Raw genomic sequence first — 57671 nt, forward strand, 5'->3', positions numbered from 1 at the left:
GCATCACCTGCCGCGACTGGTTCCAGCTTTGCCTCAAAGAAGGGCTGACCGTCTATCGCGACAGTCAGTTCACGTCCGATATGCGCTCTGCCTCGGTCAAACGTATCTCGGATGTGATCGATCTGCGTGGACGTCAGTTTGCCGAAGACAACGGCCCCCTCGCCCATCCCGTGCGCCCTGACAGCTTTGTTGAGATCAACAATTTCTACACGGCTACCGTTTATGAAAAAGGCGCAGAAGTCATTGGCATGCTGAAAACTCTCGTCGGAGAGACCGATTACGCCAAGGCCCTTGATCTCTACTTCACCCGCCATGACGGCGATGCGGCGACAATCGAAGATTGGCTTGCCGTCTTCGAAGAGGTCACAGGCCGCAATCTCAAACGTTTCAAGCGCTGGTATACTTCGGCAGGCACTCCGCGCCTGAGTGTGAAAGAGAAATACAAAAACGGGCGTTATAAACTGACATTCCGCCAAGAAACGCCCCCAACGCCGGGTCAGCCGCAAAAGAAACCGCGCGTTATTCCGATTGCGGTTGGATTGCTTGACGAGAGCGGGAATGAAGTCCTGCCGACGCAGATTTTGGAGATGGACAAGCGCCAGCAAAGCTTCAAATGGGAAGGGCTACAAAGCAAGCCAACCCCGTCCATCCTGCGCGGCTTTTCTGCGCCTGTGATCCTGGAACGTGACACAACAGATGCCGAACGCGCGTTCTTGCTCGCGCATGACACCGATCCGTTCAATCGCTGGGAAGCGGGCCGCGATCTAGCGAAATCCACCCTGCTCGATATGATCGAAAACGACGCCTCGCCTAATGCAGATTATCTGGACGGTATGCTCGCAGTGCTGCGCGATGACACGCTTGACCCAGACACGCGTTCGCTCATGCTGGATTTACCGAGCCAATCTGATCTGACCCAAACCCTTGCGGACAAAGGCGTCACGCCAGACCCGCAAAAAATCTATGACGCGGTGCAAACTTTGCTGCTCGCAATGGCGCAGCATATGCAAGACACCCTGCCGCGCATTTACGCCGATAACCAAGTCGCAGGCCCCTACTCGCCAGATGCTGGCCCTGTTGGCAAACGCGCACTCGCCAGCAGTGCGCTCTCGCTTGGCTCGCGCCTCGATGGGGGCAAGGCGGCGCAAGAGCAATACGACAACAGCGATAACATGACTCTTCAGCTATCGGCCCTGGCAATCTTGCTGCGTCAGAATGTTGGCGAAGATGCGCTCGCCAAGTTCTATCAGCAATGGAAAGGTGACCGTTTGGTCATGGACAAATGGTTCGGCCTTCAAGTCAGTTGCGCCGCGCCGCAGGATGCTGCGAGCGTCGCGGAAAAACTCACCCAGCATCCTGACTTTGATCACAAAAACCCCAACCGCTTCCGCGCCACACTTGGCGCATTGGCCATGCATCACGCGGGGTTCCATCACATTTCGGGCAAAGGTTACACGTTGCTTGCAGATTGGTTGATCAAACTTGATCCGCTCAACCCGCAAACCACCGCGCGCATGTGCTCAGCGTTCCAGACGTGGAAACGCTATGATGAAACGCGCCAAGGCATGATAAAGGGCGAAGTCGAGCGCATCTTGGCGCAGCCGAACCTCAGCCGCGACACAACAGAAATGCTCACGCGGATTCTCGCCGCATGAGCCGCCCAAAGAAGCGTCCTGTCTGTTTGATCACTGGTGCAAGCGCGGGCATCGGCGCCGCATGCGCTACGCTCGCTGCACCAGACTATGATCTTGCGCTCAATTACCGCTCTGATGATGCGGGCGCGGAAGCGGTGAAAATCGCCTGCGAAGCACAAGGCGCGCGGGTGATCTTGTGCAAGGGCGACGTTGCAGACCCTGCGCAAATCGAGGCGATTTTTGCAAAGGTTGACGCGCATTTCACGACACTAGATGCGCTGATCAATAACGCAGGCATCGTCGGTCAAACAGCGCGCGTCACTGATCTTACCTATGAGCGGATGCGCCATATGTTTGATGTGAACGTAATCGGTGCGATCCTTGTTGCGAAAGAGGCTGTCCTGCGCATGGAAAAGCAAGGCAGCGGCGGGATCGTCAACATATCCAGCGCCGCTGCGCGGCTTGGCTCGGCCAATACATATGTCGATTACGCCGCCACCAAGGCCGCAATTGATACATTTACCAAAGGGCTCTCTGACGAGGTTAGCGCCAGCGGTATTCGCGTGAATGCTGTGCGCCCGGGGCTGATTGAAACCGAAATACATGCCAAAGGCGGCGAACCGGATCGCGCGGCGCGCCTTGCAACAGGCGTGCCGATGCAGCGCACGGGCAGCGCTGAAGAAGTCGCGCGCGGCATTCTTTGGCTCTTGTCCGATGCGGCCTCTTACGTAACAGGCACCACGCTGGATGTCACAGGTGGACGATAGCGCTTATAGGTTCTCTCGATCCTCCCGCACCCCGCGCGCGCTTATCATTGTTGCGCTTTGGTGGGTTGTGATTGCTCTGCTTGGATTGGTCTTGAACGCCGCTCCGATTATTATCGCGGTTCTGGCGCTTGCCAGTCTACCCGCGCTTTATGACATCGGCGCAGGCGCAACATCCGAGCTTAACATCACCGACAAAGACATCTCTTGGCGCTCGGGGCGGCGCAGCGGAACGCTCGCGCGTGGCCAGCTTAAATCAGTGCGCCTTGATACCCGCCTTGATCTATCGCTTCGTATGACGCTGATCACCCATCAAGGCGGCAAGATCCGCCTGCCTTATGAATGTGTTCCAAAGGCAAACGAAATCGAAGCTGCGCTGAAGACTGCAGGCATAACGTTTGAGCGCCATCACTTTACACTCTTGTCCTAATTGATTGGTCGCGCCTTGGGCCGAACAGAGCTGAGTTCTCGACAATAGCTTTGCTTGCGAGTCCAGCCCGCTATGTCCTTGCGTTTCGATCCAATTCGCATTGGACCCCAATCTGCCGCGACACCGCGCCAACGCTTGTCCTTGCTGGCCATGACTTTGTCGCGCGGCATGACGACGGTTAGAATACGAATGGCGCAGCTCAAATTGGATGGTCCATGCTTCAAGCCCTCGCGCGAAGGAGATGCGCATTTATAGCCGCGCGCCGTCGCTGGCAAAATCTGTAAAAGTCCATACCAACGCCCACCGCCGCCAACGGCATCCTGACGATAGGTGCTTTCATGTTTTGCTAAAGCCGACATAAACCCCACCCAAAAGGCGGCGCGGGTTTTTTCATCCGCATTCGGATAGGCGGGGCACCAGTCGGCGATATCACGCGGCACGGTCTGCAAGATCGGCTTTCCATGGTCCAGTAGCGCCGACATTGCGGCTCTCGTCCATATGCGTCCAGCAGGGCGGTGATCCCAGCGCGCAACTGGAACGATATCACCATCCCTGCGCTTTGGCCGCGTTACGCTTTCGGGCGCGAGCGCGCTGGCCGCTTCAAAATCTGTGGAAATATCGCCATCAACAGCAATAGCCACAGGTTTGCCTAAATCTTCGCTGGCAGCCAGAACAGGCGAAACCAGTAAAGAAAAAGCCGCTAAAACTGTTAAAAACATAGGGTTCATCCGTGCATGATGCCTGCATCGGTTCTCTGGACACAAGCGAAATACTGTCCTTTTTTGCACTGAAGTTCCGCGGAAACAGTCTGTTCTTGCCTGTTGCGCGCCACGTTTGCGCCCGAATGCGCCGCCATAAGCATCCTCAACGCATCTTCGAGTTGAGTGAAAGCAAATACATATGTCCTTTTTGAAGTCCCTAAAAGCCCGCATTCCCGGCACGCGGATTACGCGTCGCACTTTGGCAAAGGGTCTTGAAACCAGTCACTCCTTAGAAAAGGCTCCGCGCCGTGCCGCTTCAGATCATCCTGACTTGGACAAGTTGCTCGTCATTCCCGTCTCGGATGAGCCACGCGAAGAGCAATTGCGCAGCTACTATTTTAATCAAGGCCAGTTCCTAGCCCGCCAAGAGCGCTGGGAAGATCTTGCGCAACTCGTCACGTCAGAAGACACCCAGCGCAACGCCTCTGGTGGTGGCATGCCAGTCGCCGAACTTTTGTGCCAAGGCGCGCGCTCTGATGTCGTGGCTTTGGCCGAGCATTTGCTCATTGATGGCAACCCGGAAGAAAGCCGACCGCTTACCGAAGCAATCTCTGCTTTGGAGAGCATTTTAGGCGAACACCGCGACAACCACATTATTGCGACAATCGTCGCGATGGCACATTTGGACATTGCTTGGGCTTGGCGCGGAACAGCAGCGCCACGCGATACACCAGCGCGCAATCTGGAAGCCTTCGATCTGCACTGCACCAGAGCGTGTCAGGTGCTTGATCCTTTTTGCGGCATCGAACTAAATAGCCCCCTTATCACTTCGGCCCGCTGCGCGTTGCTTGTTGGATCGCCAGACGCGACCGATCGCGTCGCGGATGACTACGAAGATCTGATTGACCTTGCGCCGTCCCAGCAACGCCACATTCGCGCGCTTGGTCATCATATGCTACCGCAATGGTTCGGCAGCTATGGCGCTTTAGAGCTGGAAGCGCGGCGCACCGCAGCGCGCACACAAGACATTTGGGGTGCAGGCGCTTATACATGGGCCTTTTTCGATGCGCTGCTTGTTGACCCTGCCTGCGCCTCGGTTCTGGATGTTCCTTTTTTCTTGGAAGGTCTTCGCGACATTCTTGAGCGTTCTGAAGATCAGCACAATGCAAACCTCTTCGCCTCTTTTGCCGCCGTTTCGATCCCAACCGCATCAAAGCAATGCAGCGATGATCTGGCAGCCTGCGCCGCGCTTGAACAAATTCAACAGGCCGCGCATTGGATCATGTCCGATCATTTGCATGAACTGCACCCACTAATTTGGGGCCATGCAATGGAAGGCTTTGACAATCAGGCCCGCATCGCATCAGTTGACGCGTTGTTTAAACAGGGTCGCGAAAAGGCCAACCAAGTCTTCATGCGCCTCTTCGGAGATCAAATGCGCAAAGGCAATTCGCTCATCTTCACTCCGCAAGGGCTTTATGTTCAGCAAGCGTAAGCAGGTTCAACAAACCATAAAAACAACTGGGAACTCGGCTTTATGAACACATTTATTCCAATTGCAGTCGTACTCTGCATCGTCGCCTTATTTGCGCTAAAGTCCTACGCCGAGAGCTGTTTGCCTTGGAAGCATCCCTTGAACCTGCTGTTAAACGGCAATCCCAAAGAGATGCGAAACCACAATGATCCGGGGGCGCGTTACAGGAATGGCACGTCAGATGGCTCGTTCGACAGTGGCGATGGCTCTTGTTAACGGCTGCGCTGTCAAAATCCCCTAGCTTTCAATAGCGCAATTCGCGCCCAGCAAAGCGCTCTGGCGCACTGCGCCCTCTTGCCCCCTCCTCGCCGCTGTCCTAGAACGCACAAAAGCCCTGATTTCTTGGACACCGACACATGCTTGATCTGACTTACGACTCCCCGAAAGTGAAAACCATCGCTGGTGCGAAACACGATTGGGAATTGGTGATCGGCATGGAGGTCCATGCGCAGGTGCAGTCCAAGGCCAAATTGTTCTCTGGGGCCTCTACGAAATTCGGTGCCGAACCAAACTCCAACGTGGCTTTTGTTGACGCGGCCATGCCCGGAATGCTCCCTGTGATCAACGAGTTCTGTGTTGAGCAAGCCGTGCGCACGGGCCTTGGCCTCAACGCTGAAATCAATCTGTTCTCGGCTTTTGACCGCAAGAACTATTTCTACCCTGACTTGCCGCAAGGCTATCAGATCAGCCAGCTCTATCACCCTATCGTGGGCGAGGGTGAAATCATCGTCGATATGGAACCGGGCATTGCGCGCCGCGTTCGCATTGAACGTATCCACCTAGAGCAAGACGCGGGCAAATCCATCCACGATATGGACCCGAACATGTCTTTCGTTGATCTCAACCGCACGGGCGTCGCCCTGATGGAGATCGTCTCGCGCCCCGACATTCGCGGCCCCGAAGAAGCGGCGGCCTTTGTCGTCAAATTGCGCCAAATCTTGCGTTATCTCGGTACATGCGACGGTAACATGCAAAGCGGCTCGATGCGCGCAGATGTAAACGTGTCGATCTGCTTGCCCGGAGCTTACGAAAAGTTCATCGAAACCGGCGATTTCGGCCACCTCGGCACGCGCTGCGAGATCAAGAACATGAACTCCATGCGCTTTATCCAGCAAGCAATCGAAGTCGAAGCCAAGCGTCAAATCGCCATCGTTGAAGCGGGCGGCAAAGTCGATCAAGAGACGCGTCTCTATGATCCAGACAAGGGCGAAACCCGCTCTATGCGCTCCAAAGAAGAGGCGCATGATTATCGCTATTTCCCCGATCCTGATCTGCTTCCTCTGGAGATAGAACAGGCATGGGTTGACGACATTGCCAAGACATTGCCCGAACTGCCAGATGAGAAAAAATCGCGCTTTGTCAACGACTTCAAACTGTCCGAATATGATGCCTCGGTTCTGACCGCAGATGTAGAATCTGCTGGTTATTTCGAAGCTGTTGCAAAAGGCCGTGATGGCAAACTCGCTGCGAACTGGGTGATTAACGAACTCTTTGGTCGCTTAAAAGCCGACGAGAAAGACATCACCACATCACCGATTTCACCTGATCAACTCGGCGGCATCATTGATCTGATCAAAGCCGACACGATCTCTGGCAAGATCGCCAAAGACCTGTTCGAGATTGTTTACACCGAGGGCGGCGATCCAGCAGAAATCGTCGAAGCGCGCGGGATGAAGCAGGTGACGGATACGGGCGCAATCGAAGCCGCTTTGGACCAGATCATCGCTGACAACCCTGCTCAGGTAGAAAAGGCCAAAGAAAACCCGAAACTCGCGGGTTGGTTCGTTGGTCAGGTGATGAAAGCGATGGGCGGCAAAGCCAACCCCAAAGCCGTGAACGAGCTGATTGCGAAGAAACTCAATTCGTAAGCCCGAATTTTCCTCAAAAAGCCCCTAACGTTATGTCGGGGGCTTTTTTGTTCTTACTTCGTTGCGAACACCTTCTAGAAAATGAAGTCGTTGTCAGAATAGGCAAGTCCAACGCCAACCTCTGCAAACGCTACTCCATCAAGAACGAGCAGGTTCGATCCTACGAATATTTCAGCGAACCCAGAAATCCCACTTTGCAAATGATTGGCAAGCAAGTCCGCAAAATCGGTGATCTCTGTGACCGCGCTTAGATCGATGTCCTCGGCGTCATCCCCATCAAAATCCGTGATGACATCAGAGCCCCAGCTATTAGCAAAAACAAACGTGTCAGCATGCAAGCCACCCGTTAACAGATCATTGCCTTTGCCACCTTCAAGAATGTCGTCGCCACCTTTACCGACAAGAGTATCAGAGCCCTTGCCACCAAAAATCTGATCCGATCCCTTGCCCCCATTGAGCAAATCATCAGATGCGCCGCCGTCTAAATGGTCGCTACCATCTTCCCCGAAAAGAGTGTCTTCGCCCTCTCGTCCGGAGAGAGTGTCCGCGCCGTTCCCACCATAAGCTTCATCATGGGTGATCGATCCCGTGAAACTGTCATCGCCGCCCTTCATCTCAAAGAGATTGCCCTGAGAATAGGTTGAGATGCTTGATAGATCGAATACATTTGCAGCGCTCGTTCCAACGACCGATGCGCCATCGGCATCAAAGCTTTCAATTTTTGTACCTGTGCCAAGAAGCAAGCCTTCTAGCGCAAACAGCCCGTCATAGTGAACAGTATCGATGCCCTTGCCACCATCAAAAACATCGACATTACCGTCGATGTTTCCCGTATAAAAATGGTCTGCGCCTTTACCACCAAAGAACAGGTCAAATCCACCGCCACCGTAAAGCGTGTCGTCGCCGCCATTCCCGGTGAGCGTATCGCTTCCTTTGCCGCCATAAACGACTTCGCCCTGCCCAGATCCTAGAAACAAATCGTCGCCGCCACGCAGATCAAATTGATTAGCCCCGCTGTAACTCAGCAACCCGGAGACGTCGAAAACATTTGCCAGCTTAGTGCCTTTGGCGCTCGCGTCATTTATGTGCAGCTGCTCGATACTTGTCGCATCACCAAGCATCAAACCTTCGAGGTTTTCACCTCCATATATGACCTGATCGTGGCCGCCTCCGCCATCAAATAGATCGGCGCTACCGTCTATAAGGCCTGTGTAGAAAACGTCGTCGCCGCCTCCGCCAAACAAATGGTCGACCCCTGCCCCGCCGAAGAGATTATCCACGCCGCCGTTGCCGTTAATCGTGTCAGACCCTTTGCCGCCGTAAATGACCTCTGCTTGCTCTGATCCGGTAAAGCTGTCATCGCCGCTTCGCAAATTGAAAGTATTGCCGTTTGTGTAGCTCGACAGGCCCGACACGTCGAACACATTTGCGGCATTCGTTCCCTCGACTGTCTGCCCATCCGCATCAAGCCTTTCAACCTCGGTCATTGAATCTAGGATAAGCCCGTCGAGCCTTTGCCCACCGTACAAAACGGTATCAATGCCTTGTCCGCCGTCAAAGAGATCCGTGCTACCGTCTGCAAAACCCGTACCAAGAACATCATCATCAATTCCGCCGGATAGTGAATCAACGCCCTTCCCCCCATAGAGGGTATCCATGCCGCCGTTGCCGCTAAGTGTATCACTTCCTTTGCCGCCATAAACGATCTCGCCTTGTCCGGAGCCAATAAACGTATCGTCTCCGACTTTCAGCTCGAAGATACTCGAGTCGACATAGTTGGAGAGCCCTGACACATCGAAGGTATTCGACGCGCTCGTCCCTTTTACCTCGTGATCCTGCGTGTCGAAATTGTGGATGCCTGTCGCAGCTGTAAGTATCAGACCATCAAGCGCCATTCCGCCATAGATCACGGTGTTCGTTCCGTGACCTCCGTAGAACAGATCAATGCTCCCGTCGACGAAACCGGTATGAAAAACATCCGACCCGTTGCCTCCGTTCAAAGAATCTACGCCTGCTCCACCGATCAGCGTGTCAGCACCACCCCCACCATGCAGCGTATCGGAACCGGTTCCGCCATAGACCACTTCGCTCAAATTAGAACCTAGAAAGAAGTCATCGCCTCCGGCCATATCGAAGGTATTCCCATCAACATAGCTCGTGACGCCCAAGACGTTGAAAGTGTTTTGAGTATCTGTGCCAAGAACGTCTTGATCTTGCGCATCAAATGTCCACGTGGACAGGTTTAATGCAAGCCCCGATACTGGAAGGCCATCATAAAGAAATGTCGGCATTTTTTATGTCCTTGAAGAATTTGTTTGGTTTTATAACTCCCTCAAGGTGCTGAAGAACCCCTGCCCTGTCAACTCAACTCTGGCGCGATTTTATTCAGCGCACCTACCACATGGATTGATAGAGCCCTACAATTTCTTCAGCGCTCGGAATTCTCGGGTTGTTTTGTGGCGATCCTGACGCGAGCGCTTGCTCTGCCATCAGGGTCAACTTTGCCTCATCCATCACATGCCCAAGCATGCTCGGAGTTGGCACGCTCAAGTCATCGTTTAAACGTCTCAATTCCTCGACCAATCGCCCGCAAGCCACGGCGTCAGCAGTGGCCTCATCAGCAAACCCCATCACCCGCGCACACGTTGCATATCGCTGTTGCGCATGATCCACCGAAAAGGCCGTCACAGTCGGTAAAAGCATTGCATTCGAAAGCCCATGCGCCACATGATAATGCGCGCCGATGGGCCGGCTCATCCCATGCACCAAAGCAACTGAAGCGTTAGAAAACGCCATGCCAGCTTGGCTCGCCGCGAGCATAAGGGCTTCTCTCGCCTGCGCGTTTTCGGGGTCTTCACACGCCGCGCGCACATTGTTCACAATCGCTGGCATCGCAGACAATGCAAAACTATCCGTATAGGCAAAGGCTTTGCGCGACACATAGGCTTCCATCGCATGTGTCAGGCTATCAACCGCAGTATCGGCAGTAATTCTGGCAGGTTTGGTTACAGTAAATGTCCAATCAATCAAGGCCGCGCTCGCCACACATGCAAGACCCGATAGATTGTACTTTTCTGGGCTTTTCGTATCGGTAATGACACACCACCGCGTCAGCTCTGAACCGGTTCCACCTGTCGTGGGAATAGCAATCACGGGCGGGCCACATCTATCAATCTGCTTTGGTGCTTTGTATTCGCGCACGTGACCTGCGTTCACGCTCATAAAGCTGATCGCCTTAGCCGTATCCATTGGCGAGCCGCCTCCAAGCCCGATAATGCAATCATAATCGCCCGCGCGATACGCTTCTAATCCGGCCTCCAGACAAGTATCTGTCGGATCTTCGACCACACCGTCAAATATCCCCCACTGAAGTGCGGCGCGATCCAGCACGTCCGTAACCGTCGCAACATGCCCAAGCCCGACAAGCACCTTGTCCGTTACCACCAAAGGTCGCGACACCCCGAGCTGCTCCAAGACCTCAGCGATCTCACGCGCGACGCCGCCGCCGATACGAATGATACGCGGGCTTTGCACCCGTCCGATTGTGCTCTCTTGCATGAAACGTCCCCTCACCTTCGCCAAGCGTTGCGTGAACCCTATGCGGGCAAAGGCGAGATTGTCCACGCATCGCCTTGTCCTTTTGACATCCGCGACTTAGCGTAATTTCACCCCTCGCCAAGAAAGAGCCCTATGCCCAACAACGCGCCGCACCGCTCATCCCTGCAAACCGTCCAACCCCAATGGATTGACCATAATGGCCACCTCAACATGGCTTATTATAACGTGCTGTTTGATCGAGGCGCAGATGAGTTGTTCGCCGAATTCGGCTTTGACCCCGACTATATTGCGCGCACAGGACATTCGACGTTCTCCGCCGAATTCCACGTCTGCTATCTGCGTGAACTTCATGAAGGCGATCAAGTCTACGTCACATCGCAACTCCTTGATTTCGACGAAAAACGCTTTCACTTCTTCCAGGAACTCTATCACGAGGACGGCTGGCTCTCTGCCACAGGCGAAGGTCTTGGCCTTCATATCGACATGAGTGGCCCGCGCGTCGCGCCAATGTCCGCTGAGACCTACGCAACCCTGAAAAAGCTGCACGCCCAGCACAGCAAACTCCCCTACCCAGAGCGCGCAGGCCGCAAGATCGGCATCACCCGCAAGTAACCCCGCTAATGGTTCTGCATAACAAATGCTACATAACACCCAATCAAAATCTGGTTCACACTCTCCTTATCAACAAACCCAAAGGCCAAGCCACCATAGGCCAGCGCGATGCCGCCATAGATCACGCGATGACACCACAAGGTTTGCACCGATTTCGTTACAATACTCATAAGACGCTTCAACATATTCACATTCCTTTTCGTGTTGAGCGTCGGGCCCGACAAAGTTAACGTTCAGAACAATTGGAATATGTCAGTGCGCGCGCGCATTTTCGTTGCGCTAAAGATGTGCCGCCCAAGGTGCGCGTTGTTGTTTGGAGTTGTGGAAAGTTGTTGGACCTCATCGCGCTTGGCGCATTGATCAAGGCCAAACGCGGCCAAGCCAAAATCACCCAAGAGACCCTCGCGCTCGACGTCTTTGGCGATTCCACCCGCAAGGGCGACATCAGCCGCATTGAAAACGCAAAAACCACCCCGCAAGAGGCCACGCTGCAAAAACTCTGCGTTGCGCTCAATATCTCTGACGCGGAAATGCTGCCCATCCGCACAGGCGGGGCGAGTGCGAAACAACTCGATCAAATCCCCACGCTCTCGCGCGATCAACTCGAACTCCTCGCCGCGCGCTTTGAAATCGAAAAGGCCCATGACAAAGGCGACGATGAACTCCGCCACCTTCTGAACGACAAGGCCGAAGAATACCGCAACCTGCGCCATCAAATCGCAGCGCTCGATGATGCCCACAGCGAAATCGCCGAGATCAAAGCTGCAGCGGAACAAGCCGCCAGCGATCTCGATTTCGAAAAAGTCGAAACGCTGCTAGAGGTTGCCGATGTCGCCGACACCGCCATTTCTGCGCAAACAAAAATGACCCGCGCCACCAACATGCTGATGCTGGGCCGCATAGAAAAAGCCTATGACATCCTCAGCGCCGTCGCCGACAGCTTTCGCAGTGTCGATCCAAAACTGCCCGCGCAGTTTCGTCTTGAGTTGGAAGATCAGCTTTATCAACACGGGCTGCGCTACGGCAGTGACGGCATGGCCTATTCAGAGCGCATGATCCGCGATGCCCTATCGCAACTGGACGAAACAACGCAGCCAGTGCTTTGGGCGAGCGCACAAAATTCTCTCGCAATCGCACTTAAAGACCAAGGCACTCGCACCAGCGGCGCAGAGGGCGCAGCGCTCTTGGCACAATCCGTCACCGCTTATCAAAGCGCCCTGCGCATCCACACAGAGGCAGAGCATCCCGTGCAATGGGCCGCGACCCAGAACAACCTCGCCAACGCCCTATTTGAGCAAGGCACTCGCACCAGCGGCGCAGAGGGCGCAGCGCTCTTGGCACAATCCGTCACCGCTTATCAAAGCGCCCTGCGCATCCACACAGAGGCAGAGCATCCCGTGGACTGGGCCATGACCCAGAACAACCTCGCCAATGCCTTGTCTGAGCAAGGCACTCGCACCAGCGGCGCTGAGGGCGCAGCGCTGCTGGCAGAATCCGTCACCGCTTACCAAAGCGCCCTGCGTATCTACACAGAGGCTGAGCATCCCGTGCAATGGGCCATGATCCAAGAGAATATGGCAATCGTTGAACTAGAAATCGCCCAGTACGATACCACCACAGACCCACGCGCGCACCTCGTCGCGGCGCGCGCCCATATCGAACGCGCCCTTACGGTATTTGATCCTACCCATATGCCCTATGACCACGACACCGCCACAGAACTTCGCGAGCACATCCGCGCCGCCCTCAAAGTGCCAGGCGACAGCTAACCGCCCTTCCCCCTCTCCCCGCGCCTTGTTATAGACGCCCCAACCAAGAAAGAGGCGCTCATGACCCCCTACGAATACAAAGTCATCCCCGCCCCGATGCGCGGGCAAAAGGGCAAAGGCGTCAAAGGCGCGGACGGCAGGTTTGCACATGCGCTGGAAACCGCAATGAACGAAATGGCCGCGATCGGTTGGGAATACCAGCGCGCCGAAACGCTGCCCTCAGAGGAACGTGCTGGCCTTACCTCCAAAACCACCGTCTTTCGCAACGTGCTGGTCTTCCGCCGCGCGATCGAAACGCAAAACGAGCGCGAGGACATCAAACGCCTCGAAGCGCCCGCCGATGAACCGACTTCAGCACCGCCTGAAGAGAACGCACCGGAAGATCACACTGAGCCGCAAAGCCAAGCACACGAGAACATCGAAGACGACACCGAAGAGCAGCCCCAAACCACTCACCCCGCTTAATCTCTTCATTTTCCCAGATAAACTCTGGGGGAGTCCGCCGCGCGGACGGGGGCAGCGCCCCCTAATCCAAAAATCAAGCGCCCGTCAGGGCACATCCAGATCAAGCGCAAGCGCGTGAATTTGCCCAATCAACTCAGGCCCCAGCGCGCTATGTACCATTCGGTGCCGTTTGATCCGGCTCTGCCCTTCAAACGCAGCGGCCCGAATGCGCACGTTAAAATGACTCTCTCCACCCTCTTGATACCCGCCATGTCCGCGATGGCTTTCACTATCATCCACCACCTCCAATTCGCTCGGCGACAAGCCAACCTCTAGCTTTGAGCGAATTTCTTCTGTCTTCGACATTTTTCCCAATCTCCCCTTCTAACCGCCGCTAAATCCACTATTGTTATGCGCCTGAGTCGACGAGGTGAGCAATGATAAAGAAAGACGATCCCTTTGGATTTGATATGTCCGTTTCTTCTGCAAAGAAGAAAAACCCGCGCGGTCGTCGCGGCATGTCAGGGGAATCAGAGACGTCTCAACGTGTCTGCGAAAAAGAGGGTTGCGAGCTACCGGGCAAGTTCCGCGCGCCGCGCGCTCCGGATGTTCTGGATGATTATGTCTGGTTCTGCAAAGATCACGTGCGCGAATATAACCTCAAGTGGAACTTCTTCAACGGCACCACAGAGGCCGAAATGAACGCCCAGCAGAGCAAAGACAAAGTTTGGGAACGCGAAACAAAGCCGGTAAAAGACCCCGAAGCCGCCGCTTGGGCGCGCCTTGGCATTGAAGACCCGCATCAGGTTCTTGGCGGCAACGCCACGCGCAATCCCGGAAAAGGCGGCGGCGCAGGCAAACGCCTGCCCCCAACAGAAAAGCGCGCGCTTGATCTGCTAGAGGCCAAAGATTTCTGGACCAAGGTTGAAATTCGCAAGTCCTACAAAGCGCTTATCAAAGTTCTGCACCCTGACATGAACGGCGGCGATCGCTCGCAAGAGGAGCAATTGCAAGAAGTCGTTTGGGCTTGGGATCAAATCAAAGACAGCCGCAACTTTAAGTAAGCCATGCGTGAAACCGATCTCTATCCCCCTGTGAAATCCTTTTTGGAAGCACAGGGGTATGAGGTCAAAGGCGAAGTCGGCAAACTCGATGTGATGGCTATGCGCGGCGATGAGCCGCCAGTTATTGTCGAGCTCAAAACGGGGTTTTCGCTTTCGCTCTTTCATCAAGGCGTCGAACGCCTATCAATTTGCGATACGGTCTATATCTGCGTTCCCCGCCCCAAAGGCAAAGCAGGGCTAAAGTCGCTCAAGAACAACATGACGCTTTGCCGTCGCCTCGGGCTTGGCCTGCTCACAGTGCGTGCGTCTGACAATTTCGTTGAAGCCCACGTTGATCCAACGCCCTACACACCGCGCAAATCCAAAAAGAAAACGGACCGTCACCTGCGCGAGTTTCAACGCCTTGTGGGCGATCCAAATACTGGCGGCTCGACGCGCCAAGGGCTGGTCACAGCCTATCGCCAAGACGCCCTAAAATGCCTTGGATTTCTTGAAGGCCACGGCCCAACAAAAGCCTCTGAAATTGCCAAGAGAACGGGCGTTCCAAGCGCGCGGAACCTGATGGCAAACAATCACTACGGCTGGTTCGAGCGCGTCGAAAAAGGCATTTACTGGCTCAGCCCAAAGGGCCAAGACGCACTTGGCGAATATGAAACAGAGTTAGACGCCATTCGCGATCTCTACCCAAGCCCTGACTAACGGGCCAAAATCTTCGCAGAAGATTTTTAACCTCGCTGATTTTCGCAGAAAATCAGCCCGCTTTGAACACCAGCGAAACGCCATTCAGACAATGACGTTTGCCCGTCGGCGCAGGCCCGTCATTGAAGATATGCCCAAGGTGCGATCCACAACGGCGGCAATGACATTCCGTGCGCAGCGCCAGCAGCTTGCGATCAGCCTTGGTGCCAATCGCATTGGGAAGCGATTGATAAAAACTCGGCCACCCCGTGCCGCTGTCATATTTCGCTTTTGAGGAATAAAGCGGCAAGTCGCAGCCACGGCAATGATAGGTGCCCGCAGCGTAGTTCTTATCTAGTGGCGAAGACCCCGCTCGTTCGGTCCCCTCTTTGCGCATCACTTTATACTGCACTGACGACAGCATCGCACGCCACTCGGCGTCGCTGCGCATCACCTCGAACGCGCCCGAAGCTGCTGTGCTGGAACGCGCGCCAAACGCGCCCAATACAGACATTGCACTCAGCCCCGTCACTGCGCCTGCTGATAAGAAAAAACGTCGGTTCATTGTTTGGCTCCTTTCACAGCAAAATGGGGCTAACGCGCGCAGTCTGCAAATGACGCTTGCGCACAAGCTCGTGACAGCTTTGTCACATTCAGCGCGATGCCTGCGGATAGGCGCGCAATACGCCCCGCGCAATCTTTTGCCCTGCGAGCGAGGCATCGGCATTCGCTTCTTCAAGCGTGACAAAAATTTCCCGTCCAGCGATCAGATGCTCAATGTTTGAACGCGCGACTTCAATTCGCTGAACTTCCAAAGGCTTTAGCGCGCCAAGATTGATGTTTTCAGCATCTCCCGTTACCCAAAGATCATAGCGCATGCCGAGCGGCGGCTCTTGCGGAGCCCACCTCACCAAAGCCACCTGCCCAACCGGATCAATCGCCACAGTGAATTCAAACTGACTCTCTGCGCTTTCCAACCGCGCTTGCAAAATCTCGCTCGGCGCAGGGTCCAAAAGCGCGGAATTATACACCACATAAGCCAGCAAGGACGCAGCGATGCCTCCCAGCGCAAACTCCCAAATCCGAATCCGGCGTCGCCACGGCATCCAATTCTCGCCCCAGATTTCTCGGCGAAAATTGCTAAGCGCATCCAACTCAGGCTCTGGCGCATGTACCCCAATCGCATCAAAATGCAGCCGGCATCTGTCAACCTCGCGCTGCAACTCGACGTCCTGAGCAAGCGCGCGCTCAAAAGCATGAGATTCTTCTTCGTTCAGAAAGCCCGCAACATAATCGCTGGCCTGCTCGAAAAAGTCCAAATCCTGATTTACATCCGTCAACAGCCAGCCCTTTCGCCCACTTTCAAAAGCTTGCACAACCAGCACAATCTTGCAAAGTCCCAACGTCGCATCGCGAATGCAGGTTTTTCGCAATCGCTCCCCTTGTCCTTGTGTGCGGAATGATGCACGACAGAAACTATGTACGCGGACGCGATTTAGGCGCAAGACAAGGACGACACCATGGCCGAAGAAATGCTCGACATTGATACGAAACCGACAGAAGACATTTCTGTACGCGAGGTTTTTGGCCTTGATACGGATATGGTTGTCAAAGGTTTCGCCGATCGTACGGCCCGTGTTCCTGACCTTGATAGCACGTATAAGTTCGATCCAGACACAACAATGGCGATTCTTGCCGGCTTTTCACACAACCGCCGCGTAATGATCCAAGGCTATCACGGCACAGGTAAATCGACTCACATCGAACAAGTCGCCTCACGCCTGAACTGGCCTGCAGTGCGCGTGAACCTCGATAGCCACATTTCTCGCATCGATCTGATCGGTAAAGACGCTATTAAGTTGAAAGACGGCAAACAAGTCACCGACTTCCAAGAAGGCATCCTGCCTTGGGCGCTCCGCAACCCGACGGCTATTGTCTTTGATGAATACGATGCGGGCCGCGCCGACGTTATGTTCGTGATCCAACGTGTTTTGGAAACCGACGGCAAGCTCACGCTGCTTGACCAGAACCAAGTCATTAACCCGCACCCCTATTTCCGCATTTTCGCGACAGCAAACACTGTTGGCCTCGGAGATACGACAGGTCTTTATCACGGCACGCAGCAGATTAACCAAGGTCAGATGGACCGTTGGTCCCTCGTCGCAACGCTGAACTACCTCAGCGTTGATGCGGAGAGCCAGATCGTTCTGTCCAAGAACCCGCACTACAATAATGAGAGCGGACGCAGGACTGTAAAACAGATGGTCAAGGTCGCGGATCTGACACGCACGGCTTTCATGAACGGCGATCTCTCCACCGTGATGTCGCCGCGCACGGTAATCGCATGGGCGCAAAATGCGGAAATCTTCCGCAACGTTGGCTATGCCTTCCGTCTATCCTTCCTCAACAAATGCGACGAACTCGAACGCCAGACTGTGGCCGAGTTCTATCAGCGTTGCTTTGACGAAGAACTGCCAGAAAGCGCAGCAAGCGTTTCGCTTGGCTAGAGCGATTTTTCGCAGAAAAATCATGTCGTTGGCAGGGAAAACTTTAGACCAAAGAAGATCGTAGGTATGGCGCAGAATAACGACAATCCGGCAGATCCGTTCAAAAAGGCTTTGGCAGAAGCCACCAAAGTCATGGCCAACGATCCCGACTTGTCCGTCACTTACACGGTCGATCCCTCTGGCGTATCAGGCGATACCATGCGCCTGCCGCAAGTCTCTCGCCGCATGACCCGCGAAGAGGTGTTGATCGCGCGCGGCACAGCGGATGCGCTCGCGATGCATCGCAAGTTTCACGACGACAGCACCCACTCGCGCTATGTCCCACAAGGCGAAACTGCACGCGAGCTTTATGAGGCAATGGAAACCGCCCGCTGCGAAGCAATGGGGGCACGCGATATGCCAGGCACGGCAGGCAATATCGATGCCAAAATTGGCAATGAAGCGTTGCGCAAAGGCTTCAACCAAATTCGCGAAGCAGCTGACGCCCCGCTCGCGACCGCTGCGGGGTATTTGATCCGTCACCTCGCAACTGGACGCGAATTGCCGGAGGGTGCGCAAAATGTGATGAACCTTTGGAGAGGATTCATCGAAGATCAGGCAGGCGGCACACTTGAAAGCGTCGACGACTTGCTCGACGATCAAGCCGCCTTTGCCAAGCTGTCGCGCCAGATCATTCAAGATCTCGGCTACGGCGATCAACTGGGCGACGATCCAGATGAAATCGACGACGAGGCGCAAGACGACGCAGAAGAGAGCGGCGAAGAAGAACAGGATCAAGAGAACTCCGGTCAGGATGACGAGTCCGAAGAAGCCGATGACGCCTCTGCCGAGCAATCTCAAGAAGAGCAGCAAGATGCCTCGCAGGCGCAAGTTTCAATGGATGAAGCTGCGGATCAAGAGATGGGCGAAGAAACCGAAATGCCCGAAGGCGAGGCACCGCTTGAACCGCCACAACCGCAGCCGATTTCCGATGCAGACCCGAATTATCAAGTGTATTCAACCGAGTTTGACGAGGAAGTGCGCGCGGAAGAATTGGCGGAACCCATCGAACTCGAACGCTTACGCGCCTATCTTGACCAACAGCTTGAGCCGCTCAAAGGTGCCGTATCGCGCCTCGCAAATAAACTACAACGCCGCCTTCAGGCACAGCAAAACCGATCGTGGGAATTTGATCTAGAGGAAGGCACCCTGGATGCAGGGCGGCTTGCGCGTGTCGTGGCAAACCCAACAACTCCGCTCAGCTTTAAGATCGAAAAAGATACCGAATTTCGCGACACCATCGTGACCTTGCTACTGGACAACTCCGGTTCTATGCGCGGGCGACCGATTTCTATCGCAGCAATCTGCGCCGACGTTCTTGCGCGCACCCTTGAGCGCTGCAACGTAAAGGTCGAAATCCTCGGATTTACCACACGCGCTTGGAAAGGCGGCCAATCTCGCGAAGCATGGCTCAATGCGGGGCGCGATCAGCAGCCCGGCCGCCTCAACGATCTTCGTCACATCATCTACAAAAGCGCGGATAGCCCATGGCGGCGCGCGCGGCCAAATCTTGGCTTGATGATGAAGGAAGGCCTGTTGAAAGAAAACATCGACGGCGAAGCGCTGGAATGGGCGCACCGTCGTATGGCAGGGCGCCCCGAAGCGCGTAAAATTCTCATGGTAATCTCCGACGGCGCGCCCGTGGATGATAGCACACTTTCGGTCAATCCCGCGAATTACCTAGAAAAACATCTGCGAGATGTTATTGAAATGGTTGAGAAAAAACGCGCCGTTGAGTTGCTTGCCATCGGTATTGGCCATGATGTGACACGCTATTACGAGCGTGCAGTAACAATCACGGATGTTGAGCAACTTGCCGGCGCAATGACCGAGCAACTGGCTGCTCTCTTTGATACCGACCCACGTGCACGCGCGCGGGTTATGGGAATGCGCAAAACCGGCTGACGGGGCAAAATCTTCTGCGAAGATTTTGCTTTCAAAAATCCTTCGCAGAAGGATTTTCCGCTCAATAAGGGAAGATAAGTTCAATGTTTCAGAGCTTCGATACAACAAGCGATCCGTCTCAAGGGCCAGCGCGTCTTGCCGCCTTGCGCGCTCAGCTTTCTAGCGCAAAACTTGATGGCTTTATCATTCCGCGCGCCGATGCGCATCAAGGCGAGTATGTTGCCGCTCATGACGAGCGCTTACAATGGCTTACCGGCTTCACAGGTTCCGCGGGATTTTGCTGTGCTCTTCAAAATGATGCTGGCGTCTTTATTGATGGGCGGTATCGCACACAGGTTAAATCGCAGGTCGATCTTGAACAGTTCACCCCTGTGCCTTGGCCTGAAACCTCGCTCGTAGACTGGCTGAAAACCCAATGCTCAAACGGTGCGGAAATTGGATTTGATCCGTGGCTGATGACAAAGGGTCAACTCGAAGCTCATGAAAATGCCCTAAACGGCACAGATATTACCCTGCGCGCCTGTGCTAATCTCGTAGACATAATTTGGGATGATCAACCAGCTCCCCCGCTCACCTCTGCGTTCGCTTATTCGATCGAATATTCGGGCAAGTCTTCCCCCGACAAGCGTCGCGATTGCGCCGCTGATCTTGTCGAAAAGAATGAGAATGCGGCTGTCATCACCCTCCCAGACAGCCTGTGCTGGCTGTTAAATATCAGAGGCAGCGACGTTTCAAAAACACCGCTGGTGCATGGATTTGCAATCCTGAATGATGATGCGCGCGTGCAACTCTTTATTGCGCCCTCCAAAGTAGAAGCGCTCGGCCCTGATCCATCTATTGATATCATGCCCCCTGAGGACTTTTTGCCCACGCTTTCTAAGCTCACCGGTAAAGTGCGCTGTGACAAGACCTCGGTCCCTGTTGCGGTTATTGACGCGCTAAACGCGAGCGATGCGGAGATTAGCTACGGCGTTGATCCATGCGCTCTGCCCAAGGCGCGTAAGAACCCTGTCGAGATTGCAGGCACCCGCGCTGCACATATCACTGACGCAACGGCTGTGTGCGAACTTCTTTGCTGGCTTGATCAGCAACCTGCAAACACCACAAGCGAGATTGACGTCGTCACCCAGCTCGAACAACGACGCCGCGCGACTAACGCGTTGCAGGACATCAGTTTTGACACCATTTCTGGTGCCGGTCCCAATGGGGCGATCATGCACTATCGCGTCACGCATGAAACCTCGCGAACCTTGCAAGACGGCGATCTGCTCGTGCTCGATAGCGGCGGTCAATACCTGAATGGCACCACCGACATCACGCGCACCATTGCCATTGGCGAAGTGGGACATGAAGAACGCACTGCGTTCACGCGCGTTCTGCAAGGGATGATAGCGATCTCTCGCATGCGTTGGCCCAAAGGGCTTGCTGGGCGTGATATTGAAGCGGTCGGGCGTGTTCCACTTTGGCTTGCGGGACAAGACTTCGATCATGGGATCGGTCATGGCGTTGGACATTTCCTAGGCGTGCATGAAGGGCCGCAACGGCTTAGCCGCGTGAGCAATGTGCCACTCGAAACGGGAATGATCCTCTCGAATGAACCTGGATATTATCGTGAAGGTGCCTTTGGCATTCGCATTGAAAACTTGCTCGTCGTTCAACCTGCAAAGGCGCTCGAGGGCAGCGACGCCCACCGCCAGATGCTTGACTTTGAGACCCTCACCTACGTTCCGATTGATCGCCGCTTGATCCTGAGCGACATGCTAAACCAGCAAGAGCTTGATTGGATGAATAGCTATCACGCGGCCTGCCTGAGCAAACTATCGGGCTTGCTTAGCGAAGACGCTCAGAACTGGCTCGAGAACGCCACGCAGCCGCTTTAGCTGTGTTCTTCCGCGGCAGTCGCAGCCAGCGCGCGATTGTAGGCTTTCAGTGCATCCACGTGATACAAAGCACCCCAAAGTTCAGGCGCTTGCCCCTCACCTGACAGCGTGACGACAGGAATGAACTGCACCGACGATTTATCAAAAATCGGCATCGCAGCTTCAAGCGTTGCGTTGCCGTCTACATAGACGCCATCGCTCACCATCTCCCAGCACTTTTCTTCTTCAATCCCGTCTTCGCGTTTACGCATGACCCCTGCGACGCGGAACATCGCAAGCAAATAGGCTTGAGGACCGGCTGCCAAATGAATGTTGCGCCTCTCCAATTGAGTCAGAAAAAACGAGCGATCCACAAGTCGCGATGCGAGCGCTGTGGAAAGCGAAACCGATACCATCACGGCAAGTCCGGTTTGCCAATCGCCTGTTAATTCAAACACAATCAACGTGGTCGAAATCGGTGCCCCAAGGACCGCAGCCGCCACGGCCCCCATCCCCGCCAAAGCATAAAGCGTATGAGATCCGCTTACCTCTGGGAAAATGCTGGTCGCGATGAGACCAAAAGCCAGTCCAGTTAACGCACCAATCATCAGAGATGGCGAAAAGATGCCGCCGCCCATGCGTCCCCCCATGGTGATCGCAACAGCCGCTGCCTTTAAAATCGCAAAGATGACAGCCTCGTGCAGCAAAAGCTTGCCTGTCAAAGCTGCTGATGTCGTTTCGTAACCGACCCCAATGATATGGGGAAACTGTATTGCAAGTAGCCCCAGCAATGCGCCCGCGAAAGCTGGTCTGATCCAATAGGGCAGCCCCATTTTGCTCTGGATACGCGATTCCATATCATCGGCCCAAAACACGCAGCGCATCAAAGTGACCGCGACCAAACCGCAGATCGCGCCGAGGATCAAATACGCAGGTAATTCTGCATAAAACTCTAGGGCCGATGTTCCAGGCAGCGCAAATTCTGCTGTGTCCCCAAACGTCAAACGGTTGATCACCGTCCCTGCCGCACTGGCGATGACGATAGGCGCAAAGGCATGCACCGCGAAATGGCGCAGAATAACCTCAAGCGCGAACAGCGCACCTGCGATTGGCGCATTAAAACTGGCAGAAACCGCTGCGGCAACTGCGCAGCCGAGCAGATCACGGCCTGTGATCCCATCCGCGCGAATGAGGTTGCTCACCCAGCTCGACATCATTGCCGCAATATGAACAACAGGCCCCTCGCGCCCTGTAGAACCGCCTGTTCCGAGTGTAATCATCGAAGAAAGCGCGGAGGCGATGCCTGCCTTTTTCTCCACCCGACCGTTGTTCAAGGCGGCTCCTTCGATCACATCGGAAACGGATCGAACGCGGCCGTCGGGGGTAAAATGATGCAGAATAATACCAACACAAAGGCCACCAGCCATTGGTATCAACAGGATCCAATACCATGCCAACGACTCTGCGAAACTGTGCAGCTTGTTGACGTCCTCAACGCCATAAAGCATTGTTTGTAAAGTAGAAATACCTGCCCGAAACGCAACAGCGGCGCAGCCAGCTGCAATGCCGATCATCAAGGCGATGAACCAAAACTGGATTTGCGATGGTCCCTTTCGACCAAGCGCTTTCCAACCTCGCGCGAAGCTTGCTTTGATGTCTTGCCTTTGCGCGTTGAGCGCGGCGAGAGCAGCGCGCAACATTCCTAGCCCACCAGCAAGGAGCGCGCCGCGCCACGTGCTTCATCGCTGATCGTATCGCCAGAAATCATCCGTGCGATCTCGTCGATGCGCTCATCCTCGTCAAGCGGCACAACCGTGGACAACGTCGCATCATTCTCGACACGTTTTTCTACGCGCCAATGATGTCCGCCTAGCGCTGCGACTTGGGGCGAGTGAGTAACAACCAAGACCTGCCCGCCATCTGCAAGGCTTGCCAAACGACGCCCGACTGCATCTGCCGTCGCCCCGCCGACGCCGCGATCAATTTCATCGAAAATCATCGTGATGCCTTGGCTCTCGTCCGACAAGCAAACCTTCAAAGCAAGCAAGAAACGGCTAAGCTCGCCCCCCGATGCGATTTTGTTAAGCGGACCGCTAGGAGCGCCCGGATTGGTGGCGACAGTAAAGGCAACCGCGTCGCGCCCTGCCCCGCTTGCGGCAGTTTCGCTCACTTCGGTCGTAAACACGGCGCGGTCCATTTTGAGCGGTGCCAGTTCACGCGTGACCGCAGCATCTAGCCGCATCGCCGCCGCGCCGCGCGCTTCGCTCAAGTCCTGTGCAGCACTCTCATATGACGCCTCAGCCGCGCGAACCGCTGCGCGCGCCTCGCCCAATTGCGCATCTCCCGCATCCAAAGCTTCAAGGCGTTGACGCAGCTCTATTGCAAAACTTCCAAGTTCGTCTGGCGTCACATTGTGTTTCCGCGCGAGCGCACGGATCGCGAACAGGCGTTCCTCACAGGCTTCGAGGTCAGCGGGGTTAAACTCAAGGTTATCAAGGCATTGCTCAACACCCGCGCTTGCGTCTCCCAGCTCTTCCATTGCGCGTGACAGCGCAGCAAGTGGCGCGTCGAGTTGCCCGTCAGCCTTATCAGCGACGCCATCTAGCCAACGCACAGCTTCGCTCATCACCCCTTCAGCGCCCTCAAAACCCAGCATCGAAAAGGCACGCGCAACGTCATCACGGATCTTCTCCGCCCCTTGCATCTTGCGGCGTTTGACATCGAGAACCGCCTCTTCGCCCGGCATCGGGTCCAGCGCGTCTAGCTCGGCAACTGCATGGCGCAGAAAATCTTCTTCTTCGCGCACAGCCGCAATCGCCGCTTCTAATTCGCCAAGGGTCTTGCGAGACGCGGATAGGCTTTTCCAAGCGTTTAGAACAGCATTGTGCAGTGTCGGCTTGTCCAGAAACGCATCTAGAACCGCCATGTGACCCTTGGGATCTAGCAATCCGCGATCATCATGTTGGCCGTGCAATTCAATCAAAGTTTCGGACAGAGCCCGCAGCACCTCGCCCGAGCAACGCCGATCATTAACCCATGCGGTTTTGCGTCCGTCACTGCGATTAACCCGCCGTAAAATCAACTCATCCCCTGTGGGCAAACCAGCCTCATCCAAGATCGCATGGGCGGCATGCCCTTCTGGAAGATCAAAGATCGCGGTGACTTCGCCTTGCTTGGCACCGCTGCGCACCAATTCTGCGCGCCCGCGCCAGCCTAGAACAAAGCCGAGTGAATCCAATAGGATAGATTTTCCCGCGCCGGTTTCACCTGTCAGCACATTTAGGCCCGGCTGAAAGCCAAGCTCTAAATGATCAATGATAAGAATATCGCGAATATCCAGCGTGCGCAGCATTTAGCTCACTCCAAACGGGCCTGCGCCGCATTCATATCCGATTACAGCCACTTGCCTTGCAACATCTGACGATACACTTGACGCAGCCAGTTATCACCAGAGGCTTTCAACTCCAAACCACGACCAGTCAACAGCTTGAAGCTGTCCTCATACCAGTCCGTGCCTTTGTAGTTATGACCAAGGATCGCGCCAGCAGTCTGCGCTTCTGCGTTCAGGCCAAGCGATAGATAGGCTTCCACCAAACGGTGCAGCGCCTCTGGCGTGTGCGTCGTTGTTTGGAAGTCTTCGACCACTGCTCTGAAACGGTTGATCGCCGCAGTGTAATGATCGCGCTTGAGATAATACCGCCCGATTTCCATCTCTTTCCCTGCGAGATGATCAAAGGCCAGATCGAACTTCAAAATGGCAGAGCGCGCGTATTCACTATCAGGATAGCGTTCGATCACAGTACGCAGCCCTTGCAATGCTTGGAAGGTCAGACCCTGATCGCGGCCAACATCCTCAATCTGGTCATAATAGCTAAGTGCCAAAAGATACTGCGCATATGCCGCGTCATCATCGGTTGGGTAGACATCTATGAAACGTTGGGCTGAGCCGCGTGAATTTTCGTAGTCCTTATCCTTGTGATAAGAAAACGCCTGCATGATCAACGCGCGTTTCGCCCAATCGGAATAAGGATAAAGGCGCTCGACCTCACCAAAATAGAAGGCTGCGTCGTCTTCGCGCTTGCGCTCTAGCTCAAACTCGCCGCGTTCAAAAATTTGTTCCGCCGTGTATGTTTCAAGCGGGACATCCGGTTGGCCGCCAAGAAACCGCGACACAGAGCCGCCGCCTCCGCTGCAAGCAGACAAAGTCATCGAGACCAGCATCGCAGCTGTCAAAGTGTGACGCGCAGTTTTGCGTTTCATTCCAGCACCTTTGATAGAACCTGTCAGAGTTTTATCCCTGTTTTCACTTCGGTCCTAGCACATAATATCGCCATGCAAAATGGGTTTGCCCCAAAATCTTGGGCCAATTGCTAGGTTCACGTCTGTTTGATCTTAATGGCCCGCAGGAATTTCGCTGCGGGTCACGCCTGCACCGGGCAAATAGGCGTTAATTGTTGGATCACAGTCTACCATTTCATAGGCAGATGGGTCCGCAAAGAGTTCACGCAGCAATGCATTCGTCATTGAGTGACCTGCACGCATTCCCGTGTAGCGCCCCAAAATCGGTGCGCCTGCAAGCGATAAATCGCCGAGTGCATCTAACATCTTGTGGCGCACAGCTTCATCCGCGTGACGCAAGCCGCCAGGGCTCAAGATACGAGCCCCATCAACAACAACCGCATTCTCCAGAGTTCCGCCTTTGGCCAGCCCCTGCGCATGCATCGCTTCAACATCGCTATTGCGGCAAAAAGTGCGGCTGTCGCAAAGTTCGCGCACGAAGGTTCCGTTCGCCATGTTCAACGATTTGCTTTGCGTCCCAATGGCCGCATCTTCAAACTCAATGGCGAAATCAATCGACAGGTTTTGCGCTGGTTCAAGCCGTGCCCACCCTGACTCTGTGTTCACTTCGACCGTTTTCAACACACGAAGCGCCCAACCGCTTTCGCTTTGCTCTTGAACGCCTTTCGCAAGCAATCCGCGCACAAATTCAGCCGAACTTCCGTCCATAATTGGCACTTCGGGGCCATCAATCTCGATCAAAGCGTTGGTGATACCGCATCCTGCGAGAGCTGCCATGATGTGCTCGATCGTGGAAACGGAAATTCCATCCGCGTTTTCAATCTTTGTGCAAAGTGGCGTAGGATTCACCGCGTCCCATCGTGCAGGAACAAGTGCATCTCCGCCAACACTGTCCGTACGCAGAAACCAGATGCCGTGATTTACTGTGGCCGCGTTCACAGTCATCACAACTGGGGTACCAGAGTGAAGCCCGACACCGGAAAAGGTCACAGCAGATTTTAGCGTTGTTTGCACAATAGTCCCCAGAGTCGCTTTAACACACACGTATCCCAATACGCCAGTTAACGATCTGGTAACGAGTTGGCAGATTCTCCTCAACTCAATCTTTGTAACGGTCTGAAACATGCAGTTTCAGCCTATCAGCAAGAATCTGCCTACCTCACCACGTGGAGGGCATAACACTTTGTCTCAAAACGAAAAAAGGGCGCTCTAAAGCGCCCTCTTCCTAACAGTATCAAGCAGAATTAGTTTGCTTGACGACGCAAGAATGCTGGAATTTCGATGCGTTCTTGCTCTGGATCACTCTCTGCAACAGGGCGCGGAGCAGGTGCCGCATGGCTTGTTTGCACCGAAGGTTGCGCACGCGGAGCTTGTGCAGGCGCGCCCTCTTGGCCGTGGCCTGTCATACGGTTGATCAGTGAATTGATCCCGAAACGGGGACGTTCAACATCATCCGCAGGTGCTTGTGCGGCAGGCTGTTCCTGAGCCGGCGTGCGCTGAACAGCGGCTTGCAAACGCGCCATTGCTTCTGGAGACGGCGTTCCAAGGCTCGGAGCTTTTGGCGCAACATAGGCGGCTTGCTCTGGCTCTTGCATCGCTTGTGGCTCGAATGCTGGCGGCTGATACGCTGGCGGTGGCAGATCATCTGCGGCCTCGGCACGTGCCGCGCGCTGCTGACCACGATCAGCGATAAAGCTTGGCAATTCAGGCTGGAAGCTCGCAGCTTCTTCCTCTTCAAAAAGGTCTTCGGCTTGTTCTGCCGCTGCCGCGCGTTGTGCATCCATGTCCTCAAACAAGGATGGCTCAGGAGCGGCCTGTGCTTCAACTGGTACAGGGCGTTGCTGCTGAGCAGGCGCAGGTGCGGCTGCGACAGGGGCCTCTTCAACTTGCTTCAAAGGCTGTGCCAAAGAACGACGTGGAACCGGAACTTCTTTTGCAACATCTACCGCGTCGATACCAGTCGCAACAACAGACACGCGCATTCCGCCGTCCAGAACGTTATCCAGCGTAGAACCGACAATGATATTCGCATCTGGATCGACTTCTTCGCGAATGCGGTTCGCAGCTTCGTCGAGTTCGAACAATGTAAGATCGTGGCCGCCTGTGATGTTGATAAGAACACCTTTTGCGCCGCGCAGTGAAATCTCGTCCAGAAGTGGGTTTGCGATGGCTTTTTCTGCCGCTTGAATCGCGCGATCCTCGCCAGCCGCTTCGCCAGTTCCCATCATCGCCTTGCCCATTTCGTCCATTACGGCGCGAACATCAGCAAAGTCGAGATTGATCAAGCCGGGGCGAACCATCAGGTCGGTAACACCCTTAACACCTTGATACAAAACATCATCTGCGAGCGAGAACGCTTCGGTGAACGTGGTTTTTTCATTCGCGAGACGGAACAGGTTCTGGTTTGGAATAATGATCAGCGTGTCCACAACCTTCTGAAGGGCTTCGACACCCTCTTCCGCTTGCTTCATGCGCTTGCCGCCCTCAAACTGGAACGGCTTAGTGACAACACCAACAGTCAGAACACCAAGCTCACGCGCGGCTTGCGCGATAATTGGAGCCGCGCCAGTGCCTGTACCGCCGCCCATACCAGCCGTGATAAAGCACATATGCGCACCAGCGAGATGATCAACGATCTGCTCAATGCTTTCTTCGGCAGCGGCAGCGCCAACAGTTGCACGCGCACCTGCGCCAAGACCTTCGGTGACTTTCACACCCAGCTGAACGCGGCTTTGTGACATGGATTGCTGCAGAGCCTGAGCATCTGTATTCGCAACGACAAAGTCGACACCATCAAGCTCTTTCTCGATCATGTTGTTGACAGCGTTACCGCCTGCGCCACCTACACCGAAAACGGTAATGCGTGGTCGCAAATCTTCTTGTCCGGGCACCGTGAGGTTCAATGTCATGCTCTGTCCGCCTGTGTCTGCCGACCCATTTTCGGGTCATTTTTGTTGCCTGATTGGTACCAGTCTAACCAACCGATTCGCGGACGTCACGCAAAAAAGCAAAAAAACCCACAAAATATGCAGGTTTTTCAGCGGATATTCGCCAAATGTCGGGGCAAATGGGCAGATGTAGCGGTTACCAGTTGTCGCGGAACCATTTTAGCGCACGTTTGAACGAACGGCCTTGAAAGTTTTCAAGTATTTCGAAATCCCACCATTCATCCTGTGGATGCGCAGCAAACAGGCATAGGCCAACGGCGCTTGAAAAGCCCGGACCTGTTGTCGCGCCGGGCAAGCCATTTACGCGCAAGGGGCGACCAAGGCGAACTTGTTGGCCCAGAATTTTACTCGCGAGCCCGTCAAGGCCAGGAATTTGACTGCCGCCACCTGTCAATACGATTTGCTGGCTTGGCAAGTGATCAAAACCCGCCGCATCAAGACGCGCCCGCACATCTTCGAGAATTTCTTCAACGCGAGGCCGCATGATGCCAATCAATTCTGCGCGGCTCACTTGACGTCGATCGTGATCCCAATCACCTGTGTCTCCGCCCATATCGATCATGTCGCGATCATCCATACCCGTCGCAACGACGCCGCCATTCACGGTCTTGATCCGCTCGGCTGTGGTCATGGGGACTTGCAAACCCATTGAAATATCAGAGGTCACGTGATCACCGCCCATACGCACCGCATCGGCGAAGATCATGTGCTTCTTCATGAAAATCGAAACGCTCGTCGCGCCGCCACCCAGATCAATGCAGGCCGCGCCAAGCTCTTGCTCGTCCTCAACTAAGGCCGAAATGCCAGAAACATAGGCGGATGAGGCCACCCCTGCGAGTTCTAGATCACAGCGGCGCACACAATGCGCGAGGTTCTGGATTGCTGCTGCATCGACCGTCAACAAGTGCATGTCAGTGGTCAGTTGATTGCCGATCTGACCGCGCGGATCATTCAAACCAGAGCGATGATCGAGCGCAAAATTCACAGGCTGCGCATGAAGCACTTCGCGCTGAGGACCAAAATCTGGCACATCGCAAGATGACAGCACACGCGCAACGTCCTGCTCAGACACTGTGCTGCCTTCAATTTCAATAGCGCCATCTAACCCGTAGGAGCGAGGCTCGGCACCTGAAAAACACGCGATCACATGATCCACACGGATCTGCGCCATCTTTTGAGCCGACTGAAGTGCCGTGCGAATTGCCCGCTCTGTTTCTGACATTGCGCTGATTTCGCCAAACCGCACACCGCGCGAACGCGTCGTTGCCGCGCCAATGACGCGAAAACCGGTCTGCCCCGCCATCGAGCCAACGCCATCCGTCTCTGCCAATTTGTCCGAGCCATCAAAGCGCAGAATGAGGGCTACAATCTTTGAACTGCCGACATCCAGAATGGCAACAACACCGCGCTGCATCGCAGCTTTCCGCATATTGCGCATTGCGCGTTGTGAGCTGTAGAGATCAGTCATGTTTTAGGGCTTCCACTGCTGTCGTCTTAATGCGCCATAGTTCTTTAACGGCGTTCTCGTTCATTCGAATTGTCGGGCGATGGGCAAGGCGCATATCAACACGCACCAAGTCGCGTTCCAGCACGTCTTGCACTTGATCAAGCGCGATAACGCGCTCTAGCGCCTGCGCTGCGCCCTCTTCGGGCAGCATTATGCGCTGATCACGATCAAGCACGACGTCCCAGCGGCGCGCACCCATGCGCACCAAACCTTTTAGGCGCGCTCCAAGCGGTGCTGCGACTTTCATCAACGCTTGCGCCTCTTTCACCGCAAGATCCGCCCCGTCGCCCGCCAGAATTGGGAGGTTCGGAAAATCAGAGCGCTGGCTGGCAAGTCCAAGGTAAACCCCATCCGCATCAATCCGGAAAAGCCCGTCATGCGAGCGCCAAAGCGCCGCTGTTATGCGCTCATCAACCGATATTTGCAGAACGCCGCCAGGCTGAAGATGCACATCAACCTGTCTCACGGGGTTCAAACCAGCGACAGTTTTTTGGATTTGTGAGAGCTCCAGATCAAAGGAACTTACTGGAAACTTGATCGGAACGATCTCGTGAATGGCGGCTGCGACCTCTTCACTTGCGCCTTGCACATCCATCAGCTTGACCATGAACTCGGGTCGCTCTTCAATGCTTGCGCGCATATCGCTAACGACATCATTTAGCTGCGTGCGCCGCCCTTCGTCGGACAAATAGACCAACCCCAACGAAAAGGTCAGCGCGAAAGGAACTCCGACACGCAGAGAAAATCGAAACATAGGTGTCAGCATCAAACGCTGAAAACGATAAGACCAACGCGACGGCGCTGGATCACGTTTCGCGCGATTAAGGACTCGTGGCCCCTGACCGTTTGATGCTGATGCACTCATCTGTTGCATGTGGCATCCTCAACCATCCAAGCGCAAAACTCGGAGAAACCAATGCCGATGCTTTGGGCTTGCTCAGGTGACAAAGACGTCGATGTCATGCCCGGCTGCGTATTGGTTTCCAGCAGAATAAGCCCGTCCAACCCTCTGGCTTCGTCCCAACGGAAATCTGTACGAGATACGCCGCGGCAGCCCAATGCGTTATGGGCGCGCAGAGCATATTCCATGCAGGCGTCCCAAATCTCTTTCGGCAAATCAGCAGGTACAACGTGACGCGATCCGCCTTCTTTATACTTGGCATCGTAATCGTACCAACCGTCGGTCAGAATATCCGTCACCGTCAACGAGCGATCACCCATAACCGTTGTTGTTAACTCGCGGCCCGGCGCGAAGGCTTCAACCATCACAAATTCTGGCATTGTATCTTCTAGCTGCGGCGGGCCGTTCGCAGCCTCATCCACCAGATAGACCCCAACGGAAGAGCCTTCCGAATTCGGCTTCACCACATAAGGCGCATCCATCACATGGCGCGCTCGCACCTCTGCGGCGGGGGCAATGATACTCTCGACAATTGGCAAGCCAGCTTGACGGAACACCTCCTTGGAGCGCTGCTTGTCCATCGCCAAGGCAGAGGCCAAAACACCGGAATGGGTGTAAGGGATTTGCAACCACTCAAGCAAACCCTGAACGCATCCATCTTCACCAAAACGGCCATGCAACGCGTTAAAGACAACGTCAGGCGCGATCTCGACCAGACGGGCCGCCAAATCAGCGCCCGCATCAATCTCTACAACTTCAAAACCATGTTCCCGAAGTGCTGCGACGCATTCACGCCCTGACGCAAGCGAGACTTCGCGCTCAGCCGAAGGTCCGCCCATCAATACAGCTACCAAACGGGGTTGCCTGCTCGACATTCCCAACTCGTGCCTCAAATACTATTAAGAGCTGCTCGCTCTTTGCCACCGTGTGGGGCCCGTTATCGGGCTCCCTTATTCTTGCGGGACCGGTTCGCCGATCCTCAACACTTCCCAGTGTAACTCTATTGATTGTGTTTGGAAAACCTTTTTTCGCACCATCTCGCCTAAACCCTCAAGATCTGCGGCAGTTGCGCCACCCGTGTTGATCAGAAAGTTCGGATGTTTGGTGCTCATTTGCGCCCCGCCAAGGGTTGCTCCGCGCATGCCGGCCTCGTCAATGACCTTCCACGCCTTCAACTCATGCGTGTCATCCGCCTGCCCTGTTGAAGAAAATCCCGCAGGATTTCGAAAGGTAGAGCCAGCCGTGCGCTCCTTGGTGGGTTGGGTTTCATCCCGCTTCCTAAGCTGCTCTTCCATCTTCGCATGAAGCGCCTCTGGATCGCCGCGCTCGGCGCGCAAGACAACCTCTGTCAACACCCAGCCCTCGGGCAAGTTGCTTTGACGATAGGCAAATTCCAGCTCATCCGCGCTTATTTGCACGGCTTCCCCCGCACGCGTGAGTGCCGTAGCGGAAACGAAATGATCCGCAACGTACGAACCATAACACCCTGCATTCATCCGCACCGCGCCGCCCATCGCGCCGGGGATCGTGCGCAAAAACGTGAGGTCCAGCCCGCCGTCCGCCGCTTTGCGCGCCACATGCGCATCCAAGGCCGCCACCCCGCAGCGCACCAGATCGCCGTCAATCTCAATATAGTTAAACCCGCGCCCCATGCGGATCACAGCGCCCTTGATGCCGCCGTCCCGTACGATCAAGTTCGACCCGACACCCATCGGGAACACAAGGGTGTCTAAAGGCAAGACCTTAAGAAAAGCTTGAAGATCATCGCGATCAGCAGGTTGAAAAAACACCTGCGCAGGCCCACCCACGCGCAACCAAGTGAGATCGGCCAGAGGGCGATCCATCGTAATCTTACCGCGAATATGGGAAAAGTCGGTCATAGGGCTGCTCTGTTTGTTGTTTTTCCCTACTCTAAAGAGGAGACGCCCCAATGAAAAGCACCCCCACGCCCCAACCGCAGCGCGCAAGCGAAGCGCCTACCGCGTGGGGTGGTTTGGACGCTGACCGACTAGTCGGCCATTGCTCTAGAAACCAAGCCAGCGCAACACGGCTTCCATAACTGTTTGGAACTGAGGCGAGGCAACGATCTTCTTGCCAACCCATACAATTTCTTTCGCACCAGAAATCGTCCCACCAACTGCGGCCACGCCGCCTGTAGCGAGCAACCCAAAACGCAAAATGCGACCCGACAAACGATAGCTGGCCACATGCTTTTCTTCTGGATCAGCAACGACGCTTGTCGCTAACTCGGCGTCACGATCCATCAGCCTTGGCAACGCGCCCTCTGAAGCTTCAGCAAGCTCACCAGCAACCGCCAAGACATCACTTCGAACAATCTCCAAAGCGTCGTTGCCAGTTACTGCATTTCGCCGCTTCAAGATTTCCTGTGTCTGGGCGTCATTTCCAAGAATATCTGCGCCAGTCTCACGAATAAGCGTCAGGTACTCTTTGATCTTTTCATCTTTCTCAGAATCCGGCACGACTTCATTTTGAATCAACGTGCCAATTTGTCGGGATGACGAAGCACAGGCATCAAAAAGTTCAACAGCAAGGCTTTCGCTATCCGCCAATGCATCGCGAACAGTTTCTAGCGCTTTTTCCAAAGGCTGGTGCTGATTATCAAGTTCGCCTGAGAATTGATTCAACGCCTTTTGCATTTTCCGGCGTGCGTAGCGCGCCACATCATCAGGAAGATCGGTTTCACCAATTAGGCGCGCTTTTCCAGTGTCTGGAGAAACAATAATTTGCTCCCCGTTTTGCGTCAGTGAACGTCCAGAACTACGCTGCTTCTTCGCAATCAACTCCGCAATATGCGCGGGGCCTTTTGCCCAATCCTCATCAGGAATAACCGCAATCTCAGTCAGCAATGCATCGGGGAGCAGATCGCCTTTGATTGAACGCTCCCACCAGCGCAGCCAGAAATCCCAGATACCCCCATCTTCACTTGGATTTGCACGAACACGCTTCATTTTTTCGTCGAACCACAAAGGGGCCTCTCCTGGCCAAAGCGCTGTGGTCATAACATCTTCACCAGCCTCAAATCTGCCAGCATCGCTTTGGATTTCTTTCCATAGGGCGGCCGCTGCAGCGTCGTCGACGGCGGCGTCGGCGACTCTACTGACTGCATAAGCAGCGGCGTCTGCGAAATCTGGGGCGTAGGTGGCGCCCTCTGCGGCTTCGGTAGCATGAACGGCGGATAAGCCGATATACGAGATGGCGGCTTCGTCGGTCGCATAAGTTGTTGGCGTTCTGTCCTTGGTATAGGCAGTGGTGGCTATGATGTCAGGGGCTGGACTTGTGCAAGCAACTCCTGAGATCAAATTACAGCGCAACAAAGGCAATACTGACGAACCAAGTCTACGTGCCTCAGGTCCAGAAAACCAGTCCCATGCCAATGGAAACACTCGCATAGCGGCGCGGTGGGCGATGCTCACCGAGACCTTGCGCGCGGCATCATCGTCCATACCTTGCGACTTTGGCCATTCGGTCAACCACTCTTTGAGCGTTTCTTCGTGTTTGATATCTTTTGCTGCGATCATCTTTTGCAACTTGGGGGATAGTGACCTGCGTCACAAGGAAATTAACGCATCATTAACTCACGCGGACCTTAACCAATTGTTAACAAACAACAAATGTTTCGCGCGCGAAACAATCAGCCGAAAAAACCCTTCACCCAGCGCGTCAGATAGATCACTGGCCAGCGCAGCACGGACATGGCCGCGATCAGCACTATAAGTGCGATCCAAAACCCGTTCTGCCACCAAACCCAACCGAGTAGCGGCACGCCAATGCCGATCAACACATATGCGTTGCGCCAATGCGCATCCTTTGACGGGAACATGGCGATCACATTGGCGATCACGAGCCAAAGCAGTGCAAGGACCAAAGACAGGCTCATTCGGGAAGCTCGGGACGCTCGCCCTTCACCACCCGCCACAAATAGCGCAGCGGATTGCGGAACATCGACAGGAAGGCAAACATGCCCAAGACAAACCAAATCCAGCCGTGTTGAAAGCCAATAAAGCCCAGCAATAGCGGGGCCAAAAGCAACATGATCCCCGCAGGCCAATACTGACGGCGGATCGGCAGCATGGCCACAACCGCTGCGCAAAGCACGTAGATCGCACCGAACGTAAGTGAAAGACTCATCGCGCGCCCTCTAATCCTTCGCAGAAGGATTTTCTAAGGCAGGATATTCGCAGAATATCCTGCACCGTTATGCCAACCGTGCAGGCAAGGCATTAGCCCAGGCTGAAATCGTACCCGCGCCGAGACAGACAACCATGTCGCCTGATTGTGCCTGCTCCTTAACCAGTTGCAGCAAATCATCCTCTGTCGAAATCGCGCGCGCATGGCGATGGCCATGACGGATCAAACCTGCCACCAGATCATCCCGCGATGCGCCCTCGATAGGGTCTTCACCCGCAGCATAAATATCCGTGATCGCCACGACATCCGCTTCGTTAAAGCAGGCACAAAAGTCCTCAAAATGATGATGCAACCGCGTATAGCGATGCGGCTGGTGCACAGCGATCACCCGCCCCTCGCACGCCTGACGCGCCGCTTTTAATACCGCAGCAATTTCTGTCGGGTGATGCCCGTAATCATCAATAATCGTTACACCATCAACTTCACCCACTTTGGTAAAGCGTCGGTTCACCCCGCCAAATGCGGCAAGAGCTGTACGAATTTCATCGCCCGACATGCCAAGGTGGCGCGACACCGCAATCGCGCTGAGCGCGTTCGAAACATTGTGATCCCCTGGCATCGGCAACGCGCAATCTTCAATGATCTGATCTTCGCTTTGCAGATGCACATCAAAATGCGCAATGCCCGCTTTGTAATGAAGGTTCACAGCACGCACATCGGCTTGGGCGTTAAATCCATATGTAATGACGCGGCGGTCCGTCAGCTTGCCCACAAGGGTTTGCACATCTGAATCGTCCGTGCAGCACACGGCGACACCGTAGAAGGGAATGTTGGAGACAAAATCGAGGAACCCCTTGTGCAGGTTCTCTTCTGTGCCCCAATGCTCCATGTGCTCAGGATCGATGTTCGTCACAATCGCAATGGTCGCAGGCAAACGGTTAAAGGTGCCGTCGCTCTCATCGGCTTCCACAACCATCCACTCGCCCTGCCCCATCCGCGCGTTAGAGCCATACGCATGGATGATGCCGCCATTCACAACCGTTGGATCGAACTTGCCTGCATCCAGCAAAGTCGCAACCATCGTTGTCGTTGTGGTTTTGCCATGCGTTCCCGCGACGGCAATATTAAGCTTGAGGCGCATAAGTTCAGCGAGCATCTCGGCGCGGCGCACCACGGGCAAGCCGCGACGGCGCGCCTCATCAAGCTCGGGATTTCCCGGTTTGATCGCAGAAGAAATCACGACAACTTCGGCGCTCTCAAGGTTCTCAGCCCTTTGGCCAACAAAAACATGCCCGCCCAGTTTTTCCAAACGATCCGTAATCGGCGAGGCTTTCAAGTCAGAGCCTTGCACAACATATCCGTGGTTCAACAAAACCTCCGCAATGCCAGACATGCCGATGCCACCGATCCCAACAAAATGGATTGGACCGACATCGCCAGGTAGCTTCGTTGGAGGGCTCATGGTTTGCGCTGCATTCATTGCCGTGTCTTTCAGTTCGTCTTGACCGCGAGGCTTTCAACCAACGCGACCAGTTGTTGTGTTGCATCTGGTTTGCCACAGCCTAGCGCGGCACTTGCCATCATGTTTGCGCCCTGCTCATTGCCAAGCACCAGCATCAATTGCTCGCTCAAAGCTTCGGGGTTAAAGCTCGCCTCTGGCATTAAAATTGCGCCGCCCGCTTCGACCAATCCACGCGCGTTGGCGCTTTGATGATCACCTGTTGCGGCAGCGTAAGGTACAAGGATCGACGGACGTCCGATGATAGAGATATCGGCGACCGAAGATGCGCCTGCGCGGCTAATTACCAATTGCGCTTCGCTCATTCGGTTCGGCACATCGTGAAAGAAGGGCTGAACATCCGCACTAATGCCGTGTTCGGCATAATATTGTGCAACGCGTTGGCCGTCTTCATCGCGCGCCTGATGGCTAACGCGCAAGTTACGCAGGATTTCCATCGGAAGCGCGGCAATTGCAGGGGGAACCACATCAGACAAAATACGCGCGCCTTGCGAGCCGCCCATCACCAAAAGCGACATCGGATAATCGCCGGGCGGAATGTACCCGGCTCCCGCACGTTCCAGAACAGCGCCGCGCACAGGATTGCCTGTGTGCATGTGATCGGTATTTTCTGGCAGTTCTGTTGGCCAAGTCCCGCACGCGATGCCGTCAACACGCTTGGCAAAAATCTGGTTAACGCGGCCAAGAACGCCGTTTTGTTCATGGATCATCCGCGGGCGGCGCAATATCGTCGCCGCCGCAAGCGCAGGGATAGACGGGTAACCGCCAAAACCGACAACGACATCGGGCTTGTCGCTTAGCATTTTGAAAACAGAACTGATCACACCGCCTGCAATGCGCGGTATGACAGCAAGTTTCGCCAAAAGCCCGCCGCGCGCAAACGTTGCGCTAGCGATTTGTTCAATCTCGACAGTGTGAGGAAAGCCGCTCGTATAGCGCGCACCCCGTGCGTCAGTGCTAAGCTTAACCCGCCACCCCTTGCGCAGCATTGCTTCGGCCAAAGCCTGAGCGGGAAACATATGCCCGCCAGTTCCACCTGCCGCAATTACCAACAGCGGCGCTTTATCACTCATCTTGAACGTCCTCGAAGCAGATCACCAATTTGGCCCTGTGGCCGCGTGCGCGTAAAGGCCAAAAGCATGCCGACTGCAATACCACCCGCGATCAAAGATGAGCCACCGTAACTTACAAACGGCAACGTCATACCCTTGGCAGGCAGCAAACGCACCGCAACGCCCATGTTGATCATCGCTTGCACTGCGAACATGCAGGCTAGACCCGTCCCAGCAAGACGAATGAAAGGATCGCGCTCGCGCATCAGGCGTAGCAAGGAACGCACAATAATACTTGCGTAAACAGCAATTATGCACAGCACGAGGAACAAGCCATATTCCTCTGCGGCAACAGCGATGATGAAATCTGTGTGCGCATCAGGGAGCGACCATTTCACTTCGCCCTCGCCAACCCCAACGCCAAAGAAACCACCCTCTCGAATTGCATTGCTGGCATACCCAAGCTGCGTGGTCGGATCGACGTCTGTAGAAAGGAACCCGTCAATACGGCGCGCGAAGTGCTCGGAGTTGTTATAAGCAACCATACCGCCGGCAACGACGAGCGCCGCCATTGCGACCAAAAGAACCATTGGCGCGCCCGCAACAAAATACATCACTCCCCAGCCAAACAGAACGAGAGAAGCTTGTCCAAAGTCAGGCTGCATCGCGAGAATAAGCACGATCGTCACCGTTAACATGAAAGACCAAAGCCGACCGGGTGGTCCGCCAATCTCTTGTGATGCGGCCATCATCCATGCGGCCACGACGATAAAGCCGGGCTTGAGAAACTCGGACGGCTGGATTGACGCAAAGCCCAAAGAATACCAACGCGTCGCGCCCTTGCCGAAATCCGTTCCGAAAAATGGCAGCAAAACGAGCGCTACAAAAGCGACAAGAAACCCAAGCACGGCAAGACGACGCACAACAATGGGGCTCATCATCGACGTGATAAACATAGCCGTGAGAGCAAGCCCACCAAAGAAGGCTTGCCGCTGAACGTAATGAAAGGGCTCGAAACCGTTCTTAGCGGCAAGCGGTGGGGACGCCGCAAGGCCAAGCAAAATACCGATCCCGAAAAGGATCAGAATGCAGGACATTGACCACTTATCAACTGTACGCCACCATTTCGGCAGCACCGGCTCGCCGTCCCGCACAGGGACGCTGCCATAAACCATTTCCGTCATAGATCACCGCTGATCGTTGCCTCGAACATGTCCTGTTATTCAGGATCTAGGCGAAACATAGCGAATCAGTGATTCGATTTCCAGCATTCTTTCTAAGCCAAGCGGAATGCCGCAGAGCGGCATGCTTATCTGGCATGGGCAAGCCCATGCGATTTGCCTCCGGCGGGGATATTTGTGAGAGAGAGGAAACAAGATTCGAATTAAGGCCTGTGCGATATGGAATTTGACACGGTTATCATTGGCGCTGGCGCTGCCGGTATGATGTGCGCGGCGCATTCAGGTGGACGCACGCTCGTGATTGATCACGCCAAAGCCGCAGGAGAGAAAATTCGCATCTCAGGCGGCGGACGTTGTAATTTCACAAATATGGGCGCAACTTCGGCAAATTTTCTGTCCCAAAATCCGCATTTTTGCAAGTCCGCTCTGAAGCGATACACCCAATGGGACTTTCTTGACTTGGTTTCCAAGTATGGCATTGGGTGGCATGAGAAGACATTAGGGCAACTTTTTTGCGATGATCGCGCCAAGCAGATTGTTGCGATGCTACTTCAAGAAATGAACGAGGCAGGCGCGCAGCTTTGGCTAAAGACCTCAGTGCAGCAAGTTTCGCATGATGGGCAACGCTTTTTGATCGGCGTTGAGCGCGACGGGATGCGCATTGCTCTTCGCGCGCGCAATCTTGTGTTGGCCAGCGGCGGCAAGTCGATCCCCAAAATGGGCGCGAGCGGCTTTGCCTATGATGTGGCTGAACAATTTGGGCTTGGCTTGGTAGAAACGCGGCCCGCCCTCGTTCCATTGACGTTTGCAGATCAACGCTATGCGCCGATCTCCGGGGTTGCGGTGCCTGCACGGGCATCGGCCAATGGCACCGCTTTTGACGAAGCCGTTCTTTTCACCCATCGCGGATTGTCCGGACCTGCAATCTTGCAAGCCTCCTCCTATTGGAAAGAGGGCGATGTGGTCACGCTCAACATTGATCCAGAAAACGGTCTATTCGACCAGATGCGCACGGCACGCGTGGAGCAAGGCAAGCGCGATGTGAGCACCATTTTGACCCAGCATCTGCCGACGCGCCTCGTGCAACATTTGGTTGATGAAATGGGCATCACTGGGCGCATCGGCGATCAATCTGACAAGGCGCTTGAGGCACTCTGCACGCAGCTCAAAAACTGGGAGCAGCGCCCAACTGGAAGCGAAGGGTATCGCACCGCAGAGGTTACGCTTGGCGGCATTGATACAGATGGGATTTCATCCAAAACAATGGAGGCTAAAACCCAAACTGGTCTTTATGTGATAGGTGAAGCAATGGACGTAACCGGTTGGTTAGGCGGATATAATTTTCAGTGGGCTTGGTCCAGCGGATGGGCCGCTGGAACCGCCATTTCCGCAGCGCTTAACGTCTGACGCCAACCGAAGCCCCCGCCGCAACTGGTCGCTCAAGCTTGGCATGCGCCTCTGCAATGCGCAGCAGATTTGCGTCGATCTCTGGGCTTGGATTTGACGGCTTTCGCGTCTCTAGGCTGACATGAATGAGCATATGCTCACTGGTGGCAATCAAGCGCGCGCCTTCATACATTTCATGCCAAAGATGCATCTTCTTGCCCTGCCCCAAAATCACCTGCGTCTTGATTTCAATGCGCGCGCCCGCATGCACCTCGTCGATGTGACGGATATGGGTTTCAGCCGTAAAATAGCTTCCGCCCGTAGCGATATACGCTGCATCACAACCGATCATCTCCATGAAACGGTCAGTGCCATCGCCAAATGCCTGAAGGTAGCGCGCTTCGTTCATATGGCCGTTGTAGTCGGTCCAATCCAGCGGCACGGTGCGGCTGCCTGTTACGATTGGCTGAGAGACATCCACATCTGCGGCGCGCGCATCCATGCCATTGAGCGCCGCGAGCACGCGATCATGGGCTTTGGCCGTCGCGCCTGCCCCCCAATCGCTACCGCGTAATGCGCGAATGGTCCCAACTAGGTTTTTGTCGCGAATGCGCTCAAGATCGCGCGGCGTAAGATCGCCCGATTGTGTGTCACACTGATCTCCGACCATTTCGACAAAATCATCTGTCAGATCAGGCACATCCATCAATTTGGTCCAAGGCCATTTCAGGCAAGGCCCAAACATTGCGAGCATCGCGCGCATACCGCCTTCGCCGCCAGCAAGGTGGAAGGTTTGCATCGTGCCCATCTGCGCCCAACGAAGCCCTGGGCCATAGGCAATGGCAGCGTCTAGTTCTTCGGCGGTTGCCACTTCATCCTTCAACAGCCAAAGCGCCTCGCGCCAGAGCGCTTCCTGCAAGCGGTCGGACAAGAAACCTTCGATTTCGACGCGGCAATGCAGAGGGTGCATACCGATGGAGCTGTAGAGGTCTTTCGCTTGCTCGATAAAGGCAGCGTTGGTTTTCTCGCCTGCAACCAGTTCAACGAGAGGCAGCAAATAAACAGGATTGAACGGATGCGCGACGATAAGACGTTCTGGGTGGGCCAGCTCGCTTTGCAGATCTGTTGGCATGATACCAGATGTCGAAGAGGCGATGATGCCCGTGGTATTCGCAGCTTCGATTTCTGCATAGACGGCATGTTTCACTTCGAGCCGCTCAGGCACGGCTTCAACGATCAAGGCGCAGTCGGTGACCGCCTCGGCAATCGTCTTGCAATGGGTCAAGCCGCCCTCAGGCGGCATCGCAACGTCCGTCAATCCCGGCAGCGCACGGCGCGCGTTTTCGAGAACTGCCTTGGTCTTGCGTTCAGCTTGCGGGTCCAGATCAAAGATCCGCACATCCCATCCGTTGAGCAAGAAACGTGCAGCCCAACCACCGCCAATCACACCGCCGCCGACGATCGCCACCTGTTTATTCATACCTTAATTCCATTTCTTAAGAATATGCTTTAGCACATTGCTTTAATTTAGTTTTATGATGATGGTGCGCGCTTAGTTAAGCCAAGCTTGTCGCGAACGTCTTGCGGTCCGATCACGCGCGCGCCCATGTTCTCAATAATCGTCACAGCCCGATCAACAAGTTGCTCATTTGTCGCCAGAACACCCTTGTCGAGCCAGAGGTTATCTTCAAGCCCAACGCGGACATTGCCCCCCGCAAGTACGGATGCAGCTGCCAGAGCCATCTGGTTTCGCCCCAATCCAAAGGCGCTAAACGTCCAATCGTCAGGCACATTGTTAACCATCGCCATCAGCGTGTTAAGATCATCAGGCGCACCCCAAGGCACGCCCATGCAAAGCTGCACAAGAGCCGGGCTCTCAAGAACGCCGTCCGCGACAAGCTGTTTGGCATACCAGAGGTGACCCGTATCAAAGGCTTCAATCTCGGGCTTTACACCGAGCTTGGTCATCATCCCGCCCATCGCAGTGAGCATGCCCGGGGTGTTGGTCATAACGTAGTCGGCTTCGGCGAAATTCATCGTACCGCAATCAAGCGTGCAGATTTCTGGCAAGCATTCCGCGATATGCGCCACGCGCTCTGTTGCGCCGACCATATCGGTTCCAGCAGCTGTCGGAAACGGGCTTTCAGAGCTTCCGAACACGATATCGCCGCCCATGCCTGCGGTGAGGTTCAAAACGACATCCACCTCGGCGTCGCGGATGCGATCCGTCACTTCGCGATAATAGCTCAGGTCTCTCGATGGCGCACCGCTTTCAGGATCGCGCACATGGCAATGCGCAACCGCAGCGCCCGCTTTAGCAGCAGCAATCGCACTATCGGCGATCTCTTTGGGAGAGCGCGGCACATGGGGGCTACGGTCTTGGGTTCCCCCAGAGCCAGTGACTGCACATGTGATGAAAACTTCGCGGTTCATTGTAAGGGGCATAAGAACAGACTCGCTTTGGAATTTTGGACACGTTGCCGTGGAAATAACAGAAACGTAAGCGCAAAAGCGACCAATTCAGGCCTATCTAGACCGTTCTTATGCGCGGCTTTCCAGCTCGAGCAAGGCACGTTTGCGCCAGAGACCACCTGCGTAGCCAGTTAGACTGCCATCAGCGCCGATGACGCGATGGCATGGGATCAATATGGCGATCTGATTGGCCCCGTTAGCGCGCGCGACAGCGCGAGTCGCACTTGGGTTTCCAAGGGTTTCCGAAAGCTCACCATAGCTTGTGGTCTTACCGAAAGGGAGGTTTTGCAATGCGCGCCAAACGTCTTGGGTAAATGGGGTGCCATACAATTGCATCGGGATATCAAACTGCGTGAGCGATCCGTCGAAATAAGCGCTGAGTTGTTCATCCAAAGCGCGTGTGATCTTGCTCTGCCCCGGCGCGATGCTGCCGCTTGCCGCGCTTAGTTTGCGCATCTCAGAGGGCAATTCTTTGCGATCCGCAAACTCAAGCAGGTGCAAATGCGTCGCATCGCACACCGCGACCATCGTCCCGATTGGTGTTTCGACCGGGTGTGCAAACAGTTTTGCACTGCCCTTTTGCGGCCCTAGCCATTGCGAAAGGGTCTCGCCGAAAGCTTGAGCACTTGCAAAGGTAGGTTCCACCTTGGGAAGCGGTTCAGCACCAAGATCAAAGCCCAACTGCATCGAATCAATACACCATCGGGTGCTGCCGGTGGACGTTGTTCAAGGCGGTGAGCGTTTCTTGTGACAGGGTCACATCCAAGGAACCGAGCGCATGTTTTAGCTGCGCCGTACGGGTCGCGCCAAAGATTGCAGAGGCCATGAACGGACGTGTTCTGCACCATGCCAGCGCCATATGAACGGGATCAAGATCGAAGTCTCGCGCAACTTGCATATAGGCCTCAACCGCAGGGAAAACGCGATCTGTTACGCGCCCACCCAAGTCGTCCTTTAGTGCGCGGCGGGAGCCTTCTGGCACGGCACCATTTTGGTACTTTCCAGTCAGGAGCCCCGTAGCCAATGGCGAAAAGGCCAGCAGGCCAACATCTTCATTCACGCTTAGCTCGGCCAAATCGGTGTCATAGAGACGGCACAACAGCGAATATTCGTTTTGGATCGAGGCCACGCGCGGGCCGTGACCTGCTTCCGACAATCGTAGCCATTCAGACGTGCCCCACGCGCTTTCGTTGCTCAGCCCGAAGGCGCGAATTTTTCCCGCGTCCACCGCTGCCTGTAACGCTTCAAGGCACTCGATCATGTGATCAAGGGTTTCAGCGCGGTTTTGCGTTGAGGGGTCATACTCCCAGTTTTTGCGGAACATGTAGGAGCCACGATTGGGCCAATGGAACTGATATAGATCCATGTAATCCGTTTGCAAGCGCCGCAAATTGCCGTCGATCACCTCAGGAATGCTTTTCGCGGAGATTCCCGCGCCATCACGGATATGATCCCAACCGTCGCCAGAATGTTTGCTGGCGATGATCACCTTGTCGCGCGGCCCGCCTTTGGCAAGCCATGTTCCAATGATCCGCTCGCTATCGCCCTGTGTTTCGGCGCTAATCGGGTTGACTGGATACATTTCCGCAGAATCCAGAAAATTCACCCCCGCCTCAAGCGCCATGTCAATTTGCTCATGCGCTTCGGCTTCAGGCGTTTGGGTGCCAAAGGTCATGGTGCCGAGGCAAAGCTCTGGCACTGTAATACCTGTCCGTCCGAGCGGGTTCATTTTCATGGCGGTGCGTCCGATAAAAAAGTGGGGATAGGATCAGAAGATACCTTCGAAGGATTCTTCCAGCTGCGAGTCGCAGGCTGCGAGGTAGAGGGTCGTCAGGGTCATCATGAAAAAGATCTTCAAACGGGTCATCGAGGTCTCCTTGGAATGAGGTTGTCTGTTACCACCTAGGTATGCGGCAAGGGCACGAGTCAAACAAGCGATTCTGGGCTCGCCTGCTTCGACTATTTGCGTCGCACTTTAGGGATTCGGCTTTGTGTTAGTTTATAGCTTGCTTCGGGATGCGGTGGATGCCCATGGGTTTCCTGCCAGAACCGAATGCCGCCCAGCTTGAAAAACGTTGGGGTCGCAAGAAGCAATCCGACGACAAATCCACCCGCATGCGCCCAATAGGCCACGCCGCCCAGATCGGGATCGCTCGCAACGCCGTTTCCGACCTGCAACAGGAACCAAAGCCCCAACATGAGCCACGCCGGAACCGGGAAAACACGGAAAAAGATAATTAGGATTAACAGAATATCGACCTTTGCCTTTGGGAAAAGCAACAAATACCCCCCCATCACTCCAGCGATTGCGCCAGAGGCCCCGATTGTCGGGATGAGAGACGCAGGTTCAACAATCCATTGGGCCAGCGCCGCAAATACGCCGCTGACAAGGTAGAACACCAAGAAGCCAACATGGCCCATTTCATCTTCTAGATTATCGCCGAATATCCATAAAAACAGCATGTTGCCGCCGATGTGCATCACGCCTCCGTGCAAAAATTGGGAAGTCACCAAAGAATAAAGCCGCTCCCCATCGCTAATGAACGCGGGGATCATGCCCCACTCAGTAAAGAACACATTCAATGCGCGGCTTTCCCCTAGCGGGATATTGAAGGACGCAAAGATGATCACATTGATCGCTATCAGAGCGTAGGTGACATAGGGCGTGCGCCCCGACGGGTTGTGGTCGCGAATAGGAAACATTCGGGCAGGCTGTCGTTTGCCCGCCCAAAGGTCAAGAGCGCTTAGGCCTTTGGCGCGCTTTGCGCGAGAAGCGCTGCGTTTCCGCCAGCCGCCGTTGTATCGACGCACAGGTGCGTTTCGTCTAGCACGTAGCCTTGGTTTGGCTGGCCTGTGATCAAAGGCAGGATCGCGCCGCTCCGCGCAGCCAGCGCCAGATCAAGCGCGCGCGCCTGCCCACTCTCGCCCCAGAACAGTGCCCCCGCAATCCCCTCTATAGCCGAGAGCGCACTGCCCGATATGCTGCCAGTGGCTTGCACTGCAACGCCGCCCAATGCGCGCACGGCGTCAAACTGCGCCTGAGCAGCCTTCTCCCCCGGACCGGCACAGATGAAGGCCGCGCGCGAAGTGCGGGTGATTTGATTAAGCTCCCCCGTTGGCCCCGGCAGGATTTCCTTTTCCGGATGCACTGTTGAAACAGCATCTGTCACTGCGGCCTGTAGTTGCTCTGCGCTCATTTCTGCATCGAAATTTTCACTCGCACCCTCAGCAGTCCGCTTTTGAAACCGAGAGATATAAAGCGCGCCACCCGCTTTTGGACCAGTGCCAGAAAGCCCCCCGCCGCCAAAGGGTTGAGAGCCGACAATCGCGCCTATTTGGTTGCGGTTCACATAGATATTGCCCGCCTGAATGCGCTCGGACACATGCTGCACGCGATCATCTATGCGTGTTTGCAAACCAAAGGTCAGCCCATATCCCGTGGCATTGATATCGTCGATCACCTGATCCAAATCGCGGCCCTCAAAGCGCGCAATATGCAAGACTGGTCCAAAGACTTCATGGGTGAGATCGCCAATTCCAGAAACCTCGATCAAAGCTGGCGCTACGAAAAACCCCTGTTTGCGATTGGCCAATTTAAACAGCACGCGCCCCTGCGCGCGCGCGCCGTCAACGTAGCTTGCAATTGCGCCTTGCGCTTGCGCGTCAATCAACGGTCCAACATCGCTCGACAACTCCCAAGGTGCGCCCTGCTTTAGTTCTTTCATTGCACCGATCAACATCTGTTGCAGGTCATCTGCAATGTCTGCTTGAACATAAAGACACCGCAGCGCCGAGCAGCGTTGGCCTGCGGATTGAAACGCGCTTTCGATGATTGCAGTGACAGCCTGCTCCAACAACGCCGTACTATCCACAATCATCGCATTCAGCCCGCCTGTTTCCGCAAGGAACGGCGCGCCCGGCGCAAGGTGCGCTGCCATGCTGCGACGGATCACCTGCGCGGTTTGCGTCGAGCCTGTGAAGGCGACACCATGAACCCGTGGATCGGATGTTAAGGCCCCGCCAACATCTCCTGCGCCAAGCAGCAATTGAAGTGCTGACTTTGGCACCCCCGCTTGGTGCAGCAGGCCAACCGCGAAATAGGCGATACTGGGGGTTTGCGGCGCCGGCTTTGCCAAAACCGCATTCCCCGCCGCAAGGGCTGCACTGATTTGCCCGGAGAAAATGGCCAGAGGAAAATTCCAGGGTGAAATGCAGGTGAACGTGCCGACAGGGGCGGCATTACTTGCTTGAAGCGCGTAAAAGCGCAAAAAATCGACTGCTTCGCGAAGTTCGCCCACGCAATCCAGCATGGTTTTCCCTGCCTCGCGCGCCAACAGCGCGAAAATCTCTCCGTAGTTTGCCTCGTACAGATCTGCCGCGCGCAAAAGCACATCCCGCCGCTCCTGCGCAGGCGCATTCCAGATCTTGGCCCCCTCGAGCGCTGCTTCTATCTGCTCAGCGCTTGCGAGCGTTATTTCCGAGACGATTTCATCGGACGTATTTGGATTGAGTTTTTTCTGCGTCTCTCCTCCACTTGATTGCGCGCTAATCACCGATTGCGCACTCCAAACATGCGCTGCAAACGGCGCGCGCGCCTGCTCTATTCGCTCTAAGTCTTGCCTATGGCTAAGATCGAAGCCGATAGAGTTCACACGCTCCGGCGCGAATAACTCTGGTCCCGTCGCAACCCAGCTTGCTGCGTCTTGCGCCGCTTGAAACGGGTCGCTCGCGATAATCTGAGGCGAAACATCTTCGTCGACGATCTGGTTCACAAAGGAGCTATTCGCCCCGTTTTCAAGCAATCGGCGCACGAGATAGGCCAGCAGGTCACGATGCGCGCCAACAGGAGCATAGATGCGGCAACGCGTTTTCTGCCCAGCCATAACGATCGAGTGCATTGCCTCGCCCATTCCGTGCAACCGCTGGAATTCAAAAACAGATTTGTCATCCGCCATATGCAAAATCGCGCTGACCGTATGGGCATTATGGGTCGCAAACTGCGGATAGATGCGATCTGTCATGCCAAGCAACATCCGCGCGCAGGCTATGTAGGATACATCGGTTACAGCCTTGGAGGTAAAAACAGGAAAACTCTCCAAACCTTCAATTTGAGCGCGTTTTATTTCGCTGTCCCAATAAGCACCTTTCACCAATCGCACCATAATCTTGCGGTCCAAACGGCTTGCCAAAGCATGAAGCGCCTCAATCACATGGCGCGCACGCGGCGCATAGGCTTGCACAACAACGCCAAACCCCTCCCAGCCCGCAAGCGCGTCATCCCCGAGCACCGCTTCGATCACATCAAGTGAGAGCGTCAAGCGATCCGCCTCTTCGGCATCGATGTTGAGCCCCATCCCTGCCGATTTCGCCAGTATCGCAAGAGAGCGCAGCCTTGGAACAAGCTCGCGCATTACCCGCGTGCGCTGCGCCACTTCATAACGGGGATGCAAAGCTGATAGCTTGACTGAAATTCCGGGGTTTTCGCGAATATCATCCGACGTGCAGGCCGTCGCGATTGCCGAAATCGCGCGGCTATACGAGAGATGAAAGCGGCGTGCGTCCCTGTCTGTTTTCGCCGCCTCGCCCAGCATGTCATAGGAATAGGTGAAGCCCTTTTCCTCCATCTTTGCGCCGCGGCTCATTGCGTTTTGTATGGTTTCACCAAGAACAAACTGACGTCCCATCTCTTTCATCGCTTGCGCAACTGCCGTGCGAATGACCGGCTCACCCAAACGCTTGATAACGCCGCGAAGCGTTCCAACAGGGCCTTGTCCATCGTCATCAAGCACGCGCCCCGTCAACATAAGCGCCCAAGTTGACGCATTCACCAGCGAGGACGAGGACTGCCCCAAGTGCCGCCCCCAATCGGACGGTGCGATTTTGTCTTCGATCAGTGCATCTATTGTGTCCGCATCAGGGACGCGCAAGAGTGCTTCAGCCAAGCACATCAAGGCGATACCTTCGTCTGTGGACAGGCCATATTCGGCTAAAAAGGCTTCCATCAGGCCAGGATTTTCACTAGCTCGAATTTGCGTGATCAGCTCAGCTGCTTGCGAAGAAATTGAAATTCGCTCGGCACGGCTCAAATCAGCATGCTCGATAAGTGACGCCAGACACGCAGATTGATCTTGATACATATGCGCGTCAATTGATGGGTAATGCAGGGCGTTCAAGGTCATGCGGGCATCCTTATTCACAGGTGTTTCGCCCTGATTACCTTGCTTTAATCAGTGCTTTTTCTCTACATTGAGGGAATGACAGTCAAAAATACTGAAATATGGGGCCACAACGATGCAAGTGAACTTTTCCGACCTCGACGACTTTGATCGTAAGATTCTAACCGTCATCGCGGGCGACGGGCGCATCAGCGTAACAGACCTCGCCGCGCGAATTGGCTTGTCGAAATCGCCGACACAGGCGCGTTTGAAGCGACTAGAGCAAAGCGAGATCATTAAGGGCTATCGCGCGATGCTCGACCCGATCCAATTGGGGCGCGAGCTGGTTGCCTTTGTCGAAGTGCGCCTGTCCGACACCCGCGAAAGCGCGTTGGCTGCCTTTAACAAAGCGGTTCGAGATATCCCAGAAATCGAACAGGCCCATCTTATTGCTGGCAATTTTGACTACTTATTGAAAGTGCGCACCAGCGATATGAGTGGATACCGAAGGGTCTTGGCCGACAAGATTTCAAGCCTTCCCTATATCGCGCACACCTCCACCAATGTTGCGATGCAAGCGATCAAAGAAGAGAGCACAGGCATGTTCTAGGCGCTTCACAACTCTGCGAGCGCCCACGCGCAGGCTTGACAGAAGCGCGAGATGGGCCACCATTGAGGCATGAAAAACATCGCCCTTTCCTTTTTCCTAAGCTGCGCGTCCTCAATTGGATATGCGCAGTGTCCCGCCTCGCCCGATCATTCCGAACGTCTGTCCGCTTTGATCGAGGCCGTGCAATCGGCACCTGATCAAGTCTCTGCGCAGCTCATTTCGAACGATATGTGGGACCTTTGGGACAATGCGCCAAATGAAACCGCGCAGCGCATGCTTGATGATGGTTTGGCGCGCCGCGCTGGATATGATCTGGATGGTGCAATGAAGGCGTTTGAGCAGTTGATCGAATACTGCCCGGATTACGCGGAGGGCTACAATCAGCGCGCCTTTGTGCGCTTTATTCGCAAAGAGTACGAACCCGCCTTAGCAGATTTAGAACGCACCATCGAACTCTCACCCAACCACATCGCCGCAATCGCCGGCAAAGCGTTAACCTTGATTGGCCTTCAGCGAAACGAGGAAGCTCAGGTCGTACTGCGCGAAGCTTTGGCGCTAAATCCTTGGCTGAAAGAGCGGCAATTTCTAACCGAGCAAGCCCCGACCCCAAAAACAGATCTATAGCTGCACTTTCAGGCCTTTACACCCCGCGCGATCTGCCTATTTTGCGCAGCACTGGCCCGCGTGATGGAATGGTAGACATAGGAGACTTAAAATCTCTAGGCTTAACGGCCGTGCCGGTTCGAGTCCGGCCGCGGGTACCAGTGTTTTCTCTCAAATTCAGCGCTTAATCGCGTGTTCCTGCAAAGCGCTCTTGCCATTCGGCGCGCTCATCATCTGTGATCTTGCGGAATGTCACCTCAGGCACGGTGAAGGCATGACCAACTGGCAAAGCAGTTAGCGCGGCGTTCACGTCATCTGGCCATGTGTCATCCTCGCTCTGCATCGCGCTCATGAGCGCAGCGCTTGCGTCTGGGATGAAGGGCGACGAAAGAACCGCATAGAGACGGATCAGATTGAGCGCCATGCGGATTTGCGCCGCCGCCTGTTCTGGGTCAGTCTTGAACGTGGTCCAAGGGGCTGCCGCCTGAAGATATTCATTGCCAGCCGCCCAGATCGCGCGCAGCTCAGATGCGGATTTACGCACTTCCATCGCGTCCATATGGGTCTCATAGGCGCGGATGCGGGTGGTGAGCTCAGCGATCAACGCCTCTTCCGCCGCGCCCCATGCGCCGCCCGTCGGAACAGTTTCGCCGAATTTGGAGCGGCAGAACTTGGTCACGCGGCTCACGAAGTTACCGAGAACGTCAGCGAGGTCTTTATTCACGGAGGCTTGGAAATTCTCCCACGTGAATTCAGAATCGCTGCTTTCAGGCGCATGGCTCAAGAGCCACCAGCGCCAGTAATCGCTCGGCAGGATCGAGAGCGCTTGATCCATGAACACCCCGCGCCCGCGCGAAGTAGAGAACTGACCGCCATCGTAATTGAGGTAGTTAAAGCCCTTGATGTAATCGACAAGCTTCCACGGCTCGCCCGATCCAAGGATCGTGACAGGGAAGCTAAGCGTATGGAAAGGCACGTTATCTTTACCCATGAACTGCGTATAACGTACATCATCCGCGCCTTTGTCCGTGCGCCACCAGCGCTGCCAATCAGCATCCGAAAGCCCGTTCGCATCGGTCCATTCATTGGCGCAGGCGATATATTCGATCGGCGCATCGAACCAAACGTAAAAGACTTTGCCTTCCATTCCGGGCCAATCGGCCTCGCCATTTTTCACAGGCACGCCCCAGCTCAGATCGCGCGTAATGCCGCGATCTTGCAACCCGTCGCCATCGTTCAGCCATTTCTTAGCAATGGACGTGGTCAGGATCGGCCAATCTTTCTTGGTATCGATCCAGTCATTGAGCTGATCTTTCATCTGGCTCTGGCGCAGATAGAGATGCTTGGTTTCGCGCATTTCCAGATCGGTCGAGCCCGAAATGGTAGAATGCGCATCAATCAGATCCACGGGATCAAGCTGTTTGGTGCAGTTGTCACACTGATCGCCGCGCGCGCTTTCAAAGCCGCAGTTCGGGCAAGTGCCCTCGATATAGCGATCCGGCAGGAAGCGGCCATCAGCCACGGAATAGACCTGCTTTTCAGTGACTTCCTCAAGCAAGCCCTGCTCCGCCAGTCGCCCCGCAAAATGCTGCGTGAGCTTGCGGTTCTGCTCAGAGCTTGAGCGCCCGAAGTGATCGAAGGACAGACGGAACCCCTTGGCGATCTCGTCCTGAACCGCCCACATTTCTGCGCAGTACTCATCCACAGGTTTGCCCGCTTTGGCTGCGGCCAATTCCGCGGGCGTTCCATGCTCATCCGTTGCACATAGAAACAACACCTCATTGCCGCGCGCACGTTGGAACCGCGCAAAAAGATCCGCTGGCAATTGACTGCCTACAAGATTTCCAAGGTGCTTGATCCCGTTGATATAAGGAATCGCTGAGGTAACTAAATGCCGAGCCATGTGCGTCTCTCCGTGATGTGACCTGACCCTTACCGCTCCTTGCAAGGCAGTTCAAACACGCAGTTCATAGCAGCGCTTTCTTTGTGCTGCTATTGGGCCAAGGCCGCCATGACTTTGTTCTTTAAATCGTGGTAGATGTCATAGTCGCGAGAGCCCTGCCAACTTGCGACAAAAGCTATGCCATCGGGCGCGACAAGGAATAGAGCGCCAACATTTTGTTTGCGCGGACCCGCGTTGGTCCATTTCCCAAAATGACTGTAGTATCGGCCATTTTCGCGCGTTGTAATGCCACTGCCAAATCCGTAAGATCCACGGATCGGCATGCCGCCTTTGGCGAATTGTCTCGCGTTGACTTTCTCAAGTTCAAACCAATGCGATGCAAAGCGCGCGTAGTCATCGCTCGACATAGACCAGCCACCATAGCCCCCTCGCATATCTGCGACGGCGTCCTTGATCCCGATTGGCGCCAGCACTTCCTCTTTGCATGTGTCGCCATAAGATTTTCCTGTTAGCGCCGCGGCAACAGAGCCAAGAACCGCATAATTCGCGTTGGAATACAGAAAATCACCGCGTTTCCCAAAGTTTTCGGGCACGCTTAGTGCTGCGCGTGTCATCGCGCCCTGCGGTGGCAGGTTGGATTTGCGAAGCGCCGTTTTGCGTTGATGAACAATCCTTGGCAATCCACTCTTATGGCGCGCAAATTCTGCAAGCGTGAGCGACTTCATTTCCTTCGCAGGTGTGATGTTCTCTTGTGATAATACGGCTGCGAGCTCGCCGATCGTGCTGGACCAGTCAAATTCGTGCGCGCTCAGAACTTCATTGAGACAAATGGCCGTGATCGCTTTCGACAAAGAAGCGAGCGGATAGGCGCGGTCCGGTTCACGGCCGACGCCCGCACTTTTCAGAATGTCGCCGCCTTTGGACAGCGACATGGCGCTTTTCTCGACACCGTTGCGCTTCATCCAGTCGCGCCAGATCCCTTCGATCTCAGCGAGCTTACGTTCTGGCGTTTGACCTTGGCTTTGGGTATCGGCGCGTTGGGACGCAGAATTCGCATCAACACCGCTTGAGACAGACGTTGGTGATTGGCGCGGATTTGCCGCCATCAAAACCGTTAACCCAAGAACGCTCGCCCCGCATAGCAAGACCACTGCCCCAAAGACACGCTTTACATTCATTCCATCGACCACTTCATGACACTTACTCTAGACTGTATTGCCGCGCTTTTGGACGAATATGTGGCGATTTTTCGAACTATTCCTTGCTTTTGCTCTCTTGTTTTTTGCGCGTCTTGCTCACAAGGCGGCCGATCACAAACGAAGTGCGTGGTGCATAAACATAGCGTGTGCGATCCTTGACCGTGTCGCGCACCCGCATACGGCTAAGGCCGAAAACGACCAGCACGATATGACCACAGGCGATCATAAAGAACAGTGCAGAAGGTCCGTACCAGGTAATCAAATTAGAGGACAGCAAGGGCGAAGCGATCGCGCCAAGCGCAAAGAAAAACATGAGCGCCGCTGACAACTCGACGCGCTCATCGTCAGACGCAAAATCGTGCGCATGCGCTGCCGCGACCGAATAGATCGGAAACGTGGTTAAGCCAAAGAACACTGCGCCCGCCATGATCATCACCGTACCACCTTCCCCGACAAAAGTGGTCGCAACGCAGCTTACGACCGCCGCGACAGAGAGCCAGATCAGCACCCAGCGACGATCAAACTTATCCGCAAGCCAGCCCACTGGATACTGCGCGAGCGCACCGCCAAAAACAAACGCGGCCAGAAAATAGGCGATTTGGTCAGTGCGAAGCCCGACTTCCTGACCATAAATCGGTCCAACCATCCTAAAAGACGCGCTCGATAGCGCCGCCACGATCACCCCCGCCGCAGCCAAGGGCGAGCGCGACAAAGCCAGCATCGGGCGCAATCGCGGCGCTGAAGGCGTTTGAGGTTGGCTTACCTTGGTCAGCGTCAACGGCAGTAGCGCGGCGCAGCACAAGAGCGCGAGTAAGTTATAAGAAACGTAGGACGCGGGTTCCAACACCCCGATCATCAGTTGTGCAACAAAAGATGCGCCCATGTCGGCGACGCGATACACTCCCATCGTGCGCCCGCGCGTGGCGTTGTTCACTTTTGCCTGCAGCCAAGCCTCGATCACCGTATAACACCCGGCAACGCAAAGCCCCGAAGCAATCCGCATCAACGCCCACGCATAAGGGTCAATCACCAACATATGCGCGAGCAGCCCAATCGCCCCCGATGCGGTAAAGGCTGCAAAGGCGCGGCTATGACCCACCGAGCCCATCAAACGCGGGGCCCACCAGCATCCAATGAAAAAGCCGACAAAATGCGCAGATCCGAGCAAACCGATCTCTGCCGTACTAAATCCCAATGCAATGCCCGAAAGCGCATCCAAAGGGCCCACCCCACCAGAAGATAGCTGCAGCAATGCTACAGATAGAAACAAAGCCGCAAAAGAAATGAGCATCCGCATAATAGGGCTACGCTATGTAATCGCACAAAGAAAACTAGCGCAAAATCGACACCATATAGGCCCCTTTGCGCCATGGCGCTAAAACCATGTTCTTTGGTCTAGAAATATCTCAGAGAGCGCGAGAGACAGCGTCTCTCGCATTGATCGGATTGCGCAAGCAATTCGACAATCAGTTTCGAATAACTTTCGCAAATGTGGAGAAGATCGCCTCGTTCGAGCAAATCACTTCGCCGTCACCCAAAATATCACCCTCAGGGTTCAAAGGCTCGATAAACCCGCCTGCTTCGCGGATAATGACAATTCCCGCCGCGAGATCCCAAGCGTTCAGGCGGCGCTCCCAATATCCCTCATAACGACCCGCAGCTACGTACGCCATATCAAGCGCGGCAGAGCCAAAACGGCGAATGCCCGCAACTGAAGGCGCAATCTTTGCAATGTCCTTAATCGTTTCCGGCAAATCCGCGCGGCCACCAAATGGAATGCCTGTCGCGAAAATGCTCTCAATCATCGAGTGACGCGAAGAAACGCGCAGACGTTGATCGTTCATCCATGCCCCTTCGCCCTTTTCCGCAACGAACATCTCGTCTTTTGCAGGATCATAAATCACCCCAGAAACGATCTGGCCCTTATGCTCCAACGCGATTGAAATCGCCCAATGTGGCAATCCGTGCAAAAAGTTTGTTGTGCCATCCAAGGGATCGACAATCCAGCGGCGCGTCGGGTCTGCGCCCTCTTCTTCGCCCCCCTCTTCCGCGAGCCAGCCGTACGTTGGGCGCGCTTCCATCAATTCGTCTTTGATGATCTTTTCAGCCGTGAGATCCGCTTTGCTTACGAAGTCGCCAGCGCCTTTGCGCGAGACTTGCAAGTTTTCAACTTCGCGAAAGTCTTTCGCGAGGCTACGGCCGGCCTTGCGGGCCGCTTTGATCATCACGTTTAGATTTGCGCTGCCTTGCATAGCGATCCGGTCCTTGGAATGTGAGGTGTTCAGGCGCGCGTATAGGCAGCGATGCAGCGTTTGCCAAGCGCTTAAGCGTTTTGCAGCTTTGCCGACTCTTCTTTAGCGAGGCGAATAAGGTCGATCATATAGGGCTTACTCACCTCATCGCTTCGCGTTGCCGCAAATAGCTGACGCGTAAGACCCGTCTCTGTCAGCGGTCTTGTTACGTAGTCCGAAGAATATTTCACCTCGCGAACGACCCAGTCCGGCAGAACAGAAACACCGCGATTTGAGGCCACGAGAAGCAAGATGACAGCAGTCAATTCTACCTGTCGAATAGAGGCGGGTTCTACTTTGGCGGGGCTTAGCAATTGGCTGAATATATCAAGCCGAGAGCGTTCCACCGGATATGTGATCAAGGTTTGATTGCGAAAATCAGCCGCTTCGATGAAGGCTTTTTGCGCCAGTGGATTTTGAGCGGAGGCAACAAAAACAGGCGCATAATCAAACAGATGCGAAAACTCGACACCGGCGAGGTTCTCGGGATCAGAGCTGACGACGACATCAACCTCTTCTTTTTGCAGCGCAGGCAAAGCGTCAAATGCAAGGCCAGGGCGAATATCCACATCTACATCCGGCCATAGTTTACGGAAGGCTTCCAGCACGGGAAAAAGCCACTCAAAACATGCATGGCATTCTATCGCGATGTGCAGCCGTCCGGATTTGCCGCTGCGTAGCCCAGAAAACTCATCTTGCAGCGCTTCGATTTCGGGTAGAATTTTCTCAGCCAATCTGAGCAAGCGAAATCCTGCCGCAGACAGTTTCATCGGTTTGGAGCGTCGCACAAATAATTCAACGCCCGCTTGATCCTCCAGACCTTTGATTTGGTGACTCAGGGCGCTTTGGGTGATGTGCAATTGATCTGCGGCTTTCGCCAATCCGCCATTCTCATGAATCGCTTTGATCGTGCGAAGATGGCGAAATTCGATATGCATCCTGAGCGCACCTCATAATCGTTTTGAAAGTTATGAAGTTGTCTCACATTGCTCTCTGTGCAACAAGAGCGAAATTCATAAAGAAAGAACAGATCATGAGCGCGCCGAAGGTTTCATTCGAATTTTTCCCACCACAAAACCTACAGGCGTCCTTCCGGCTTTGGGACACGGTTCAAACGCTCGCACCTCTTGATCCTACTTTTGTTTCCGTCACTTACGGCGCTGGTGGCACGACGCGCGACCTAACCCGCGAGGCGGTAGCGACGTTACACAAGTCCAGTGGCCTTAATGTTGCGGCCCATTTGACCTGTGTAAACGCAACCAAAGAAGAAACGCTTGAAATCGCACGCGGCTTTGCAAAAGCGGGTGTAAAAGAGATTGTCGCATTGCGCGGGGATGCGCCAAAGGGTGAAAGCCGCTTCACACCTTGCGCTGGGGGATTTGAAAACTCCGTCGAATTGGTCAAAGCACTGGCAGAAACGGGTGATTTCAAGATTCGCGTTGGTGCCTATCCCGACAAGCACCCCGAAGCAGCGAGCACGCAGGCCGATGTCGATTGGCTCAAGGCAAAAATCGATGCAGGGGCCGATGAAGCGATTACACAGTTTTTCTTCGAAGCCGAAACCTTCCTTCGTTTCCGTGACAAATGCGTTAAAGCAGGCATCACTGTGCCTATTTTGCCCGGCATCCTTCCGATTGAAAACTGGAAGGGAACACGCAATTTCGCCCAGCGCTGCGGCACCCCCGTCCCCGCTTGGTTGGAGGACGCATTTAGTAAAGCTGAGCGCGATGGTCGTAGCGATCTTCTTGCAACTGCGATCTGCGCCGAACTGTGCTCGGAGTTGATGGCAGAGGGCGCAGACGCGCTGCACTTTTACACGTTAAACCGCCCAGAGTTGACGCGCGACGTTTGTCATGCCCTCGGTGTCACCCCAAAAGTGGATTTACAAAACGTCGCGTAACAGCGATTGCAGCGCCTGTGCGCTCCTTTTAACGTCGCGTTAAGAGGAGGTAACTTATGTTTTATGCACAAGGCCCGGAAGATTTGTTGTCCGTGGCGCAGGCGCTAGATCTGTCAGGGCATGATTTCATGCAAGGTATTTTGGATGGGCATCACCCTGCCCCTCCAATCGGCAAAACGCTGAATTATAAATTGCACGCAGTCGGAGATGGAACGATCACCTTTCGCGGA

At 54.9% G+C, this 57671-nt stretch carries 52 protein-coding genes and 1 tRNA gene (1 of these 53 only partly in view); 20 read left to right on the forward strand and 33 right to left on the reverse strand.

The genetic code is table 11. The features are described 5' to 3' along the window. The 3 genes from ACRBCU_RS10360 to ACRBCU_RS10370 form a co-directional block, all read left to right on the forward strand. Positions 1 to 1655 (forward strand): DUF3458 domain-containing protein (locus ACRBCU_RS10360; RefSeq protein ID WP_431365307.1); only part of this gene is annotated, 1655 nt, incomplete at its 5' end. Further along, the gene (locus ACRBCU_RS10365; protein ID WP_431365308.1) at positions 1652 to 2401 is read left to right on the forward strand and encodes an SDR family oxidoreductase; all 750 of its coding nucleotides are present in this window, start codon (positions 1652 to 1654) and stop codon (positions 2399 to 2401) included. The genes ACRBCU_RS10360 and ACRBCU_RS10365, both read left to right, overlap by 4 nt. Next, the gene (locus ACRBCU_RS10370) at positions 2382 to 2828 is read left to right on the forward strand and encodes a hypothetical protein (RefSeq protein ID WP_431365309.1); all 447 of its coding nucleotides are present in this window, start codon (positions 2382 to 2384) and stop codon (positions 2826 to 2828) included. The genes ACRBCU_RS10365 and ACRBCU_RS10370 overlap by 20 nt, the downstream gene beginning before the upstream one ends. On the opposite strand, the gene ACRBCU_RS10375 is transcribed toward ACRBCU_RS10370, so the two are convergent. Continuing rightward, the gene (locus tag ACRBCU_RS10375) at positions 2825 to 3547 is read right to left on the reverse strand and encodes a transglycosylase SLT domain-containing protein (RefSeq protein ID WP_431365310.1); all 723 of its coding nucleotides are present in this window, start codon (positions 3545 to 3547) and stop codon (positions 2825 to 2827) included. The genes ACRBCU_RS10370 and ACRBCU_RS10375 overlap by 4 nt on opposite strands. 181 nt (positions 3548 to 3728) lie before the next feature. Between ACRBCU_RS10375 and ACRBCU_RS10380 the strand changes: the two genes are divergently transcribed. The 3 genes from ACRBCU_RS10380 (at position 3729) to gatB (ending at position 6931) form a co-directional block, all read left to right on the forward strand. Next, positions 3729 to 5024 carry a hypothetical protein gene (locus ACRBCU_RS10380; protein ID WP_431365311.1) on the forward strand — a complete coding sequence of 432 codons (1296 nt, stop codon included), beginning with the start codon at positions 3729 to 3731 and terminating at the stop codon, positions 5022 to 5024. A gap of 42 nt (positions 5025 to 5066) precedes the next feature. Continuing rightward, positions 5067 to 5279 (forward strand): hypothetical protein, encoded by a 213-nt coding sequence (locus tag ACRBCU_RS10385; RefSeq protein ID WP_431365312.1) that lies wholly within the window; start codon positions 5067 to 5069, stop codon positions 5277 to 5279. Positions 5280 to 5419: 140 nt separating this feature from the next. Further along, complete coding sequence (gene gatB, locus ACRBCU_RS10390; RefSeq protein WP_431365313.1) at positions 5420 to 6931, forward strand: Asp-tRNA(Asn)/Glu-tRNA(Gln) amidotransferase subunit GatB; 1512 nt, start codon at positions 5420 to 5422, stop codon at positions 6929 to 6931. 74 nt (positions 6932 to 7005) lie between these two features. On the opposite strand, the gene ACRBCU_RS10395 is transcribed toward gatB, so the two are convergent. Both ACRBCU_RS10395 and ACRBCU_RS10400 read right to left on the reverse strand, forming a co-directional pair. Continuing rightward, positions 7006 to 9222, reverse strand: a complete 2217-nt coding sequence (locus ACRBCU_RS10395) for a calcium-binding protein (RefSeq protein WP_431365314.1) — start codon at positions 9220 to 9222, stop codon at positions 7006 to 7008. A 103-nt stretch (positions 9223 to 9325) separates the two neighbouring features. Beyond that, positions 9326 to 10489, reverse strand: coding sequence for an iron-containing alcohol dehydrogenase (locus tag ACRBCU_RS10400; protein ID WP_431365315.1), 1164 nt, complete (start codon positions 10487 to 10489; stop codon positions 9326 to 9328). Positions 10490 to 10621: 132 nt separating this feature from the next. Between ACRBCU_RS10400 and ACRBCU_RS10405 the strand changes: the two genes are divergently transcribed. Then, complete coding sequence (locus ACRBCU_RS10405) at positions 10622 to 11101, forward strand: thioesterase family protein (protein ID WP_431365316.1); 480 nt, start codon at positions 10622 to 10624, stop codon at positions 11099 to 11101. Between the two features lie 5 nt (positions 11102 to 11106). On the opposite strand, the gene ACRBCU_RS10410 is transcribed toward ACRBCU_RS10405, so the two are convergent. Then, the gene (locus ACRBCU_RS10410) at positions 11107 to 11286 is read right to left on the reverse strand and encodes a hypothetical protein (protein ID WP_431365317.1); all 180 of its coding nucleotides are present in this window, start codon (positions 11284 to 11286) and stop codon (positions 11107 to 11109) included. Between the two features lie 144 nt (positions 11287 to 11430). Here ACRBCU_RS10410 and ACRBCU_RS10415 point away from each other — a divergent pair, with 144 nt between their 5' ends. Further along, entirely contained in the window at positions 11431 to 12870 is a 1440-nt protein-coding gene (locus tag ACRBCU_RS10415) for a hypothetical protein (protein ID WP_431365318.1), read from the forward strand. Positions 12871 to 12930: 60 nt separating this feature from the next. Continuing rightward, a complete protein-coding gene (locus tag ACRBCU_RS10420) occupies positions 12931 to 13335 on the forward strand; it encodes a DUF4177 domain-containing protein (RefSeq protein ID WP_431365319.1) in 405 nt (134 codons plus the stop codon). 84 nt (positions 13336 to 13419) lie between these two features. On the opposite strand, the gene ACRBCU_RS10425 is transcribed toward ACRBCU_RS10420, so the two are convergent. Beyond that, positions 13420 to 13680, reverse strand: coding sequence for a BolA family protein (locus ACRBCU_RS10425; RefSeq protein WP_431365320.1), 261 nt, complete (start codon positions 13678 to 13680; stop codon positions 13420 to 13422). A gap of 74 nt (positions 13681 to 13754) precedes the next feature. On the opposite strand from ACRBCU_RS10425, the gene ACRBCU_RS10430 reads away from it, so the two are divergent. Together ACRBCU_RS10430 and ACRBCU_RS10435 are read left to right on the forward strand one after the other, a co-directional pair. After that, positions 13755 to 14378 carry a DnaJ domain-containing protein gene (locus ACRBCU_RS10430; protein WP_431365431.1) on the forward strand — a complete coding sequence of 208 codons (624 nt, stop codon included), beginning with the start codon at positions 13755 to 13757 and terminating at the stop codon, positions 14376 to 14378. Positions 14379 to 14381: 3 nt separating this feature from the next. Next, a complete protein-coding gene (locus tag ACRBCU_RS10435) occupies positions 14382 to 15077 on the forward strand; it encodes a DUF2161 domain-containing phosphodiesterase (RefSeq protein ID WP_431365321.1) in 696 nt (231 codons plus the stop codon). Between the two features lie 52 nt (positions 15078 to 15129). Here the strand turns inward: ACRBCU_RS10435 and msrB are convergent, their stop codons facing one another. Together msrB and ACRBCU_RS10445 are read right to left on the reverse strand one after the other, a co-directional pair. After that, positions 15130 to 15621, reverse strand: coding sequence for a peptide-methionine (R)-S-oxide reductase MsrB (msrB, locus tag ACRBCU_RS10440; RefSeq protein ID WP_431365322.1), 492 nt, complete (start codon positions 15619 to 15621; stop codon positions 15130 to 15132). Between the two features lie 88 nt (positions 15622 to 15709). After that, positions 15710 to 16489, reverse strand: a complete 780-nt coding sequence (locus ACRBCU_RS10445; protein WP_431365323.1) for a hypothetical protein — start codon at positions 16487 to 16489, stop codon at positions 15710 to 15712. An 87-nt stretch (positions 16490 to 16576) separates the two neighbouring features. Between ACRBCU_RS10445 and cobS the strand changes: the two genes are divergently transcribed. The 3 genes from cobS (at position 16577) to ACRBCU_RS10460 (ending at position 21387) form a co-directional block, all read left to right on the forward strand. Further along, complete coding sequence (gene cobS, locus ACRBCU_RS10450) at positions 16577 to 17563, forward strand: cobaltochelatase subunit CobS (RefSeq protein WP_431365324.1); 987 nt, start codon at positions 16577 to 16579, stop codon at positions 17561 to 17563. A gap of 66 nt (positions 17564 to 17629) precedes the next feature. Next, on the forward strand, positions 17630 to 19507 hold the full coding sequence (cobT, locus tag ACRBCU_RS10455; protein WP_431365325.1) for a cobaltochelatase subunit CobT: 1878 nt from the start codon (positions 17630 to 17632) through the stop codon (positions 19505 to 19507). 83 nt (positions 19508 to 19590) lie between these two features. Then, positions 19591 to 21387, forward strand: coding sequence for an aminopeptidase P family protein (locus ACRBCU_RS10460; protein ID WP_431365326.1), 1797 nt, complete (start codon positions 19591 to 19593; stop codon positions 21385 to 21387). On the opposite strand, the gene ACRBCU_RS10465 is transcribed toward ACRBCU_RS10460, so the two are convergent. The 15 genes from ACRBCU_RS10465 to ftsW form a co-directional block, all read right to left on the reverse strand. Continuing rightward, complete coding sequence (locus ACRBCU_RS10465; RefSeq protein ID WP_431365327.1) at positions 21384 to 23066, reverse strand: chloride channel protein; 1683 nt, start codon at positions 23064 to 23066, stop codon at positions 21384 to 21386. The genes ACRBCU_RS10460 and ACRBCU_RS10465 overlap by 4 nt on opposite strands. 2 nt (positions 23067 to 23068) lie before the next feature. After that, positions 23069 to 24718 carry a DNA repair protein RecN gene (recN, locus tag ACRBCU_RS10470; RefSeq protein WP_431365328.1) on the reverse strand — a complete coding sequence of 550 codons (1650 nt, stop codon included), beginning with the start codon at positions 24716 to 24718 and terminating at the stop codon, positions 23069 to 23071. A 41-nt stretch (positions 24719 to 24759) separates the two neighbouring features. Further along, positions 24760 to 25626, reverse strand: a complete 867-nt coding sequence (locus tag ACRBCU_RS10475; protein WP_431365329.1) for an outer membrane protein assembly factor BamD — start codon at positions 25624 to 25626, stop codon at positions 24760 to 24762. 132 nt (positions 25627 to 25758) lie between these two features. Beyond that, the gene (gene lpxC, locus ACRBCU_RS10480; protein ID WP_431365330.1) at positions 25759 to 26679 is read right to left on the reverse strand and encodes a UDP-3-O-acyl-N-acetylglucosamine deacetylase; all 921 of its coding nucleotides are present in this window, start codon (positions 26677 to 26679) and stop codon (positions 25759 to 25761) included. Between the two features lie 230 nt (positions 26680 to 26909). Further along, the gene (ftsZ, locus tag ACRBCU_RS10485; RefSeq protein WP_431365331.1) at positions 26910 to 28574 is read right to left on the reverse strand and encodes a cell division protein FtsZ; all 1665 of its coding nucleotides are present in this window, start codon (positions 28572 to 28574) and stop codon (positions 26910 to 26912) included. 175 nt (positions 28575 to 28749) lie between these two features. Further along, positions 28750 to 30081: a cell division protein FtsA gene (gene ftsA, locus ACRBCU_RS10490; RefSeq protein ID WP_431365332.1), complete on the reverse strand. Its 1332-nt coding sequence runs from the start codon at positions 30079 to 30081 to the stop codon at positions 28750 to 28752. Next, positions 30074 to 30994 (reverse strand): cell division protein FtsQ/DivIB, encoded by a 921-nt coding sequence (locus ACRBCU_RS10495; protein WP_431365333.1) that lies wholly within the window; start codon positions 30992 to 30994, stop codon positions 30074 to 30076. Before ACRBCU_RS10495 ends, ftsA begins: the two co-directional genes overlap by 8 nt. After that, positions 30982 to 31860: a D-alanine--D-alanine ligase gene (locus ACRBCU_RS10500; RefSeq protein ID WP_431365432.1), complete on the reverse strand. Its 879-nt coding sequence runs from the start codon at positions 31858 to 31860 to the stop codon at positions 30982 to 30984. Before ACRBCU_RS10500 ends, ACRBCU_RS10495 begins: the two co-directional genes overlap by 13 nt. Positions 31861 to 31971: 111 nt before the next feature. After that, complete coding sequence (murB, locus tag ACRBCU_RS10505) at positions 31972 to 32901, reverse strand: UDP-N-acetylmuramate dehydrogenase (RefSeq protein WP_431365334.1); 930 nt, start codon at positions 32899 to 32901, stop codon at positions 31972 to 31974. 144 nt (positions 32902 to 33045) lie between these two features. Continuing rightward, positions 33046 to 34560 (reverse strand): hypothetical protein, encoded by a 1515-nt coding sequence (locus ACRBCU_RS10510; RefSeq protein ID WP_431365335.1) that lies wholly within the window; start codon positions 34558 to 34560, stop codon positions 33046 to 33048. Positions 34561 to 34673: 113 nt separating this feature from the next. Continuing rightward, the gene (locus tag ACRBCU_RS10515; RefSeq protein ID WP_431365336.1) at positions 34674 to 34919 is read right to left on the reverse strand and encodes a DUF2484 family protein; all 246 of its coding nucleotides are present in this window, start codon (positions 34917 to 34919) and stop codon (positions 34674 to 34676) included. Then, positions 34916 to 35170: a DUF2484 family protein gene (locus ACRBCU_RS10520; RefSeq protein ID WP_431365337.1), complete on the reverse strand. Its 255-nt coding sequence runs from the start codon at positions 35168 to 35170 to the stop codon at positions 34916 to 34918. Before ACRBCU_RS10520 ends, ACRBCU_RS10515 begins: the two co-directional genes overlap by 4 nt. A gap of 67 nt (positions 35171 to 35237) precedes the next feature. Then, on the reverse strand, positions 35238 to 36632 hold the full coding sequence (gene murC / locus ACRBCU_RS10525; RefSeq protein ID WP_431365338.1) for a UDP-N-acetylmuramate--L-alanine ligase: 1395 nt from the start codon (positions 36630 to 36632) through the stop codon (positions 35238 to 35240). A gap of 29 nt (positions 36633 to 36661) precedes the next feature. Further along, positions 36662 to 37762 (reverse strand): UDP-N-acetylglucosamine--N-acetylmuramyl-(pentapeptide) pyrophosphoryl-undecaprenol N-acetylglucosamine transferase, encoded by a 1101-nt coding sequence (locus tag ACRBCU_RS10530; RefSeq protein ID WP_431365339.1) that lies wholly within the window; start codon positions 37760 to 37762, stop codon positions 36662 to 36664. Beyond that, positions 37759 to 38925: a putative lipid II flippase FtsW gene (ftsW, locus tag ACRBCU_RS10535; RefSeq protein WP_431365340.1), complete on the reverse strand. Its 1167-nt coding sequence runs from the start codon at positions 38923 to 38925 to the stop codon at positions 37759 to 37761. The genes ACRBCU_RS10530 and ftsW overlap by 4 nt, the downstream gene beginning before the upstream one ends. Before the next feature lie 216 nt (positions 38926 to 39141). Here ftsW and ACRBCU_RS10540 point away from each other — a divergent pair, with 216 nt between their 5' ends. After that, positions 39142 to 40329, forward strand: coding sequence for an NAD(P)/FAD-dependent oxidoreductase (locus tag ACRBCU_RS10540; protein ID WP_431365341.1), 1188 nt, complete (start codon positions 39142 to 39144; stop codon positions 40327 to 40329). Here ACRBCU_RS10540 and ACRBCU_RS10545 read toward each other — a convergent pair. The 6 genes from ACRBCU_RS10545 to putA form a co-directional block, all read right to left on the reverse strand. Beyond that, the gene (locus ACRBCU_RS10545; protein WP_431365342.1) at positions 40319 to 41788 is read right to left on the reverse strand and encodes a carnitine 3-dehydrogenase; all 1470 of its coding nucleotides are present in this window, start codon (positions 41786 to 41788) and stop codon (positions 40319 to 40321) included. The genes ACRBCU_RS10540 and ACRBCU_RS10545 overlap by 11 nt on opposite strands. Before the next feature lie 53 nt (positions 41789 to 41841). Then, complete coding sequence (locus ACRBCU_RS10550) at positions 41842 to 42753, reverse strand: 3-keto-5-aminohexanoate cleavage protein (RefSeq protein WP_431365343.1); 912 nt, start codon at positions 42751 to 42753, stop codon at positions 41842 to 41844. A gap of 96 nt (positions 42754 to 42849) precedes the next feature. Continuing rightward, positions 42850 to 43467, reverse strand: coding sequence for a methylated-DNA--[protein]-cysteine S-methyltransferase (locus ACRBCU_RS10555; RefSeq protein ID WP_431365344.1), 618 nt, complete (start codon positions 43465 to 43467; stop codon positions 42850 to 42852). 4 nt (positions 43468 to 43471) lie between these two features. Further along, positions 43472 to 44515 (reverse strand): aldo/keto reductase, encoded by a 1044-nt coding sequence (locus ACRBCU_RS10560; protein ID WP_431365345.1) that lies wholly within the window; start codon positions 44513 to 44515, stop codon positions 43472 to 43474. Positions 44516 to 44739: 224 nt separating this feature from the next. After that, a complete protein-coding gene (locus tag ACRBCU_RS10565; RefSeq protein WP_431365346.1) occupies positions 44740 to 45483 on the reverse strand; it encodes a rhomboid family intramembrane serine protease in 744 nt (247 codons plus the stop codon). A 41-nt stretch (positions 45484 to 45524) separates the two neighbouring features. After that, positions 45525 to 48959 (reverse strand): bifunctional proline dehydrogenase/L-glutamate gamma-semialdehyde dehydrogenase PutA, encoded by a 3435-nt coding sequence (gene putA / locus ACRBCU_RS10570; protein ID WP_431365347.1) that lies wholly within the window; start codon positions 48957 to 48959, stop codon positions 45525 to 45527. Positions 48960 to 49071: 112 nt separating this feature from the next. Between putA and ACRBCU_RS10575 the strand changes: the two genes are divergently transcribed. The 3 genes from ACRBCU_RS10575 (at position 49072) to ACRBCU_RS10585 (ending at position 50309) form a co-directional block, all read left to right on the forward strand. Then, on the forward strand, positions 49072 to 49545 hold the full coding sequence (locus ACRBCU_RS10575) for an Lrp/AsnC family transcriptional regulator (protein WP_431365348.1): 474 nt from the start codon (positions 49072 to 49074) through the stop codon (positions 49543 to 49545). Positions 49546 to 49614: 69 nt separating this feature from the next. Then, entirely contained in the window at positions 49615 to 50169 is a 555-nt protein-coding gene (locus tag ACRBCU_RS10580; RefSeq protein WP_431365349.1) for a tetratricopeptide repeat protein, read from the forward strand. A gap of 54 nt (positions 50170 to 50223) precedes the next feature. Then, positions 50224 to 50309, forward strand: a tRNA-Leu gene (locus ACRBCU_RS10585). 23 nt (positions 50310 to 50332) lie between these two features. Here ACRBCU_RS10585 and metG read toward each other — a convergent pair. The 5 genes from metG to ACRBCU_RS10610 form a co-directional block, all read right to left on the reverse strand. Continuing rightward, on the reverse strand, positions 50333 to 52051 hold the full coding sequence (gene metG / locus ACRBCU_RS10590) for a methionine--tRNA ligase (RefSeq protein ID WP_431365350.1): 1719 nt from the start codon (positions 52049 to 52051) through the stop codon (positions 50333 to 50335). 89 nt (positions 52052 to 52140) lie between these two features. Beyond that, positions 52141 to 53229, reverse strand: a complete 1089-nt coding sequence (locus tag ACRBCU_RS10595; protein WP_431365351.1) for a serine hydrolase domain-containing protein — start codon at positions 53227 to 53229, stop codon at positions 52141 to 52143. 76 nt (positions 53230 to 53305) lie between these two features. Beyond that, the gene (locus tag ACRBCU_RS10600) at positions 53306 to 54547 is read right to left on the reverse strand and encodes an MFS transporter (protein WP_431365352.1); all 1242 of its coding nucleotides are present in this window, start codon (positions 54545 to 54547) and stop codon (positions 53306 to 53308) included. A 169-nt stretch (positions 54548 to 54716) separates the two neighbouring features. Continuing rightward, positions 54717 to 55502: an inositol monophosphatase family protein gene (locus ACRBCU_RS10605; RefSeq protein WP_431365353.1), complete on the reverse strand. Its 786-nt coding sequence runs from the start codon at positions 55500 to 55502 to the stop codon at positions 54717 to 54719. Positions 55503 to 55573: 71 nt separating this feature from the next. Beyond that, positions 55574 to 56479, reverse strand: a complete 906-nt coding sequence (locus tag ACRBCU_RS10610; RefSeq protein ID WP_431365354.1) for a LysR family transcriptional regulator — start codon at positions 56477 to 56479, stop codon at positions 55574 to 55576. Between the two features lie 95 nt (positions 56480 to 56574). Here ACRBCU_RS10610 and metF point away from each other — a divergent pair, with 95 nt between their 5' ends. Beyond that, complete coding sequence (metF, locus tag ACRBCU_RS10615; RefSeq protein ID WP_431365355.1) at positions 56575 to 57441, forward strand: methylenetetrahydrofolate reductase [NAD(P)H]; 867 nt, start codon at positions 56575 to 56577, stop codon at positions 57439 to 57441. Between the two features lie 56 nt (positions 57442 to 57497). Further along, positions 57498 to 57671: the 5' end (the start) of a PaaI family thioesterase gene (locus tag ACRBCU_RS10620; protein ID WP_431365356.1), read on the forward strand. 318 nt of this gene lie beyond the right edge of the window; only the first 174 of its 492 coding nucleotides appear in the window; the start codon lies at positions 57498 to 57500; the stop codon falls past the right edge of the window.

It is taken from the genome of Planktotalea sp. (assembly GCF_050633725.1).
Lineage (GTDB): Bacteria > Pseudomonadota > Alphaproteobacteria > Rhodobacterales > Rhodobacteraceae > Planktotalea.

Coding starts and splice junctions, on each gene's coding strand:
- ACRBCU_RS10365 (WP_431365308.1), top strand. CDS start 1,652: ATGAGCCGCCCAAAGAAGCGTCCTGTCTGTTTGATCACTGGTGCAAGC.
- ACRBCU_RS10370 (WP_431365309.1), top strand. CDS start 2,382: ATGTCACAGGTGGACGATAGCGCTTATAGGTTCTCTCGATCCTCCCGC.
- ACRBCU_RS10375 (WP_431365310.1), bottom strand. CDS start 3,547: ATGTTTTTAACAGTTTTAGCGGCTTTTTCTTTACTGGTTTCGCCTGTT.
- ACRBCU_RS10380 (WP_431365311.1), top strand. CDS start 3,729: ATGTCCTTTTTGAAGTCCCTAAAAGCCCGCATTCCCGGCACGCGGATT.
- ACRBCU_RS10385 (WP_431365312.1), top strand. CDS start 5,067: ATGAACACATTTATTCCAATTGCAGTCGTACTCTGCATCGTCGCCTTA.
- gatB (WP_431365313.1), top strand. CDS start 5,420: ATGCTTGATCTGACTTACGACTCCCCGAAAGTGAAAACCATCGCTGGT.
- ACRBCU_RS10395 (WP_431365314.1), bottom strand. CDS start 9,222: ATGCCGACATTTCTTTATGATGGCCTTCCAGTATCGGGGCTTGCATTA.
- ACRBCU_RS10400 (WP_431365315.1), bottom strand. CDS start 10,489: ATGCAAGAGAGCACAATCGGACGGGTGCAAAGCCCGCGTATCATTCGT.
- ACRBCU_RS10405 (WP_431365316.1), top strand. CDS start 10,622: ATGCCCAACAACGCGCCGCACCGCTCATCCCTGCAAACCGTCCAACCC.
- ACRBCU_RS10410 (WP_431365317.1), bottom strand. CDS start 11,286: ATGTTGAAGCGTCTTATGAGTATTGTAACGAAATCGGTGCAAACCTTG.
- ACRBCU_RS10420 (WP_431365319.1), top strand. CDS start 12,931: ATGACCCCCTACGAATACAAAGTCATCCCCGCCCCGATGCGCGGGCAA.
- ACRBCU_RS10425 (WP_431365320.1), bottom strand. CDS start 13,680: ATGTCGAAGACAGAAGAAATTCGCTCAAAGCTAGAGGTTGGCTTGTCG.
- ACRBCU_RS10435 (WP_431365321.1), top strand. CDS start 14,382: ATGCGTGAAACCGATCTCTATCCCCCTGTGAAATCCTTTTTGGAAGCA.
- msrB (WP_431365322.1), bottom strand. CDS start 15,621: ATGAACCGACGTTTTTTCTTATCAGCAGGCGCAGTGACGGGGCTGAGT.
- cobS (WP_431365324.1), top strand. CDS start 16,577: ATGGCCGAAGAAATGCTCGACATTGATACGAAACCGACAGAAGACATT.
- cobT (WP_431365325.1), top strand. CDS start 17,630: ATGGCGCAGAATAACGACAATCCGGCAGATCCGTTCAAAAAGGCTTTG.
- ACRBCU_RS10460 (WP_431365326.1), top strand. CDS start 19,591: ATGTTTCAGAGCTTCGATACAACAAGCGATCCGTCTCAAGGGCCAGCG.
- ACRBCU_RS10465 (WP_431365327.1), bottom strand. CDS start 23,066: ATGTTGCGCGCTGCTCTCGCCGCGCTCAACGCGCAAAGGCAAGACATC.
- recN (WP_431365328.1), bottom strand. CDS start 24,718: ATGCTGCGCACGCTGGATATTCGCGATATTCTTATCATTGATCATTTA.
- ACRBCU_RS10475 (WP_431365329.1), bottom strand. CDS start 25,626: ATGAAACGCAAAACTGCGCGTCACACTTTGACAGCTGCGATGCTGGTC.
- ftsZ (WP_431365331.1), bottom strand. CDS start 28,574: ATGACATTGAACCTCACGGTGCCCGGACAAGAAGATTTGCGACCACGC.
- ftsA (WP_431365332.1), bottom strand. CDS start 30,081: ATGACTGATCTCTACAGCTCACAACGCGCAATGCGCAATATGCGGAAA.
- ACRBCU_RS10495 (WP_431365333.1), bottom strand. CDS start 30,994: ATGCAACAGATGAGTGCATCAGCATCAAACGGTCAGGGGCCACGAGTC.
- ACRBCU_RS10500 (WP_431365432.1), bottom strand. CDS start 31,860: ATGGGCGGACCTTCGGCTGAGCGCGAAGTCTCGCTTGCGTCAGGGCGT.
- murB (WP_431365334.1), bottom strand. CDS start 32,901: ATGACCGACTTTTCCCATATTCGCGGTAAGATTACGATGGATCGCCCT.
- ACRBCU_RS10510 (WP_431365335.1), bottom strand. CDS start 34,560: ATGATCGCAGCAAAAGATATCAAACACGAAGAAACGCTCAAAGAGTGG.
- ACRBCU_RS10515 (WP_431365336.1), bottom strand. CDS start 34,919: ATGAGCCTGTCTTTGGTCCTTGCACTGCTTTGGCTCGTGATCGCCAAT.
- ACRBCU_RS10520 (WP_431365337.1), bottom strand. CDS start 35,170: ATGAGTCTTTCACTTACGTTCGGTGCGATCTACGTGCTTTGCGCAGCG.
- murC (WP_431365338.1), bottom strand. CDS start 36,632: ATGAGCCCTCCAACGAAGCTACCTGGCGATGTCGGTCCAATCCATTTT.
- ACRBCU_RS10530 (WP_431365339.1), bottom strand. CDS start 37,762: ATGAGTGATAAAGCGCCGCTGTTGGTAATTGCGGCAGGTGGAACTGGC.
- ftsW (WP_431365340.1), bottom strand. CDS start 38,925: ATGACGGAAATGGTTTATGGCAGCGTCCCTGTGCGGGACGGCGAGCCG.
- ACRBCU_RS10540 (WP_431365341.1), top strand. CDS start 39,142: ATGGAATTTGACACGGTTATCATTGGCGCTGGCGCTGCCGGTATGATG.
- ACRBCU_RS10545 (WP_431365342.1), bottom strand. CDS start 41,788: ATGAATAAACAGGTGGCGATCGTCGGCGGCGGTGTGATTGGCGGTGGT.
- ACRBCU_RS10550 (WP_431365343.1), bottom strand. CDS start 42,753: ATGCCCCTTACAATGAACCGCGAAGTTTTCATCACATGTGCAGTCACT.
- ACRBCU_RS10555 (WP_431365344.1), bottom strand. CDS start 43,467: ATGCAGTTGGGCTTTGATCTTGGTGCTGAACCGCTTCCCAAGGTGGAA.
- ACRBCU_RS10560 (WP_431365345.1), bottom strand. CDS start 44,515: ATGAAAATGAACCCGCTCGGACGGACAGGTATTACAGTGCCAGAGCTT.
- ACRBCU_RS10565 (WP_431365346.1), bottom strand. CDS start 45,483: ATGTTTCCTATTCGCGACCACAACCCGTCGGGGCGCACGCCCTATGTC.
- putA (WP_431365347.1), bottom strand. CDS start 48,959: ATGACCTTGAACGCCCTGCATTACCCATCAATTGACGCGCATATGTAT.
- ACRBCU_RS10575 (WP_431365348.1), top strand. CDS start 49,072: ATGCAAGTGAACTTTTCCGACCTCGACGACTTTGATCGTAAGATTCTA.
- ACRBCU_RS10580 (WP_431365349.1), top strand. CDS start 49,615: ATGAAAAACATCGCCCTTTCCTTTTTCCTAAGCTGCGCGTCCTCAATT.
- metG (WP_431365350.1), bottom strand. CDS start 52,051: ATGGCTCGGCATTTAGTTACCTCAGCGATTCCTTATATCAACGGGATC.
- ACRBCU_RS10595 (WP_431365351.1), bottom strand. CDS start 53,229: ATGAATGTAAAGCGTGTCTTTGGGGCAGTGGTCTTGCTATGCGGGGCG.
- ACRBCU_RS10600 (WP_431365352.1), bottom strand. CDS start 54,547: ATGCGGATGCTCATTTCTTTTGCGGCTTTGTTTCTATCTGTAGCATTG.
- ACRBCU_RS10605 (WP_431365353.1), bottom strand. CDS start 55,502: ATGCAAGGCAGCGCAAATCTAAACGTGATGATCAAAGCGGCCCGCAAG.
- ACRBCU_RS10610 (WP_431365354.1), bottom strand. CDS start 56,479: ATGCATATCGAATTTCGCCATCTTCGCACGATCAAAGCGATTCATGAG.
- metF (WP_431365355.1), top strand. CDS start 56,575: ATGAGCGCGCCGAAGGTTTCATTCGAATTTTTCCCACCACAAAACCTA.